Annotated in this window: 52 protein-coding genes (2 of these 52 running past the window's edge); 15 read left to right on the top strand and 37 right to left on the bottom strand. The window is 74.0% G+C overall.

Annotated elements, in window-relative coordinates; translation table 11 throughout:
- The 3 genes from IF45_RS0114100 to IF45_RS0114090 form a co-directional block, all read right to left on the bottom strand.
- Positions 1-563, bottom strand: the start of a protein-coding gene (locus IF45_RS0114100) for an MFS transporter (RefSeq protein WP_018468896.1). 754 nt of this gene lie to the left of the window's left edge; only the first 563 of its 1,317 coding nucleotides appear in the window; its start codon is at positions 561-563; its stop codon lies beyond the left edge, outside the window.
- A 107-nt stretch (positions 564-670) separates the two neighbouring features.
- Complete coding sequence (locus IF45_RS0114095; protein WP_008408759.1) at positions 671-1,030, bottom strand: MmcQ/YjbR family DNA-binding protein; 360 nt, start codon at positions 1,028-1,030, stop codon at positions 671-673.
- Positions 1,031-1,074: 44 nt separating this feature from the next.
- Entirely contained in the window at positions 1,075-2,022 is a 948-nt protein-coding gene (locus tag IF45_RS0114090; protein ID WP_030307681.1) for an alpha/beta fold hydrolase, read from the bottom strand.
- A 187-nt stretch (positions 2,023-2,209) separates the two neighbouring features.
- Here IF45_RS0114090 and IF45_RS0114085 point away from each other — a divergent pair, with 187 nt between their 5' ends.
- Positions 2,210-2,734, top strand: coding sequence for a DinB family protein (locus IF45_RS0114085; protein WP_030307678.1), 525 nt, complete (start codon positions 2,210-2,212; stop codon positions 2,732-2,734).
- Positions 2,735-2,743: 9 nt separating this feature from the next.
- Here the strand turns inward: IF45_RS0114085 and IF45_RS0114080 are convergent, their stop codons facing one another.
- The 5 genes from IF45_RS0114080 to IF45_RS0114060 form a co-directional block, all read right to left on the bottom strand.
- The gene (locus IF45_RS0114080; RefSeq protein ID WP_003952101.1) at positions 2,744-3,298 is read right to left on the bottom strand and encodes a GAF domain-containing protein; all 555 of its coding nucleotides are present in this window, start codon (positions 3,296-3,298) and stop codon (positions 2,744-2,746) included.
- Positions 3,295-3,888: a GTP-binding protein gene (locus IF45_RS0114075; RefSeq protein WP_003952100.1), complete on the bottom strand. Its 594-nt coding sequence runs from the start codon at positions 3,886-3,888 to the stop codon at positions 3,295-3,297. The genes IF45_RS0114080 and IF45_RS0114075 overlap by 4 nt, the downstream gene beginning before the upstream one ends.
- Entirely contained in the window at positions 3,866-4,237 is a 372-nt protein-coding gene (locus IF45_RS0114070; RefSeq protein ID WP_003952099.1) for a DUF742 domain-containing protein, read from the bottom strand. Before IF45_RS0114070 ends, IF45_RS0114075 begins: the two co-directional genes overlap by 23 nt.
- 2 nt (positions 4,238-4,239) lie before the next feature.
- Positions 4,240-4,674 carry a roadblock/LC7 domain-containing protein gene (locus tag IF45_RS0114065; RefSeq protein ID WP_003952098.1) on the bottom strand — a complete coding sequence of 145 codons (435 nt, stop codon included), beginning with the start codon at positions 4,672-4,674 and terminating at the stop codon, positions 4,240-4,242.
- 82 nt (positions 4,675-4,756) lie between these two features.
- On the bottom strand, positions 4,757-6,694 hold the full coding sequence (locus tag IF45_RS0114060; RefSeq protein ID WP_030307677.1) for a sensor histidine kinase: 1,938 nt from the start codon (positions 6,692-6,694) through the stop codon (positions 4,757-4,759).
- A 418-nt stretch (positions 6,695-7,112) separates the two neighbouring features.
- Here IF45_RS0114060 and IF45_RS0114055 point away from each other — a divergent pair, with 418 nt between their 5' ends.
- Positions 7,113-7,706 carry a dienelactone hydrolase family protein gene (locus IF45_RS0114055; RefSeq protein ID WP_018468901.1) on the top strand — a complete coding sequence of 198 codons (594 nt, stop codon included), beginning with the start codon at positions 7,113-7,115 and terminating at the stop codon, positions 7,704-7,706.
- Here the strand turns inward: IF45_RS0114055 and IF45_RS0114050 are convergent.
- Entirely contained in the window at positions 7,693-8,049 is a 357-nt protein-coding gene (locus IF45_RS0114050; RefSeq protein ID WP_008414656.1) for a DUF4190 domain-containing protein, read from the bottom strand. The two genes, IF45_RS0114055 and IF45_RS0114050, sit on opposite strands and share 14 nt — an antisense overlap.
- Positions 8,050-8,075: 26 nt before the next feature.
- Here IF45_RS0114050 and IF45_RS0114045 point away from each other — a divergent pair, with 26 nt between their 5' ends.
- On the top strand, positions 8,076-8,462 hold the full coding sequence (locus IF45_RS0114045) for a hypothetical protein (protein WP_030307675.1): 387 nt from the start codon (positions 8,076-8,078) through the stop codon (positions 8,460-8,462).
- Positions 8,463-8,465: 3 nt separating this feature from the next.
- On the opposite strand, the gene IF45_RS0114040 is transcribed toward IF45_RS0114045, so the two are convergent.
- Entirely contained in the window at positions 8,466-9,695 is a 1,230-nt protein-coding gene (locus tag IF45_RS0114040; RefSeq protein WP_008414654.1) for an MBL fold metallo-hydrolase, read from the bottom strand.
- A gap of 147 nt (positions 9,696-9,842) precedes the next feature.
- On the bottom strand, positions 9,843-10,631 hold the full coding sequence (locus IF45_RS0114035; RefSeq protein WP_030307672.1) for an SGNH/GDSL hydrolase family protein: 789 nt from the start codon (positions 10,629-10,631) through the stop codon (positions 9,843-9,845).
- Between the two features lie 289 nt (positions 10,632-10,920).
- On the opposite strand from IF45_RS0114035, the gene IF45_RS0114030 reads away from it, so the two are divergent.
- On the top strand, positions 10,921-11,736 hold the full coding sequence (locus IF45_RS0114030) for a tyrosine-protein phosphatase (protein ID WP_003952093.1): 816 nt from the start codon (positions 10,921-10,923) through the stop codon (positions 11,734-11,736).
- A gap of 9 nt (positions 11,737-11,745) precedes the next feature.
- Here the strand turns inward: IF45_RS0114030 and IF45_RS32360 are convergent, their stop codons facing one another.
- From IF45_RS32360 to IF45_RS0113940, 17 genes are all read right to left on the bottom strand, one after another.
- Positions 11,746-11,931 carry a DUF6126 family protein gene (locus IF45_RS32360; RefSeq protein WP_010640621.1) on the bottom strand — a complete coding sequence of 62 codons (186 nt, stop codon included), beginning with the start codon at positions 11,929-11,931 and terminating at the stop codon, positions 11,746-11,748.
- Entirely contained in the window at positions 11,928-12,545 is a 618-nt protein-coding gene (locus IF45_RS0114020; RefSeq protein ID WP_018893332.1) for a helix-turn-helix domain-containing protein, read from the bottom strand. Before IF45_RS0114020 ends, IF45_RS32360 begins: the two co-directional genes overlap by 4 nt.
- Positions 12,546-12,612: 67 nt before the next feature.
- Positions 12,613-14,037, bottom strand: a complete 1,425-nt coding sequence (locus IF45_RS0114015; protein WP_008406039.1) for an aspartate aminotransferase family protein — start codon at positions 14,035-14,037, stop codon at positions 12,613-12,615.
- A gap of 70 nt (positions 14,038-14,107) precedes the next feature.
- Positions 14,108-15,130: an adenosyl-hopene transferase HpnH gene (hpnH, locus tag IF45_RS0114010; protein WP_008406041.1), complete on the bottom strand. Its 1,023-nt coding sequence runs from the start codon at positions 15,128-15,130 to the stop codon at positions 14,108-14,110.
- 5 nt (positions 15,131-15,135) lie between these two features.
- Complete coding sequence (locus IF45_RS0114005; RefSeq protein WP_015506752.1) at positions 15,136-15,807, bottom strand: phosphorylase family protein; 672 nt, start codon at positions 15,805-15,807, stop codon at positions 15,136-15,138.
- Positions 15,807-17,798, bottom strand: coding sequence for a squalene--hopene cyclase (shc, locus tag IF45_RS0114000; protein WP_018468909.1), 1,992 nt, complete (start codon positions 17,796-17,798; stop codon positions 15,807-15,809). The genes IF45_RS0114005 and shc overlap by 1 nt, the downstream gene beginning before the upstream one ends.
- 195 nt (positions 17,799-17,993) lie before the next feature.
- Positions 17,994-19,061 carry a polyprenyl synthetase family protein gene (locus IF45_RS0113990; protein ID WP_008406049.1) on the bottom strand — a complete coding sequence of 356 codons (1,068 nt, stop codon included), beginning with the start codon at positions 19,059-19,061 and terminating at the stop codon, positions 17,994-17,996.
- A 72-nt stretch (positions 19,062-19,133) separates the two neighbouring features.
- Positions 19,134-20,510 (bottom strand): hydroxysqualene dehydroxylase HpnE, encoded by a 1,377-nt coding sequence (hpnE, locus tag IF45_RS0113985; protein WP_015506754.1) that lies wholly within the window; start codon positions 20,508-20,510, stop codon positions 19,134-19,136.
- Entirely contained in the window at positions 20,507-21,463 is a 957-nt protein-coding gene (gene hpnD, locus IF45_RS0113980) for a presqualene diphosphate synthase HpnD (RefSeq protein ID WP_030307668.1), read from the bottom strand. Before hpnD ends, hpnE begins: the two co-directional genes overlap by 4 nt.
- Positions 21,460-22,371, bottom strand: a complete 912-nt coding sequence (hpnC, locus tag IF45_RS0113975) for a squalene synthase HpnC (RefSeq protein ID WP_030307667.1) — start codon at positions 22,369-22,371, stop codon at positions 21,460-21,462. Before hpnC ends, hpnD begins: the two co-directional genes overlap by 4 nt.
- A 375-nt stretch (positions 22,372-22,746) precedes the next feature.
- Positions 22,747-23,544, bottom strand: a complete 798-nt coding sequence (locus IF45_RS0113970) for an ABC transporter ATP-binding protein (protein WP_008413844.1) — start codon at positions 23,542-23,544, stop codon at positions 22,747-22,749.
- Positions 23,531-24,472 carry an ABC transporter permease gene (locus IF45_RS0113965; protein ID WP_003952082.1) on the bottom strand — a complete coding sequence of 314 codons (942 nt, stop codon included), beginning with the start codon at positions 24,470-24,472 and terminating at the stop codon, positions 23,531-23,533. Before IF45_RS0113965 ends, IF45_RS0113970 begins: the two co-directional genes overlap by 14 nt.
- 117 nt (positions 24,473-24,589) lie before the next feature.
- A complete protein-coding gene (locus IF45_RS0113960; RefSeq protein WP_044474755.1) occupies positions 24,590-25,435 on the bottom strand; it encodes a glycosyltransferase family 2 protein in 846 nt (281 codons plus the stop codon).
- Between the two features lie 47 nt (positions 25,436-25,482).
- Positions 25,483-26,262: a CDP-alcohol phosphatidyltransferase family protein gene (locus IF45_RS0113955; protein WP_008413838.1), complete on the bottom strand. Its 780-nt coding sequence runs from the start codon at positions 26,260-26,262 to the stop codon at positions 25,483-25,485.
- Positions 26,240-27,301: an iron-containing alcohol dehydrogenase family protein gene (locus tag IF45_RS0113950; protein ID WP_030307664.1), complete on the bottom strand. Its 1,062-nt coding sequence runs from the start codon at positions 27,299-27,301 to the stop codon at positions 26,240-26,242. Before IF45_RS0113950 ends, IF45_RS0113955 begins: the two co-directional genes overlap by 23 nt.
- Positions 27,289-28,041 (bottom strand): phosphocholine cytidylyltransferase family protein, encoded by a 753-nt coding sequence (locus IF45_RS0113945; RefSeq protein ID WP_003952078.1) that lies wholly within the window; start codon positions 28,039-28,041, stop codon positions 27,289-27,291. Before IF45_RS0113945 ends, IF45_RS0113950 begins: the two co-directional genes overlap by 13 nt.
- Positions 28,038-29,837, bottom strand: coding sequence for a DUF5941 domain-containing protein (locus IF45_RS0113940; RefSeq protein WP_003952077.1), 1,800 nt, complete (start codon positions 29,835-29,837; stop codon positions 28,038-28,040). The genes IF45_RS0113945 and IF45_RS0113940 overlap by 4 nt, the downstream gene beginning before the upstream one ends.
- Before the next feature lie 551 nt (positions 29,838-30,388).
- Here IF45_RS0113940 and IF45_RS0113935 point away from each other — a divergent pair.
- Both IF45_RS0113935 and idi read left to right on the top strand, forming a co-directional pair.
- The gene (locus IF45_RS0113935; protein WP_003952076.1) at positions 30,389-31,327 is read left to right on the top strand and encodes a cation diffusion facilitator family transporter; all 939 of its coding nucleotides are present in this window, start codon (positions 30,389-30,391) and stop codon (positions 31,325-31,327) included.
- 314 nt (positions 31,328-31,641) lie between these two features.
- Positions 31,642-32,238: an isopentenyl-diphosphate Delta-isomerase gene (gene idi / locus IF45_RS0113930; protein ID WP_003952075.1), complete on the top strand. Its 597-nt coding sequence runs from the start codon at positions 31,642-31,644 to the stop codon at positions 32,236-32,238.
- A gap of 3 nt (positions 32,239-32,241) precedes the next feature.
- Here idi and IF45_RS0113925 read toward each other — a convergent pair whose 3' ends face one another.
- Positions 32,242-32,784 (bottom strand): ATP-binding protein, encoded by a 543-nt coding sequence (locus tag IF45_RS0113925; protein ID WP_234479272.1) that lies wholly within the window; start codon positions 32,782-32,784, stop codon positions 32,242-32,244.
- Positions 32,785-32,951: 167 nt separating this feature from the next.
- The gene (locus tag IF45_RS0113920) at positions 32,952-33,563 is read right to left on the bottom strand and encodes an HdeD family acid-resistance protein (protein WP_030307662.1); all 612 of its coding nucleotides are present in this window, start codon (positions 33,561-33,563) and stop codon (positions 32,952-32,954) included.
- A gap of 90 nt (positions 33,564-33,653) precedes the next feature.
- Here IF45_RS0113920 and IF45_RS0113915 point away from each other — a divergent pair, with 90 nt between their 5' ends.
- Complete coding sequence (locus IF45_RS0113915; protein WP_030307660.1) at positions 33,654-34,421, top strand: enoyl-CoA hydratase/isomerase family protein; 768 nt, start codon at positions 33,654-33,656, stop codon at positions 34,419-34,421.
- 57 nt (positions 34,422-34,478) lie between these two features.
- Positions 34,479-35,342, top strand: a complete 864-nt coding sequence (locus IF45_RS0113910; RefSeq protein ID WP_003952072.1) for an SCO6745 family protein — start codon at positions 34,479-34,481, stop codon at positions 35,340-35,342.
- Between the two features lie 26 nt (positions 35,343-35,368).
- On the opposite strand, the gene IF45_RS0113905 is transcribed toward IF45_RS0113910, so the two are convergent.
- On the bottom strand, positions 35,369-35,878 hold the full coding sequence (locus IF45_RS0113905; protein ID WP_003952071.1) for a hypothetical protein: 510 nt from the start codon (positions 35,876-35,878) through the stop codon (positions 35,369-35,371).
- 211 nt (positions 35,879-36,089) lie between these two features.
- Between IF45_RS0113905 and IF45_RS0113900 the strand changes: the two genes are divergently transcribed.
- Entirely contained in the window at positions 36,090-38,513 is a 2,424-nt protein-coding gene (locus tag IF45_RS0113900) for a Tex family protein (protein ID WP_003952069.1), read from the top strand.
- A gap of 350 nt (positions 38,514-38,863) precedes the next feature.
- Complete coding sequence (locus IF45_RS0113895) at positions 38,864-40,240, top strand: sodium/glutamate symporter (protein WP_008416417.1); 1,377 nt, start codon at positions 38,864-38,866, stop codon at positions 40,238-40,240.
- A 20-nt stretch (positions 40,241-40,260) separates the two neighbouring features.
- On the opposite strand, the gene IF45_RS0113890 is transcribed toward IF45_RS0113895, so the two are convergent.
- Positions 40,261-41,898, bottom strand: coding sequence for an ABC-F family ATP-binding cassette domain-containing protein (locus IF45_RS0113890; protein ID WP_030307658.1), 1,638 nt, complete (start codon positions 41,896-41,898; stop codon positions 40,261-40,263).
- A gap of 75 nt (positions 41,899-41,973) precedes the next feature.
- Here IF45_RS0113890 and IF45_RS0113885 point away from each other — a divergent pair, with 75 nt between their 5' ends.
- The 3 genes from IF45_RS0113885 (at position 41,974) to IF45_RS0113875 (ending at position 45,535) form a co-directional block, all read left to right on the top strand.
- On the top strand, positions 41,974-42,702 hold the full coding sequence (locus tag IF45_RS0113885) for a GntR family transcriptional regulator (RefSeq protein ID WP_003952066.1): 729 nt from the start codon (positions 41,974-41,976) through the stop codon (positions 42,700-42,702).
- A 189-nt stretch (positions 42,703-42,891) separates the two neighbouring features.
- Positions 42,892-44,199: an amidohydrolase family protein gene (locus IF45_RS0113880; RefSeq protein WP_030307656.1), complete on the top strand. Its 1,308-nt coding sequence runs from the start codon at positions 42,892-42,894 to the stop codon at positions 44,197-44,199.
- Positions 44,200-44,224: 25 nt separating this feature from the next.
- Positions 44,225-45,535 carry an amidohydrolase family protein gene (locus IF45_RS0113875; RefSeq protein WP_030307654.1) on the top strand — a complete coding sequence of 437 codons (1,311 nt, stop codon included), beginning with the start codon at positions 44,225-44,227 and terminating at the stop codon, positions 45,533-45,535.
- Between the two features lie 11 nt (positions 45,536-45,546).
- On the opposite strand, the gene IF45_RS0113870 is transcribed toward IF45_RS0113875, so the two are convergent.
- Genes IF45_RS0113870 through IF45_RS0113860 form a run of 3 tightly spaced genes read right to left on the bottom strand, consistent with a single transcriptional unit; the run spans position 45,547 to position 49,105 of the window.
- Positions 45,547-46,239, bottom strand: coding sequence for a class I SAM-dependent methyltransferase (locus tag IF45_RS0113870; protein WP_030307653.1), 693 nt, complete (start codon positions 46,237-46,239; stop codon positions 45,547-45,549).
- 59 nt (positions 46,240-46,298) lie between these two features.
- Positions 46,299-47,873 carry a VWA domain-containing protein gene (locus tag IF45_RS0113865; protein WP_015506761.1) on the bottom strand — a complete coding sequence of 525 codons (1,575 nt, stop codon included), beginning with the start codon at positions 47,871-47,873 and terminating at the stop codon, positions 46,299-46,301.
- A gap of 17 nt (positions 47,874-47,890) precedes the next feature.
- Positions 47,891-49,105 carry an AAA family ATPase gene (locus IF45_RS0113860; protein WP_003952059.1) on the bottom strand — a complete coding sequence of 405 codons (1,215 nt, stop codon included), beginning with the start codon at positions 49,103-49,105 and terminating at the stop codon, positions 47,891-47,893.
- A 97-nt stretch (positions 49,106-49,202) separates the two neighbouring features.
- Here IF45_RS0113860 and IF45_RS0113855 point away from each other — a divergent pair, with 97 nt between their 5' ends.
- Positions 49,203-50,150, top strand: coding sequence for an NAD(P)/FAD-dependent oxidoreductase (locus IF45_RS0113855; RefSeq protein ID WP_003952058.1), 948 nt, complete (start codon positions 49,203-49,205; stop codon positions 50,148-50,150).
- 82 nt (positions 50,151-50,232) lie between these two features.
- Here IF45_RS0113855 and IF45_RS0113850 read toward each other — a convergent pair whose 3' ends face one another.
- A complete protein-coding gene (locus IF45_RS0113850; protein ID WP_015506762.1) occupies positions 50,233-52,008 on the bottom strand; it encodes a BCCT family transporter in 1,776 nt (591 codons plus the stop codon).
- Positions 52,009-52,408: 400 nt separating this feature from the next.
- Between IF45_RS0113850 and IF45_RS0113845 the strand changes: the two genes are divergently transcribed.
- A complete protein-coding gene (locus IF45_RS0113845; RefSeq protein WP_018468927.1) occupies positions 52,409-53,146 on the top strand; it encodes a MerR family transcriptional regulator in 738 nt (245 codons plus the stop codon).
- A 72-nt stretch (positions 53,147-53,218) separates the two neighbouring features.
- Here IF45_RS0113845 and IF45_RS0113840 read toward each other — a convergent pair whose 3' ends face one another.
- On the bottom strand, positions 53,219-55,089 hold the 3' portion of the coding sequence (locus IF45_RS0113840) for a 3-hydroxyacyl-CoA dehydrogenase NAD-binding domain-containing protein (protein WP_030307651.1). The gene runs 310 nt beyond the window's last position; only the last 1,871 of its 2,181 coding nucleotides appear in the window; its start codon lies beyond the right edge, outside the window; the stop codon is at positions 53,219-53,221.

Below are 55,089 nucleotides of genomic sequence, written 5' to 3'. Positions count from 1 at the left end.
GTGGCGGCGTGGGCGGCGAAGACGCCGCCGGGTGAGACGAAGGCGACGAGCATGCCGGCGGCGGCCGGGCCTGCCAGCGACATCACCGACTCGGCGACGCGGATGGCGCCGTTGGCGCCCTGCACGTCGCGGGCGAGGCGGGGCACGGTGCTGGCGACGCCGGGCTGGAAGAGGGCGGCCGCCGCGCCGTTGAGGGCGCCGATGACGCAGAGCTGCCACAGGACGACGTGGCCGGTGAAGAACATGACGGCGGCGAGCGTCTGGGTGACCAGCCGGACGGCGTCGGCGCCGATCATCAGCAGCCGGGTGCTGACCCGGTCGGCGACGACCCCGCCGAAGATCACCAGGCTCGCGAAGCAGGCGACCGAGGAGGCCATGGCGAGGCCGACGGCGCCCGCGCCGTACCCGTGCAGAAGGAGGCCGGCGGCGAGGGCGACGGGGAGCATGGTGTCGCCGAGCTTGGCGACCGCGCGGGCGGTGAAGAAGAGGCCGAAGTCTCGGGACCAGAAGCCCCGGCGGGGCCGCGGGTCCGGGCCGGCCTCCGCCTCGGTCGCTGCCGCCATGTCCTTCCGCCCTCCTCGCTGTCGGGCGGCGGCTCCGCCCGCCCCGCCCGGGCGGGATCATGCCACGGGCGGGAGCGGAGGGCGCGCCGTTTTCCGGCCGGGCCGGCTCAGCCGCCGCCCGGCGCGGCCAGGTCCGGGTGGGCCTCCAGAAGGCGGCCGGGCGCGGCCTGGCGCCAGGAGTCGGTGAGGATGTCGCGGAGTTCGGCGAGGTCGTCGACGGCGGCGAGGCGGACCCGGACCCAGGCCGAGGACGCCTCGTGGCCGGCGACCCAGAACTTCTCCGGTTCGGCGAGGACCAGTTCGCCGCGCTCCTCCTTGGGGCAGCGGACGGCGATGGAGGTCTCGTCCTCGGGCATGGTGGCGTACATCTTCCCCGCGACCCGGAAGGTCGGCATGGACCAGGCGATCTTCTCGGTGGTCTCGGGGAGGGAGAGGGCGATGGTGCGGGCGTCCTGGGCTTCGGCCATGGCGGGAGGGTAGGCGACGGCACCGACAGCGGGCGCGCCGCCGTTCAGAGCGCGTGCGCGTCGAGCCAGCGGGTCAGGTCGCCCTGGACCTCGTCGCGGTTGGTCTCGTTGAGGATCTCGTGCCGAGCGCCCTCGTACGCCGTGAAGGTGAGGTCCTCGACGCCCGCGCCGCGCAGGTCGGCGAGGAGGGCGTCGACCTGGGCCATCGACTGGTGGCAGGGGTCGTCGGAGCCGACCGCGACGTGCACGGGCAGGTCGGCGGGCATCCGGGCGAGGTTGGCGGGGTCGTTGACCTTCTGGGAGGCGCGGACCCAGTCGAGGCTGAACCCGGCGCTGAAGGGGAACCCGCACGCCTCGTCGGCGGCGTAGGCGTCGACCTCGGCCTCGTCGCGGGAGAGCCATTCGTAGCCGGTGCGGTGCGGGTAGGGCTCGTTGAAGGCGGCGAAGAGTTCCGGGACGAAGGAGGAGATGTGCCCGGGGCCGTGGGCCTCGATCTCCCGCTCCAGGCGGGCGGTGTCGCGTGCGGGGTCCGCCCCGGGCAGGGCGCGGAAGGTCCCGGTGAGCAGGAGTCCGGCGAGGTCGTCCGGGTACTCCTGGGCGTAGTCGCGGGCCAGCATGGAGCCCATGCTGTGGCCGAGCAGGAGGACGGGGGCGCCCGGGTACAGGGCCCTGAGCTGGTCGCCGACGGCCTTGAGGTCGGTGACGACCGAGCGCCAGCCGTCCTCGCCGGTGACGCCGAACCCGCCGGTGAGCGGCGCGGTCGCCCCGTGGCCCCGGTGGTCGGAGGCGACGACGCCGAAGCCGTGCGCGGTGAGGTGGCGGGCGAACCGGTCGTAGCGCTGGGCGTGTTCGGCGGCGCCGTGGGCGATCTGGACGAAGGCGCGGGGGCGTCCCACGGGCAGCCAGGTGTAGGTGGCGACGGCCACTCCGTCGTGGGCGCTGAGGACGCCCGGGCGGTGGGCGGTCGAGCCGGCTGCGGGCTGGCTGGTCATCGGGTGCGCTCCCCTGGGGTCGGTGTGGGGCGGTCGGCGCCCGGGGTGCTCCGGGCGCGCTCTGCCTGCCCCTCCCCGGTCACGGGCCCGCTCATGCCTCGGCTGCGCCGACGGCCTGACGGCGGCCGGGCAGGGGCGTGCGGAAAAGGAGTCGGCGGGAGCGGGCGCGCCGTGCCAGGATCGCCCGATGAGTACGTCGCGGACCGAGCTGCTGCGCTGGCAGGCCGACCTGACCTGGTCGCTCTTCACCTACCACCTGGACCGGCTGGAACCCGGCGACTTCCTCCGCGAACCGGCCGCCCTGTGCTGGACGGTGCACGAGGACACGGACGGCCGCTGGTGGCCGGACTGGGCGGAGAGCGAGCCCGACCCGGTGCCCGTCCCCACGATCGCCTGGCTGACCTGGCACATCGGCTGGTGGTGGACGACCGCCATCGCCGACGTGCGCGGCACCGAGCCACCGGGGCGGACGGAGATCGCCTGGCCGGGCGAGGGCGCGGCGGCCGTCGCCTGGCTGCGGGAACTGCGCGAGGAGTGGACGGCGGTCCTCGACGGCCTGGACGACGCGGCGCTGGACCGCCCCTCGGCGTACCCGTGGAACGCGGAGACGGGGCTGACCGTGGGGCACACGGCGGCCTGGGTGAACGCGGAGCTGATGAAGAACGCCGCCGAGATCGGGCAGCTCCGGCTCCGGTACGCCGCCGAGCGGTGAGGGCTGCGTTCAGGGGCCTCCCGGGTCGCGGCGCTGGAGCTGCTCGGTCAGCTCGGCCGCCATCGCCTTGATGGTGTCGAGCCCCGCGCGGCCCCAGGGGCGCGGCTGGGTGTCCACCACGCAGACGGTGCCGAGGGCGAGGCCGGTGCGGTCGATGAGCGGGGCGCCCAGGTAGGAGCGGATGCCGATCTCGTCGACCACCGGGTTCCCGGCGAAGCGCGGGAAGTCGCAGACGTCCTCCAGCACCAGCGCCTTGCGCCGCACCACCACGTACGGGCAGTAGCCGTGGTCGCGGGCCATGTGCCGGAAGGCGCTCGCGGGCGCGGCTCCCCCGGCGAGCGGCCCGGCCGGGGTGTGCAGCCCGGCGAAGAACTGCCCGCCGGTGCCTATGAAGTTGACCATGGCGTACGGGGCGCGGGTCAGGTCGGCGAGGCGGGTGGCGAAGGCGTCGAGCCCGGCGTCGGCGTGGTGGCCGAGGCCGAGCCTGCCCAGCCGCTCCTCGCGCGCCGGGGCCTCGGGGTCGGCGGGGGTCAGGAGGAGGTGGCCGAGCGGGTCGAAGGTCACAGGGGCGCTCCTTGGCTCTCGGCGGGGTGTCCGGCGAGGAGGTGGCGTACCAGGGTGAGCAGCGTCTGCACGGCCGAGCTGGAGATGCGGGCGTCGCAGCGGATGACGGGGACGTGGATGCCGAGGTCGAGGGCGGCGCGCACCTCCTCGGGGCCGTAGCGGTGGGCGCCGTCGAACTCGTTGACGGCGACGACGAAGCTCATCCCGCGCTGCTCGAAGAAGTCGACGGCGGCGAAGCAGTCCTCCAGCCGCCGGGTGTCGGCGAGGACGACGGCGCCGAGCGCGCCCTCGGACAGCTCGTCCCACATGAACCAGAAGCGCTCCTGGCCCGGCGTGCCGAAGAGGTACAGGACGTGGCGGCTGTCGAGGGTGATGCGGCCGAAGTCCATCGCCACCGTGGTGGTGGTCTTGTTCTCCACGCCCTCCAGGCTGTCCGTCTCGGCGCTGATGGTGGTGAGGAGCTCCTCGGTGCTGAGCGGGGCGATCTCGCTGACCGCGCCCACGAAGGTGGTCTTCCCGACCCCGAACCCGCCCGCGACCAGGATCTTGAGCGCGGTGGGAAAGGGGTCAGAGCCGTCGTCGTAGTCCATCGAGCACTGCCTCCAGCAGGGACCGGTCGGTGGGGTGGTGGAAGTAGTCGGGGGCCCGGGTGGTCAGGGCGCCGCAGTCGACCAGGTCGGAGAGGAGGACCTTGGTGACGACGGCGGGCAGCCGCAGCTGCCCGGCGACCTCGGCGACGGAGGTGGGCGCCTCGCAGAGCCCGAGGACGTCGCTGTGTTCGGGACCGAGGTAGCCGAGCGGCTGGGTGCCGGTGGACATCACCAGGGACATCAGGTCCAGCGCGGTCGTCGGTCGGGTCCGGCCGCCGCTGACGGTGTACGGGCGGACGAGGCGCCCGGCCGCGTCGTCCAGCCAGGGCCCGTCCTGCGGGAGGGCCATGGTCAGTTCCTCATCGCCGTGGGTTCGGGGGCCTGCCGGCGCGGCGGGGTCACCAGGTACGGCCGGACGCTCTTGACGAGCATCGTCATCTCGTAGCCGAGGACGGCGGCGTCGGCCTCGCGTCCGGCCAGCACGGTCAGGCAGGTGCCCGACCCGGCGGTGGAAACGAAGAGCAGGCTGCTGTCGAGTTCGACGACGACCTGGCGCACGTCGCCGCCCTCGCCGAAGCGCGCCCCGGCGCTGCGGCCGAGCGAGTAGAGCCCCGAGGCGAGGGCGGCGAGGTGGTCGGCGCTGTCCGGGTCGAGGCCGTGCAGGGACTTGACCAGACCGTCGGCGGAGAGCAGCACGGCACTGTGGGTGTGCGGGACCCGCTGGACCAGTCCGCTCAACAGCCAGTCGAGGTCGGAGGCATGGCCGGTCGGCGCATCGCTCGCCATGGTGGATCGACTCCTTGCATACATGGGGGAACCTGTGGGGCTACGGGAACGTGGGGACTGCGGTGGGCAGTGGGGCGTCGCCTCACCCGGACCGGTGGGCGGGGCCGCTGTCGGGCGCGGGGTGGGCGGGGCGCTCGTCCTGGGTCTCGGCGAGGCCGATCCCCCGCCGGAACGCGGCCATCAGCCCGGGGTCGTGGCTGACGTGGGGCAGTTCGCCGGTGCGGGCGACGGGTCCGTCGCGCAGTTGCGGGGCGAGGTGTTCCTGGGCGCGGCGGCGGGGCAGGCTGGGCCGCTCGGGCGGCTGGTCCTGGAGGGTGCTGCCGAGGACGAGGGGGGAGGCGGCGTTGGCCTCGACGGTGTCCCGGTGCTCGGGCCGGATGCCGGGGCGGGCCTCGGCGGGGGTCGGCCGCTGCTCCTGGGTGTCGCGGACCGGCAGGGTGCGCGGGCCGGGCACGGTGGCGCGCGGCTCGGGACCGGCCTCGGGCGGCGCCGCGTGCTGGCCCCGGGGGGCCGTCTGCCGCCGGGTGGTGCGGGTCGGCAGGGGCGGCGGGGTGCCGTCGGCGGGGGCGGGGCGCGGCGCCGGAGCCTCGTCCGGGGCGACCGGCACCGGGGGGTCGGGGACAAAGGACGGGGCGGCCGGCGCGGGCTCCTCGTCGACTACGGGCGGAACCGGGGCCGGGGCGGGCGGCCCGAGCGGCTGCTCGGCCACGGGTCCTGGCGGCGGTACGTCGGGCAGGGGCTGACCGGCCGCCGGGGCGCCGGTGAGGGCGGCCGGCGCCGCCGTGCCGGGGAGGGACTCGGGGGCGGGCTGGGCGTCGGGCACCGTGCCGAGCAGGGTGGCGGGGAGCACCAGGACGGCCTGGGTCCCGCCGTAGATGTTGGACTGGAGGCGGACCGCGATGCCGTGGCGCCGGGCGAGGGTGGCGACCACGTACAGGCCGATGCGGCCGTCCTGGAGGAGGCTGGCGACGTTGACCTGGTCGGGGTCGGCGAGCAGGGCGTTCATCCGGCGCTGCTCGTCGCCGGGCATGCCCAGGCCCCGGTCCTCGACCTCGACGGCGACCCCGGCGGCGACGCGGCTGGCGCGCAGCAGGACCTGGGTGTGGGGGGCGGAGAACACCGTGGCGTTCTCGACCAGTTCGGCGAGGAGGTGGATGGTGTCGGCGACGGCGTGGCCGCGTACGTCCCCGTCGATCGGGGGCACCAGCTTGACCCGCGAGTACTGCTCGACCTCGGCGATGGCGGAGCGCAGCACCTCGGTCATGGAGACCGGCCTGCTCCACTGGCGGCGGGACATCGCGCCGCCGAGGACGGCGAGGTTCTCGGCGTGGCGGCGGATGCGGGTGGAGAGGTGGTCGACGTGGAAGAGGCCCTTGAGCAGGTCGGGGTCCTCGACCTGGTTCTCCAGTTCGTCCAGGAGCTGGATCTCGCGGTGGACGAGGGACTGCAGGCGCCGGGCGAGGTTGACGAAGACCTCGACCTTCTGTTCGCTGCCGGCCTGGCTGGAGAGCTGGGCGGCCTGGACCACGGCGTGGACGGCCATCCGGTGGGCGCGGTGGAGTTCCTCGCCGAGCAGGTCGAAGCCGTCGCCGCGCGGGGCGAGGGGCGGCTGCTGGGCGGTGGGCTGCTCGCCCCGGCGGAGGGCGTCGAGGACATCGCGCAGTTCGGCCTGGTTGCGGGCGCTGGTGCGGCGGAGTTGCGCGGCGCGGTCCAGGATGTTCCGCGCGGTGCGGTCGGCGGCGACGGCGGCGACGGCGATCCCGGTGAGGGCCACGGCGGCGGCGCCGGCGAGGATCGCCCAGAGCAGCGGGGAGGCGGTTCCGCCGCCGTCGGCGGAACGCAGCGCGAAGAGCACCGCGGCGGCGCCGCCGAGGGAGACCGCGACGGCCGGCAGGACCGCGATCCGCAGCAGCTGAGGCCGTATGTGCGCCTCGGGGAGCTGCTGGGCGGCCTTGCCGTGCCGGCCGCCGCCCTCACGGCGGTCCGCCCGGTTGGCGGCCGGTGCGCGTAGTTGTGACATCGACGTCCTCGGAAGAAACCCCCCGGTCCGGCGTGGGGCGGGGGTGCGGTAGCGGGGCTCCTGGTGGGGCGCGGCCCGGAAGCGCGCGATGCGTGGCGGGCATGCGACGCCGGTCCGCGAGGGCAACGGGGAGACCCTGGCGTGGGCTCCGCGCGACCTGACGAGCACACACGGTAGTCATCAAAGCATCCCGTGCGGTGGGCAGTTGACCACTTGGACCGGCAGCACCCCACCCTCGGACGACAGCTCGCACACCAGCCCGAAATCCGAAAGGGGACAAGGGTTCGAAGGTCGATGGAGGCCAGCCGGCGAGGCGGCGCGCGAGGCCGTACGACGGACACGGTCACCCCTTGGGGGTTACCCTCCGCACATGCGTCCGACGGGGGCGCCGGATGAGCGAGAGGCAAGGGCCGCGGGCATGGCAGAGGTCGTCCTGTTCCACCACGCGCAGGGGCTGACTCCCGGCGTCGTCGCGTTCGCCGACGGTCTCCGGGCGGCAGGTCACACGGTCCACACCCCGGACCTCTTCGAAGGGCGCCTCTTCGGCTCGCTGGAGGAGGGCGGCGCCCACGTCGAGGGCATCGGCTTCGGCGAGATCACCGAGCGCGGCGTGCGCGCGGCCGGGCAGCTGCCCGGTGACGTCTTCTACGCCGGCTTCTCCCTCGGCGTGCTCCCCGCCCAGAAGCTCGCGCAGACCCGGCCGGACGCGCGGGGCGCGTTCCTGGTCGACGCCTGCATCCCCGTCACGGAGTTCGGCACCGCCTGGCCGCAGGGCGTACCGGTGCAGGTCCACGGGCTGGAGGCCGATCCGTTCTTCGCCGAGGACCGCGACGCCGCCGACCGGCTCGTCGCGGAGTCGGCCGACGCGGAGCTGTTCCTGTACCCCGGGGACCGGCACCTCTTCGCGGACTCGTCCCTGCCTGCCCACGACCCGGAGGCCGCCGCTCTGCTGAACGAGCGGGCGCTCGCCTTCCTCGCCGCGCACGGCGAGAGCGGCCTCAGGAGTCGATGAGTACGGCCAGTCCGCCGATCACGCCGACCACGGCCGCGAGCGCCAGCACGGCCACCAGGACGCAGATCCAGCCGCCGACGATCCCGGCGAGGGCGAGCCAGCGACCGCGCAGGCCAAGGCGTTTGGCGCGGAAGCGGGCGACGTGGCCCGCGACGATCGCGGTGACCCCGCAAAGGAGGATCACGGCCGTCCACGTGAGCGTCAGCGGGAGGAAGAGCGCGGCGGGCACGTAGCCGCCGCCTCCGACGAACGCCGCGAGGACGACGGCGTAGGCACTGACCCGGGCGGCACGGTTGTCCCGTGCCGCCGTCGCGGAGCCCGGAGCTGACTGGGTGACGGACATGGCGGGGACCTTAGCAAGAGGCCCAGGTGCCAGGCCTGGCGCGTCCTGCCGGGGAGAGGTCAGCCGCAGCCGCGCAGCACCCGCGCCGCCTGGGCGGCGCGGGCGTCGAGGAGGCGTTCGGCAAGGGGCGAGCCGGGCTCCGCGCCGGGGCCGGCGGTCCGCTCGGGCTCAAGGGCGTCCTTGACGCGGTGACCGGCAGCGTGAGCGTGGACGAGGCGATGAGCGACGCGGAGCTGCGCCGCCTGCTGTGGCGGGGCACCCGGGAACTGCGCCCCGCCGACATCGCCTACCGCGCGGCCCCGCTCAAGGGCACCGGTACGGTCGCCGGGCAGTCCGTGGTCCACCTCGACCTGCCCCGGCTCGCCGTACCGGCCCGGGCCCTGCGCGAGGACCGGGCCAGCCTGCCGCGGTGAGGCTCAGCGCTCGGGGGCCGCCAGGTCCAGCGCGTCGAGCTGCTCCCCGGCCGGCGGCCAGGCGGCCCAGCCCTCCCCGGGGGTCGTCGCCGCGACCGCGCGCCACCAGGGGTCGGCGGCGGGCGCGTGCGCCGGGATCACCGGCTCGCCGGGGAGCGGGGTGATGACCTGCTGGCCCGCGCGGTGGGCGGCGAGCAGGGTGCGCTCGGCCGGTTCCTCCCAGGGGTGCAGGGCCAGGTTGAAGGTGCCCCAGTGGATCGGGAGCAGGACGCCGTGCGGCGCGCCGCCCTGGATGTCGAGGTGGGCGCGCAGCCCCTCGTCGGGCGTCATGTGGATGTCGGGCCAGGGGCCCGGGTCGCGGGTCGCCCCGCCCCGGCTGTGCGGCAGGAACTCGCTGTACGCGCCGATCTGGATCATCGTCGCGTCGAAGGGACCGTGCTCGGCGCCGATGTCCCGGAAGCCGGGGAAGTAGCCGGTGTCGCCGCTGTGGAAGACCCGGTGGTCGCTGCCCCGGACCGACCAGGAGGCCCAGAGCGTGTGCTGCTGGTTGCGCAGGCCCCGCCCGCAGAAGTGGCGGGCCGGGGTGGCGGTCAGGGTGACCCCGGCGACCTGGGTGGCCTCGCGCCAGTCCAGCTCGCGCAGCCGCCCGGCGGGGACGCCCCACCGTTCCAGGTGGGCGCCGACCCCCAGCGGGACCACGAAGACGGTGCCGGTGCGGACCAGGGCCCGGATGGTCGGCATGTCCAGGTGGTCGTAGTGGTCGTGGGAGATGACCACGGCGTCGACCGCCTCCAGGGCGCGCAGCGGCACCGGCGCCGGGTGGAGGCGGCGCGGCCCGGCGAAGCCGAACGGGGAGCACCGCTCACCCCAGACGGGGTCGAAGAGCAGGCGCGCCCCGTCGATCTCGACGAGGACGCTGGAGTGGCCCATCCAGGTGAGCCGCAGCCCCTCGTCGGGCCGCCGGGCGAGGTCGGCCACGGTGGTGGGGTGGAGCGGGATCGGGGCCGCCGGGGCACGCCGGGCCCGGCCCTCCTTGCTCAGGTAGGCGCGGACCAGGTCGCGCGGGGTCGCGGCGGAGGGGGTGGCCGGGACGCCGTCGGGGTTGCGGAACGAGCCGTCCGCGAAGTTCGGCGAGCTGAGGATGCGCCGCCGGCGCTCTCCCGCGGGATCACCGCCGAACGAGGCCGGCCGCAGGGCGCGGACCAGGGGGTTCGGCGTACGGATTCCGGTCACGGTGCCTCCAGAGCAGCGGTCAGGTGTTCCATTGTCGGGCAGGAACCGCCGCCCGGGCGATCCGGCCCGGGCGGTGCTCCGCCCCACTGGCCTCTGCCCCGGAAGGCGGCCGGCATGGCCGGTGGGGCCGCCCGTGTCCGCCCCGGCTCAGAGCGGCAGCAGGTCGGGCCGCTTGGCGCTGACGTGGTCGCCGGAGGAGACGCCCCGCAGCCGGCGGCCGATCCAGGGCACCAGGTACTCGCGGGCCCACTGGATGTCGTCGCGGCGGCCGTCGAGCGGGGTGCGCGGCGGCAGGGTCGGCCACTCCTCGTCGGGGTCGGCGGGCACCTCGACCCCGAGGATCTGCCCGGCGCGCAGCGCGACCCGGGTGTGGCCCTCGGCCGACAGGTGCAGCCGGTCGGCGTCCCAGGCCCGCCGGTCCTGCACGGAGCGCAGCGACCAGAGGTCGAGGACGGGGCAGCCGTACCGGTCGGCGATGGCGCGCACGTGACCGTTGTAGGTGGCGACCTTGCCGCGCAGGTGCTTGAGGACCGGCACCCCGCGGGTGTCGAAGCCGGTGGTCAGCACGACCGTGCCGACGTCCGAGGTGAGGGCGGTGACCGCCTTCTCGAACCGCTCGGCGAGGTCGTCGGGGTCGGTGCCGGGGCGGATCACGTCGTTGCCGCCGGCGCAGAAGGTCACCAGGTCGGGCGAGAGCTCCCGGGCCCTCGGCACCTGGTCGGCGACGATCTGGTCGAGCAGCTTGCCGCGCACCGCGAGGTTGGCGTACCGGAAGGCGTGTTCGGGCTGCCGGTCGGCGAGCAGGACGGCCAGGCGGTCCGCCCAGCCCACGAAGGCCCCGTCGGGTCCAGGGTCCCCCACCCCTTCGGTGAAGCTGTCGCCGACTGCCGCGTACGAGGTGAAATCTGGCGCTGGGGAAGTCGTCTCTGCTGTCACGGGCACATCATTCACCTCGTGAAGTGAGTTACGCCACCGTAGGAAGGGGTTGACGCGGGTGACAAACACCACCGGTCAAGGTTCCCCCAAAGGCGGAATAGGTGCGCAGGCCACCCATCGGGCTCGTGGCCGCTCCCGGCGGCCTCCTCCCGTGCGCCCCGCGGTGCCGCCCGGCGCCCCTCGCGTGCGCGTTCCCGCACGTCCACGGCGTTCCCGGGTGCGAACACCTGTCGTATCGTCGAGGCGCGCCCGCCCGCACCCGAGCGGCGGCCGACCGGGAGGAGCCCACGTGACGCAGCAGTCCCCGTCGACGAGGTCGGAGTCGATGCCGGAGCCGGAGCTGACCGGGGTGCGGAACTTCCGTGACGTCGGTGGTCTGCCGACGGCCGACGGACGCCGCGTGCGTGCCGGGCAGCTCTTCCGCAGCGGCCACCTCGCCCACGCCACCGAGGCCGACACGGGTTTCCTCAGCGGACTCGGCCTGCACACCGTCTTCGACTTCCGCAACAGCGCGGACCGGGCCCTGGACGGGCTCGACGTCGAGCTGCCCGGGGTGCGCAACGTCAACATCCCGCTGAGCGACCCGGCCGACGGCGCGGGCTTCTGGAAGATGGTCCGCGAGGGCGACCTGCCCCAGCTCCGCTCGCTGCTCGGCGACGGCAAGGCGGCGCTGCGGATGACCACCTCGTACCGCGAGATGATCACCGGGCGCACCACCGAGCACAGCCGGGTGCTGCGCTCGCTCGCCGAGGAGAGCGTCCCGGCGCTCATGCACTGCGCGGCCGGCAAGGACCGGGCGGGGCTCTCGGTGGCGGTCACGCTGCTCGCGCTCGGCGTGGACCGCGAGGCGATCGAGGCGGACTACCTGGAGTCCAACGCGCAGCACCGCCGCTACCGGATACGCCGGGCCTCCGACTCCCCCGACGCGCTCTCGCCCGAGGTCATGGAGCTGCTCAGCCCGCTCTTCGAGGCCCGCGCCGAGTACCTCGCGGCGGCCTTCGAGACCATCGACGCCACCTGGGGCGGCACCGAGCGGTACCTGACCGACGGGCTGCGGCTCACCCCCGAGCTCCGCGACCGGCTGCACGGCCGCCTGCTGGACTGAGCCCGGGGCTCACTGCGCCTTGCTGCCCACCTCGAAGAGCAGGTAGATGAAGCCGGCCAGGAGGTGGCCGACCACCACGTAGATCAGGAGCCTGATCCACAGGCTGGGGGGCAGCCGCTCCTCCATGTCCCGGCCGGCCCGGGCGGGAGCCTGCTCGGCGGGGGCGCCGGGCTCGGTTTCGGGTCGCTCGCTCATGCGGGGCCTTTCGGGTTCGGGTGTCCCGGGCCGAGGCACGGGGCGCCCGGGCTCTGGAGCAGGGTGTGGACGAAGAGGAGTTCGGCGCCGTCGGCGTCGGCGGCGCCGATCCGGTGCGGGGTGAGCGAGTCGAAGTGGGCCCCGTCGCCGGGGTGCAGCAGATGCTCGCTCTCCCCCAGGCGCAGCCGCAGCCGCCCGCGCAGCACGTGCAGCCACTCCTCGCCGGGGTGGACCCGCACCATGTCGCCCTGCGCGCCGTAGGGCACACGTACCCGCAGCGCCTGCATGGCGCGCCCGGACCCGCCGGCGGGCCAGTACGTCCAGCCGCCGGCGGGGGCCGGTTCGGCCTCGGCGCCCCGGATGACGGCGTGCTGTTCGCCACCCGTCTCACCGAGCAGGGCGGAGACGGTCGTACCGTAGACACGGGCCAGTGCGAGGAGCATCGGCAGCGAGGGCTGGCGCTGCCCGGTCTCCAGCCGGGAGAGGTGAGCCGCCGACAGTCCGGCGGCACGGGCCGCGGTCTCCAGGGTGTGACCGGCGCGGCGCCGCAGCTCACGCAGCTGGGGCGCGACGGCGGGGAGCGCGGCCGGGTCGTCCGGACGGTCGGTGGTCATGGTTCGATTGAGCCAGATTCATGCCTCAGGGACAAGTTTCTTGCCTAAGAGGCAAACCGCTCGGGCGTCAGCGGTGGACCACCGCCTGCCGGACCAGGGTCCGGCCGAACTCCCACAGCAGCCCGCCGTCCTGTGCCTCGTCCATGACCTGCGTGAACGCGTCGACGAAGCGGTCCACGTCCGCCTCGTCCACCACGAGCGGCGGGATCAGCTTGATGACTTCGAGGTGGTCGCCGGAGACCTGGGTGAGGATGCGGTGCCGGTGCAGCAGCGGTGCCACCACCATCTGCGCGAAGAGCCCCTTGCGGGCCGCCTGGAGCATCGCCCACCGGCTGCGCAGCCGCAGCGACTCGGGCCGCCCGAACTCGATGCCGATCATCAGGCCGCGCCCGCGCACCTCGTGCAGCAGCTCGTAGCGCGGGACCAGGGCGGCGAGGCGCGAGCGCAGCCGCTCCCCCACCCGCCGGACGTGGGCCACCGTGTCCTCGCGCTCCATGACGTCGAGGACGGCGAGCCCGGCGGCCATCGCCTGGGCGTTGGCGCCGAAGCTCGCCGAGTGGACGAGGACCCGGTCCATCGAGGAGTACACCTTGGCGAAGACCTCGTCGGTGCCGAGCGTGGCGCCGACCGGGACGTACCCGCCGGAGAGCGCCTTCGCCAGGCAGACCAGGTCGGGCTCGACGCCGTCCTCGTGCTGGTGGGCGTGGAAGTCGCCGGTGCGGCCGAGGCCGGTCTGCACCTCGTCGGCGATGAGCAGCGCCTTGTGGCGGTGGAGGAGTTCCTGGGCGGCGCGCAGGTAGCCGGGCGGGGCGGCGTGCACGCCCTTGCCCTGGACGGGCTCGACGATCAGGCCGGCCACGTCCCCGGCGCGCAGCTCGCGGCGGAGCGCGTCGAGGTCGCCGAGGGGGACGGCGGTGTCGGGGAGCAGCGGCCCGAAGCCGTCGCGGAAGGAGCGCTCGCCGTTGACCGAGAGGGCGCCGGTGGTCAGGCCGTGGAAGGAGTGCGCGCAGTGCAGGACGCGGGGGCGGCCGGTGGCGCGCCGGGCGAACTTCAGCGCGGTCTCCACGGCCTCGGTGCCGCTGCTGCAGAAGAAGGCCCGGTGCAGGTGCGGGGTGTACGCGAGCAGCCGCTCGGCGAGCAGCCCCGGCAGCGGAGGGCAGTCGAAGCGGGTGAGGTCGGGCAGCGAGAGGTCGAGGACGTCGTGCAGGGCCTGGCGGATCACCGGGTGGTGGCGGCCGAGGCCCATCACGCCGAACCCGGCGAGCATGTCGAGGTGGTCGTTGCCCTCGGCGTCCCAGAAGTGGGCGCCCTCGGCGCGCTCGTAGACCTTGTCGAAGCCCAGGGTGCGGAGCATCCGGGGCAGCTGCGGGTTGAGGTGGCGGGCGTGCAGCGCGTACCGCTCGCCGCCGCGCTCGGCGAGGAGCCGCCGCAGGTCGAAGCCGGGCGTCGGCCCGGCGCCGGTCGCCGGTGTGCCGCCGTCGACGGTGGTCATGGGTGGGTCCCCCTCTCGGTGGAACGCACGCGGGGCCGGACGGCTCAGTGCCGCCCGGCCCCGGCGGGCGTCAGGCGCGGTTGCTGGTGACGGTCTCGCGGGCGGCGCGCAGCGACTCCTTGAGGGAGCCCATGGTCGCGAGGACGGCCGTCGGTTCGTAGCCGCAGTGCGCCATGCAGTTGGCGCAGCGGGGGTCCTTGCCCCGGCCGTACTTCTCCCAGTCGGTCTCCTCGATGAGCTGGCGGTACGTGGGGACGTAGCCGTCGCTCATCAGGTAGCAGGGGCGCTGCCAGCCGAAGAGGGAGTAGTTGGGGATGGCCCAGGCGGTGCAGGCGAAGTCCGCCTTGCCCTCCAGGAAGTCCAGGAAGAGCGGGGAGTGGTTGAGACGCCAGCGGCGGCGGTTGCCGTCCGCGAAGGTCTTGCGGAACAGCTCGCGGGTCTGCTCGACGCCGAGGAAGTGCTCCTGGTCGGGTGCCTTCTCGTAGGCGTAGGCGGGCGAGATCATCATCTCGTCGACCTGGAGGTCGTCGTTGAGGTAGTTGAGCACCTCGATGATGGTCTGCGGGGTGTCGGTGTTGAAGAAGGTCGAGTTGGTGGTGACGCGGAAGCCGCGGCGCTTGGCCTCCTTGATCGCCGCGACGGCCTCGTCGAAGACGCCCTCCTTCGCCACCGACTCGTCGTGCCGCTCCCGCAGCCCGTCGATGTGCACGGCGAACGCGAAGTACGGAGAGGGGGTGAACTTGTCCATCTTCTTACGCATCAGCATGGCGTTGGTGCAGAGGAAGACGTACTTGCGTTTGGCGACGAGCTGATTCACGATCTCGTCGATCTGCGGGTGCATCAGGGGCTCGCCGCCGGCGATGGAGACCATCGGCGCCCCCGACTCCAGGACCGCGCCGACGGCCTGGGCGACCGGCATGCGCTGCTTGAGGACACCGGCGGGGTGCTGGATCTTGCCGCACCCCTCACAGGCGAGGTTGCAGGCGAACAGGGGCTCCAATTCGACGATGAGCGGGAACTTCTCCCGCCTGCGCAGCTTCTGTTCGGCGAGATACGTCGCCACCTTGATGGTCTGGCGGAGCGGCATGGCCATCTGGCTCACCTCCGGGGGAGCAGCGAGGAACGGTGCCATTCGTAGAAAGCGGGGATCACGGCACGGAGTACACGGAAAGCCGATATTCCACCGCGTACCGTTCCGATCCGGACCAGCTCATGCTCTGGAGCGTCCACGACCACCCGGACGGCCGCAACCGGGCGCGGTCCGGCCAGCCGGGCGGTGTACAGGGTGGCGGCGGACTCCATGTCTACGGCGACGGCCCCCTGCGACCGCAGCCGGGCCCGCTCAGCACCGCGCACCACGTGGTCGCAGCCGGTGAGCGGGCCGGTGTGCACGGTGCGCCCCGGCACCGCGCGGGCCACCGCCGCGGCCAGTACGCCGGCCTCGGCGCAACGGGTGACGCCGCGCGGGTCGCGGACCTCGTCGGCGACCACCAGGTCACCGGGGTGCATGCCCGCGCCCAGGCCCGCGCAGAACCCGGTGGCGACCACCCCGGCGCGCGCCAGCGCCGGGTCGCGCAGCGCCTCGGCGACGGCCCGGCCCGCCGCCTCGGGCCCCATGCCGGTGCGGAGCACCCGGGTCGGGGTGTCCGCGGGGGCGCGGGTGCCGGTGCGCAGGGCGAGCCGTTCGATGGTGAGGGCGCAGGCGATGACCAGGGGCGCCGGGCCGGCCGCCGGGCCCGGCAGGGGCCCGGCGGCCGCGGGGCGCGTCATCAGGCACCCTCGGGTGCTGCTCCGCGGGTGTACCGGCCCAGCGCCGTGAGCGGGAAGACCTGCCGGTACAGGTGGTAGTTGATGGAGAAGTCCCAGGGGAAGCCGGTACCGGTGTAGTACGGCTCCTCCCAGCTGCCGTCCTCGTGCTGGGTCTCGGCCAGGAAGGTGACGCCGCGCCGGGCGGCCCTGCTCTCCCGCTCCCCGGCGGCGAGGAGCGCCATCAGGGCCCAGCCGGTCTGGGAGGCGGTGGAGGCGCCGCGGGCCATCCGGCCCTGCTCGCGGTAGGAGCGCAGGTCCTCGCCCCAGCCGCCGTCGTCGTTCTGCACCGACTCCAGCCAGGCCACGGCGCGGCGGATCGCCGGGTGGGTGGTGGGCAGCCCGGCGTCGACCAGGGCGGGGACGGCCGAGCCGGTGCCGTAGAGGTAGTTGACGCCCCAGCGGCCGAACCAGGCGCCGCTCGGTTCCTGCTCGGCGAGGAGCCAGTCGACGGCGCGGCGGGTGCGCGGGTCGGCGGCGAGTCCTTCGGCGGCCAGCATCTCCACGACGTGTGCGGTGACGTCGGCGGAGGGCGGGTCGACGACCTCGCCGAAGTCGCAGAAGGGCAGCCGGTTGGGGAGCGAGCTGGTGTTGTCGACGTCGAAGGCGCCCCAGGCGCCGTTCTTCGACTGCATGCCGAGGTTCCAGCGCACCCCCAGCGAGATGGCCCGCTCCATGCGGGCGGTGTCGGGGTGGCGGACCCGGCGCAGGGCGAGCACCACCTCGGCGGTGTCGTCGATGTCCGGGTAGTTGTCGTTGTGGAACTCGAAGGCCCAGCCGCCGGGGGCCAGGTGCGGGCGGCGCACCGACCAGTCGCCCGGCCGCTCGATCTGCTCGTCGAGCATCCAGTCGGCGGCGCGGACCAGCTGCGGGTGGTCGGCGGGGACCCCGGCGTCGGCCAGCGCGATGGTGGCGAGGCAGGTGTCCCAGACGGGCGACTGGCACGCCTCGACCATCCGGGAGCCGTCCTCGCGGGTGAGCGTGAAACGGTCCAGGGACTCCAGGCCGGCCCGCATGACGGGGTGTCCGAGGTCGTAGCCGAGCAGGTGCAGGGCGATCATCGAGTAGACGGCCGGCGGCTGGATGCCGCCCCAGCAGCCGTCGTTCTCCTGCCGCTCGACGATCCACCGGCCCGCGGTGGCCATGGCGGCCCTGCGCAGGGCGCGGGGGGCGACCTTGCGGTACGCGTGCAGGGCGCGGTCCAGCCGCTGGAAGGCGCCGTTCCAGCTCGCCAGGGGGGCGAAGCGGGCGCGGGGCGCCGGATCGGCCGGGTCGGTGTGCAGCTCGTCCAGGGGGAACGGGGCGGGGCGCACCGGGCGCTTGGCGGAGACGACGGTGAGCGGAACGATGGTCTGCCGGGCCCAGCAGCCGAAGTCGTAGATGTTCAGCGGGGCCCACGGCGGCAGGAAGATCAGCTCGGGCGGCAGCTCGGGGAGCCGGTCCCAGGGCCACCAGCCGAAGAGGGCGAGCCAGATCCGGGTGAAGACCCGGGCCTCGGCGATGCCGCCCTGGGAGCGGACCCAGTGGGCGGCGCGGGTCATGTGCGGGGCGTCGGGGCTGTCCCCGGCGAGCCGCAGCGCGACGTACGCCTCGACGGTGGTGGAGAGGTCGGGCGGGCCGCCGTGGAAGGTGGCCCAGGTGCCGTCCTCGCGCTGTTCGCCGCGGATGAAGAGGGCGGCGGAGCGGGTGGTGGCCTCGTCGCGGATGCCGAGGAACTGGCGGAGCAGCAGGTCCTCGGCGTCCATCGTGACGTTGGTGTCGAGGTCCCCCTTCCACCAGCCCTCGGGGCTCTGGAGGCCCAGGAGGTGGTCGGCGGCGCGGGCCCTGGCCCGCTCCGCGGCGGCCTCGACGGCGGCCCCGTCGAGGGCGGCGGTGTCGGTGGTGGCCGCGGTGGTACGGGCCGGGGCGGGGCGGGAGGGAGCGGCCCCGGCCGGTCCGTTGGTCGTCGCTGTCATGGCGTCCCCTTGGTGCAGTGGTCGGTCTGCGTGTGCTCGGGGGTGTGCCGTCGGCCCGCGCCGGATCAGGGCGCGGGCCGCCGACAGCGCGTCATATGTGGCGGGGGGTGCCGTTACTGCCGGTGACCGGGGGCAGGGGAAGGGCGCGCGAGGCCGGGCAGGCGTCGCGCGTCGCGGGTTCCGTGGCGATGGTGATCATCTCTTCCGTACGACGACGAAGTCGGCGAGGGCGGTGAGCTGCTCGCGTACGTGGTCGGGCATGCCGACGCCGGAGAGGGCCTCGATGGCGACGGTGTGCTGGCGGCGGGCCTCGGCCTCGGTCCAGGCGCGGCCGCCGGCCTCCTCGATGAGGGCGGCGCGGGCGGCGAACTCGTCCTCCGAGAAGTTCTCGAAGTCGTTGGCCTTGGCGTCGGCGGCGAGCAGCGAGCCGAGCCGCTCGGCGGCGGGCCCCTCGGCGGCGAGGGCGGCGACGACGGGCAGCGACTTCTTGCGCTGCCTGAGGTCGCTCCAGGTCTGCTTGCCGGTGGCCTCCGGGTCGCCCCAGATGCCGAGGAGGTCGTCGACGGCCTGGAAGGCGAGGCCGAGGTGGTAGCCGTACCGCTCCAGGGCGTCGGCGGTGCGGTCGTCGGCGCCGCCGAGGACGGCACCGATGGAGACGGCGCAGGCGAGCAGGGCGCCGGTCTTGTTCCCCTCCATCTCCAGGCACTCCTCGACGCTGACGCGCTCGCGGTGCTCGTAGGAGATGTCCTGGGCCTGGCCGTCGATGAGGGCGCGGCTGGCGGTGGTCAGGCGGCGGGCGGCGCGCCCGGCCTCCAGGGTGCCGAGCTCCAGCAGGATCTCGTTGGCCAGGGCGAAGAGCGCGTCGCCGGCGAGGATGGCCTGGGCCGGGCCGTGCACCTTCCAGACCGTGTCGCGGTGGCGGCGCTGCTCGTCGCCGTCCATCAGATCGTCGTGGAGGAGCGAGAAGTTGTGGACCAGCTCCACGGCGACCGCGCCGGGGATGCCGGCCTCGGGCGCCGCCCCGGCCGCCTCGGCGGAGAGCAGCGCGAGGGCGGGCCGGACGGCCTTGCCGCCGTCGCCCTCGGCGGGGTGGCCCGCGGCGTCGATCCAGCCGAAGTGGTAGGCGGCGACGGTGTCCATGGGCGGGGCGAGACGCTCGATGGCGGCCTTCAGCACGGGCGTGGCGAGGGTACGGCCACGCTCCAGCAGGGCGGCCACGTCCGTGGTGTCACGGTCCGCGTCGGCCGTGGGCACAGTCGGCACAGTTGCTCCTTTGTCTCCGGTACGGAAGGTCAGGGGGTCAGGGGCGCGGCGGGGCGGCCCGGGGCGGGCGGCTCACGCGGCCTCGTCGAAGACGGGGGCGGGCCGGGGCCGGCCGAGCGCCCCGAGGGCGTCCGAGGCGGCGTTCAGCCCGCTGCGTACGGCGCCCTCCATGGTGGCGGGCCAGCCGGTGGCGGTCCATGCCCCGGCGAGGTGCAGGCCGGGCAGGCGGGTGGCGGGGCCGGGCCGCAGGGCGCCGACGCCGGGGACCGCCGCGAAGGTCGCGGTGCGTTCGCGGGTGACGAAGAAGTCCTCGACGCGGGCGGTGCGGGCGGCGGGCAGCAGCCGCTCCAGCTCCGGCAGGTAGCGGGCGCGCAGGTCGGCGACGGGGGTGTCGATCTCGGCCTGGGCGGTCGACTGGGAGAGCGCGAGGTACTGGCCGTGGTCGAGCCCGGACGCCTCGGTGCGGTCGAAGACCCACTGCACCGGCCCGTCGAGGGCGGTGAAGAAGGGGCGCCGGACGACCTTGCGGTCGTAGAGGACGTGGATGTTGATGATGGGGGCGGTGCCGATCCGGGTGAGCTTCTCCGGCTCGTCGAGGGCGCCGCCGGGGAGCAGCTCGTGGGTCTCGGCCGGGGGGACGGCGAGGACGACGGTGTCGGCGGTGAGCGTCTCGTCGCCGGTCTCCACCTGCCAGCGGGCGCCCTCGCCGCCGGGCGTGACGCCGCGCACGCGGGCCCGGAGCACGGTGCGTACGCCCGCCTTGTCCAGGGAGGTCAGGGCCCGGGTGTGGTGCAGTTCGCCGAGCGGGACGTGGGCCCAGCCGATGTCGGCGGCGCCGGCGTCGGAGAGCAGGCCGGTCCTGAACACCTTGGCGGCCAGGGCGAGGGAGGCGTCGTCGGCGACGGCGTTGAGGGTGGCGACGCCGACGAGGTCCCAGAGGGCGGCGACGGCGCGCGGGCTCTGCCCGTGGCGGCGCAGCCAGCTGCCGAAGTCCTGCCGGTCGAGGGCGGGGTCGGCGGGGTCGAGGCGGCGCAGGGCGAGCGCGGCGCGGCCGACGGCGGCCTTCTCGGCGAGGCTCAGGTGCGGGTAGCGGGCGAGGCTCGGGCCGAGGTGGAGAGGGACGGGCAGGGCGTTGCGCCGCAGCCTGCCGAGGCGCCCGCGGCCGGCGTCGAGGACGGGGACGTCGAGGCGGTCCTGGACGGGGGCGAGGGCGGCGCCGTCGACCCGGTCGAGGAACCAGCGGTAGGCGGTGCAGCAGCGCAGGTAGACGTGCTGGCCGTTGTCGACGGTGAGGCCGCCGCGCTGGAAGGAGAAGGCGAGGCCGCCGAGGCGGGGGCGGCCCTCCAGGAGGGTGACGCGCACTCCCGCGTCGGCGAGGGCGAGGGCGGCGGCGGTGCCGGCGAGGCCCCCGCCGACGACGACCGCCTCCCGGGCGGCGGCGGTGGTCATGCCCGCCTCCGTCCGGCCTGGCGGCCGATCTGCCGGGCGTCGAAGCCGGAGAGGCCGCGCACGGCGACGTACGCCTTCTCGTGGCCGGGGAGGGAGACGCGGCCGCGCAGGACGGCCAGCGGGTCGCGCTCGATGCGGTCGAGCAGGCGCCGGTAGATCCCGGCCATGGCGGCGACGCAGGCGCCGCTGCGGCGGTCGAGCATCGGCAGCAGCCGGTACCCCTCGGCGAACAGGGCGCGGGCGCGGCGGACCTCGAAGTGGACCAGGCCGGGGAAGTCCGACCCGGCGGGCGGGTGGGGCCCGTCGAAGCCGTCGGAGCAGCCGAACTTGGCGAGGTCGTCGGCGGGCAGGTAGGTGCGGCCGTTGCCGGCGTCCTCGCGGACGTCGCGGAGGATGTTGGTGAGCTGGAGGGCGAGGCCGAGGGTGTCGGCGTACTCGGCGGCCTTCTCGGTCTGCGGGGCGCCGGGGGCTGGGGCGGGGCCGAAGATGCCGAGCGAGAGCCGGCCGATGGCTCCGGCTACGCAGCGGCAGTAGAGCTTGAGGTCGTCCCAGGTCTCGTAGGTGACGCCCTTGACGTCCATGAGGACGCCGTCGATCAGCTCGTCGAGGCCGCCGAGCGGGATGGGGAAGCGGCGGGCGGCGTCGGCGAGGGCCACGGCGACGGGGTCGGTGTCGTCCTCGTCGACCTTGCCGTCGCGGATGCGGTCGAGGATGTCGCGGGTGGCGCCGAGCCGGTCCGCCTTCACCTCGGGCGCCAGCGTGCCGTCGCCGATGTCGTCCACCCGCCGCGAGAAGGCGTAGAGCGCGGACATCGCGCGGCGCTCGGCGACCGGCAGCAGCCGGATGCCGTAGGCGAAGTTACGGGCCTCGGACCCGGTGACGGTCTCGCAGTAGCTGTACGCGGCGAGGACCGGTGCGGGCAGGGAGATGCTGTCCTCCACGGTCGGGCTCACCTCTCTCCTCGCAGGGCCGCTCCCACCTCGCGCAGGAGCCTGGGCTTGGTGGGCCTCGGCGGGCCGGGCAGGACGTCGTACCCGGCGTCGGTGACCGCGGCCAGGGCCGCCCGGCCGCCGCCGACGAAGCCGGCGAGCAGCAGCCGCAGCCGGCCGTGCACGCTCGCGATCAGCGGGCCGCCCTCGGCCAGCAGCTCCCCGGCGCGCGACGCCTCGTAGGCGACGAGCGCGCGCAGGGAGGCGGAGGCGGTGGGGGCGGCGAGGTCGCTCTCCTCGACGCGGAAGCGTTTGAGGTCCTCGGCGGGCAGGTAGATCCGGTCCCGGGCGAGGTCCTCGGCGACGTCCTGGAGGTGCTCGACGATCTGCAGACCGGTGCAGACGGCGTCCGAGCGGCGCACGCGCTCGGGCGTCAGGGTGCCGGTGAGGCCGAGGACGAGGTGGCCGACCGGGTTGGCGGACAGCTCGCAGTACGCGGCGAGGTCGTCCCAGGTCTCGTACCGGGTGACCAGCTGGTCCTGGCGGTTGGCCTGGATCAGGGCACGGAAGGGTTCGGGGGTGAGGCCGTGGGCGCGGACCACCGGGCGCAGGGCGGCGACCAGCGGGTGGGCGGGGCCGGGTCCGGTGGTGGCGAAGACCCGGGCGAGGTCGGCCTCCAGGGCGTCCAGCAGGGTGAGGCGGTCCTCTGCCGCGCTCCCCTCGACGCCGAGGAGGCGGGCGTCGGCGCCGCCGGGGGTGAGGTCGCCGTCGCCGATGTCGTCGACGAGGCGGGCGTAGCCGTAGACGGCCATCAGGCCCCGGCGCCAGGGGCGCGGGACGAAGAAGGGGGCCACGGGGAAGTTCTCCGCGGCGGCCTTGTCGAGGGTGGCGCGTACCGGGGCGCCGTGCTGCGCCCTGCCCGGTGCGGTCATCGCCGGCTGCCCCGCGCCGGAACGGCACAAGCCGCGTGGAGCCGGAGATCACCCGTAGCCATTGCCGTCACATCTCCCGTTCTACACTGCCGACCCAAAACATCCCTTTTCGGACACGCCGCCCGCCATGGCGGTGATCGCCATCTGTTCGACTTCGGGAGACGGGTGCCATATCGCCGCAACTCACGCGAATCAGCACCGGTACAGCTTACGCGGCACGCGCGCCCGTGGTGCGCCGGGGTGTTCGCCAGGTCACAGCGCGCCCCCCAACCTGGGCAACTCCCCGCCGGCCCGCCGAGTTCCCGTGCCGCGGAACAGGCCCCTCCGCACGCCGGGGCCCCCTTGCACGCCGTGCCCGCCGTCGCGGGCCCGTCGCTACTTGCTGGTGAACTTCTCGTACTCCTTGAGGACCTCGGCCGTCGGGCCGTCCAGCCGCAGCTCACCGTGTTCCAGCCAGATCACCCGGTCACAGGTGTCCCGGATGGACTTGTTGTTGTGGCTGACCAGGAAGACCGTGCCGGCCTCCTTGCGCAGCTCCCTGATGCGCGCCTCGGAGCGCTTCTGGAACTTCTTGTCACCGGTGGCCAGCGCCTCGTCGATCATGAGGACGTCATGGTCCTTGGCGGCGGCGATGGAGAACCGCAGCCGGGCCGCCATGCCCGAGGAGTAGGTGCGCATCGGCAGGGTGATGAAGTCGCCCTTCTCGTTGATCCCGGAGAAGTCGACGATGCCCTGGTAGCGCTCCCTGATCTGCTCGCGGGTCATGCCCATCGCGAGGCCGCCGAGCATCACGTTCCGCTCGCCGGTCAGGTCGTTCATCAGCGCCGCGTTGACGCCGAGGAGCGAGGGCTGGCCGTCGGTGTAGACCTTGCCGCTCTCCGCGGGCAGCAGGCCGGCGACCGCCTTGAGCAGCGTCGACTTGCCCGAGCCGTTGGAGCCGATCAGCCCGATCGCCTCGCCCCGGTACGCGGTGAAGCTGACCCCGCGCACGGCGTGCACCTTGCGGACGCCGCGCTCCTCGCCGCGCTTGAGGATGCGGCTGAGGGCGGCGGTGGCACTGCCCTTGCCGCCCTTGGTGCCGTTGACCCGGTAGACGATGTGCAGGTCGTCCGCGATCACCGTGGGGGTGCGGGGGCCGCCCGGGGCGCCCTGGTCCACGTCAGCCTCGGCCATAGCGCTCCTCCGACTTCCAGAAGTAGACGAATCCGGCGACGCCCGCGACCAGCGCCCAGCCCAGGGCGATGGCCCAGACGTGGGCGGGCAGGTACTTGGCGGTGTAGTCGTCGATCAGGGCGAAGCGGACCAGGTCCATGTAGATGGCGGCCGGGTTCCACTGGAGGACGTCGCTCAGCCAGTGCGGCAGCCGGTCGTTGCGGGCCAGCATCACCGGGATGGAGAACATGACGCCCGAGGCGTACATCCAGGTGCGCATGACGAACGGCATGAGCTGGGCGAGGTCCGGGGTCTTGCTGCCCAGCCGGGCAAAGATCAGCGCGAGACCGGTGTTGAAGACGAACTGGAGCGCCAGCGCCGGCAGGACCAGCAGCCACGACCAAGTGGGGTACGAACCGAAGCCCATGACGATCGCGACCAGCACGATCATCGAGAAGAGCAGCTGCTGGAGCTGCTGGAGCGAGAAGGAGATCGGCAGCGAGGCCCGGGGGAAGTGCAGGGCCCGGACCAGGCCGAGGTTGCCCGAGATGGAGCGCACCCCGGACATGACCGAGCTCTGGGTGAAGGTGAAGACGAAGACGCCGGTCACCAGGAAGGGCACGTACACGTGCTCCGGGATGCCCCGCTTGGCATCCAGCAGCACGCCGAAGATGAAGAAGTAGACCGCCGCGTTCAGCAGCGGCGTCACCACCTGCCACAGCTGGCCGAGCTTCGCCTGGCTGTACTGGGCGGTGAGCTTGGCCTGCGAGAAGGCGACGATGAAGTGGCGGCGGCCCCAGAGCTGCTTGACGTAGGCGAGCAGGCCGGGCCGTGCCCCGCTGACCGACAGACCGTACTTCTCCGCGAGCTGGGCCGGGGAGAGCCCGTCGTCGGGGGAGGGCGGAGCAGCACTCACCGCGACACCACCGTCCTGCGTTGTCTCACTCACAAGGGGAAACTTTCGTCTTCGGGATGCACCGCCGGAACCCCTGGCAGCACCGGGCGGCACGGGGGTGGTCCGCGGTCGGGGACCGGTACGGGCCGAATGGTCTCAGACCCGAGCTTGTCAGATGACGGGAGGTCGGCCCAGCCGGGTGAGCCGCCACACAGTGCGCCACTTCATGGGCCGCCGGGGCCCCGCGGAGGAGGTCCAGCCCTCCTTGAACCCGCCGAACCACGCCTTCAGCGCGGCCCCCGAGGGGCGCCGCAGCAGGGTGAGCAGCAGCCAGACCCCGAGGTAGACCGGGACCAGCGGGAGGGGCAGGTTGCGGCGGGCCAGCCAGACCCGGTTGCGGGCCACCATGCGGTGGTAGACCGCGTGCCGGGAGGGGGCGGTGGTCGGGTGGTACAGCACCATGTCGGAGCGGTAGTCGATCTGCCACCCGGCGTTCAGCGCCCGCCAGGCGAGGTCGGTCTCCTCGTGGGCGTAGAAGAAGTCGGCGGGCAGCAGCCCCGCGTCGGCGAAGACCCGGGTGCGGACGGCGTTGGCGCCGCCGAGGAAGGTCGTCACCCGCGAGGAGCGCATCGGGTCCGAGGCACGGAGCCGGGGGACGTGGCGCCGCTGGGTCTCCCCCGTGTCCGGGTCGGCGATGCGGAAGGAGACGATGCCCAGCTCCGGGTCGGCGGTGAACGCCTCGCGGCACAGCTCGGCGGTGTCGGTGCGCGCGAGGAGCCCGTCGTCGTCCAGGAACAGCAGGATGTCGACCTCGCGTCCGGCGGGGCCGAACATCTCGATGCCGACGTTCCGCCCGCCGGGAATGCCGAGGTTCTCAGGCAGCTCGGTGGTGCGGACGCCCTCGGGGACCTCCGGCACCGGCGAGCCGTTGCCGACCACGGCGATCTGGACCGGGTCGCCGTCCTGCTTGGCGACCGAGTCGATGAGCGCGCGCAGTTCCTCGGGCCGGTTGCCCATGGTGATGATGACGGCGCCGACCGTCGGGGAGGTGCTGTTCACGGCGGTCACCTCAGCCTGCTCGACACGAGGATGGACACCAGGTGCAGAAGGGTCTGCAGCAGGGCGATGCCGGCCAGGACGGCGATGCCCAGGCGGGTGAAGAAGAGGTCGCCGCGGATCTGGTCGGCCACCGCGAGGACGATGATCAGCAGCGAGGCCTCGATGCCGAGGACCAGGCGGTGGAACTTGAGCGCGGCCGCGGCCTTACGGGCGAAGGCCACCTTGGAGGAGCGCGGCTCGGAGGCCGCCTCCTTGACCGGCGGCAGCCCGCCCTGGTGCCGGGCGACGCCGACCAGGTCGGTCTCGGCCTTGATCAGGATCGCGCCGAGCGCCGCCAGGGTGCCGAGGAAGGCCCAGAGCCAGTCGATCCGGCCGCTCCCCCACAGGTCGGCGCCGCGCAGGCCGAGGCCGACCAGGACCGCGGCGTCGCACAGGTAGGCGCCGACGCGGTCCAGGTAGACACCGCCGAGGGAGAACTGCTTCTTCCAGCGGGCGACCTCGCCGTCCACGCAGTCCAGCAGCAGGTACAGCTGGACCATCAGGGCGCCCAGGAGGGCGCCCCAGATGCCCGGCACCAGCAGCGCCGGGCAGGCCAGCACGCCGAAGACCGTCATCAGGTAGGTCAGCTGGTTGGGCGTGATGCGGGTGGGCACCACGTACCGGTCGACCCGCAGCGAGATCTCCCGCATGTACAGGCGTCCCGCCCAGTGCTCACCGCTGCGCCGGTCCTTCACCCCGGCGGGGTGCACGACCGGGCGGAGTTCAGCTACCGATGGCCTTGGCATAGTCGGCGTAAGCGTCCTTGATCTGGTCGGTGGAGAGGTTGAGGTGCTCCAGGATCGTGTACCGGCCCGGCCGGGTCTGCGGAGCGAACTCCACGACCTGGACGAACTCGTCCACGGTGAAACCGATGTCCACCGGCACCACGGGCAGCCCGTGCCGCCTGAGGACCTCGGCCATCTGCGCCGACTCCGCGGGAGCACCGCGCAGGTGCATCGCGAAGGCCGCCCCCATGCCGCACTGCTCGCCGTGGCTGGCCGCGCGCTTGGGGAAGAGCAGGTCGAAGGCGTGGTTGATCTCGTGGCAGGCGCCGGAGGCGGGGCGGCTGTCGCCCGCCACCGACATGGAGATGCCGGTGAGCACCAGTCCTTCGGCCAGGACCTGGAGGAAGCCGTCGTCGCCGACGTCCCCCGGGTGGCGGAGCACCGCCTCGCCGGCCTGGCGGGCCATGGCGGCCGCCAGACCGTCGATGTCCTCGCCGCGGACCCGGGCTGACAGCTCCCAGTCCGCGACGGCGGAGATGTTCGACAGGGCGTCCCCGATGCCCGAGCGCACGAACCGCGCCGGGGCCTCACGGATGATGTCCAGGTCGATGACGACGCCGATGGGGTTGGGCACCCCGTACGATCCCCGGCCCGCGTCGTTGTCGAGGGTGGCGACCGGCGAGCAGAGGCCGTCGTGCGACAGGTTGGTCGCGACGGCGACCAGCGGCAGGCCGATGCGGGCCGCGGCGAACTTGGCGCAGTCGATGATCTTGCCGCCGCCGAGGCCGACGACCGCGTCGTAGCGGCCCGACTTCATGGCGTCGGCCAGCTTGACCGCGTCGTCCAGGGTGCCGCCGCCCACCTCGTACCAGCTCGCCCCGGGCAGGGCCGGGGAGAGCCGCTCGCGCAGGCGGGCGCCCGAGCCTCCGCTGATCGCTATCGCGAGCTTGCCGGAGGAGGAGATCCGCTGGTCGGCGAGGACCGAGGCGAGATCGTTGAGGGCGCCGCGCCGGATGTCGACGACGAGGGGCGAGGGGATCAGGCGCGTCAGTACCGGCACGCGATCTCCCTGCCCTTGGCGAGGTCCTCGTGGTTGTCGATCTCGACCCAGCTGACCTCGCCGATGGGCGCCACGTCGATCTTGAAGCCGCGGTTGACGAGCTCCTGGTAGCCGTCCTCGTAGTACAGCTGCGGGTCGCGCTCGAAGGTGGTGCGCAGCGCGTCGGCCAGCTCCTCGGCCGCCTCGCCCTCGATGAGGGTGACGCCGATGTACTCGCCGGTGGCCTCGGCGGGGTCCATCAGCTTGGTGATGCGCTGGACGCCCTTGTCGGGGTCGACGACGACCTTCATCTCCTCGTCGGCGAGGTTCTTCACCGTGTCGAGGGCGAGGATGATCTTCTGGCCGTTGCCGCGGGCGGCGAGCAGCGTCTTCTCGACGGAGACCGGGTGGACGGTGTCGCCGTTGGCGAGGATCACGCCGTCCTTGAGGGCGTCACGGCCGCACCACAGGGAGTAGGCGTTGTTCCACTCCTCGGCCTTGTCGTTGTCGATCAGCGTGATCTTCAGGCCGTACTTGGCCTCCAGCGCGGCCTTGCGCTCGTAGACGGCCTCCTTGCGGTAGCCGACGATGACGCCGACCTCCTCCAGGCCGATCTCGGCGAAGTTGCCGAGGGTGAGGTCGAGGACGGTCAGGCTCTCCTCGTCGCCCTCGGGCCCCACCGGCACCAGGGCCTTGGGCAGGGTGTCGGTGTAGGGACGCAGACGCCGTCCGGCGCCGGCCGCCAGCACAAGGCCGATCATGCGGGTTCTCCTTCATCGTGTACGGCGGGTGCTCCGGCGGAGACCCAGAAGCGGATGCTCTCGGCGAGCACCACGAGTGCCACGGCCACGGCGAGAACCGTGAGCGCGACGGTGAAACCTGAGGGGGCCAGCAGCGAGGCGGCCGTGACGAGGAGGACGCGGCCCTCGTGCCCGCCGGTTGCGCGGACCAGCGCGCGGGGCGGCGCGCCGCTGCCACCGCGGATGCGGTAGACCGTGTCGTAGTGATGGTAGGCGACCGCCGCGACCAGCCCGAAGGCCGCCGGAAGGGCTCCGGAGTCGTCGGCACGGGCGGCCAGCAGCAGGATCACGCCGTACTCGGCGGCCCGGAAGAAGGGCGGCACGAGCCAGTCCAGGGCGCCGGTGAGCGGCCGGGAGACGGCGAGCGAGGAGCAGAGCACGTAGACGACGGCGCCGAGCAGCGGGCCGGCGGAACCGGCCGGGGTGAGGGCGGTCACCGCGACGAGGATCACGCCGCCGAGGGCCGCCACCGCCGGTGCGGGGAGCTTGGCGAAGGGGCGCAGGCGCGGGCTCAGCGCCTCGGCGAGCGGGCCGCTGTCGGCGAGGTCGGCGAGGGCCTGGGCGGCCCGGTCGGTGCGCTCGGCCTTGCGGGTCAGCGAGCGCAGCAGGCGGCCGGCGGTGGTGTAGGCGGCGGCCAGGGCGCAGCCGATCAGCAGCACGACGAAGGTGATGCGGGGCGTGGTGACGGCGGTGAGGACCGCGATCAGCGCCCAGCGCTCCCCGATGGGCAGCACGATCATGCGGCGCAGCCACACGGTCCAGCCGACGCTGTCGAGGCGGCCGGAGAGGGCGGCGGTGGGGCTGGTGTTGGCCTCGGCGTCGTGGTTGGCCTCGTTGAAGGAGAAGTCCACGACGTGCCGGCAGGTCTGGAGGACCATCGCGCCGAGCGCCAGCGCCCACACGTCGTCCCCGCCGCGCGCCGCGCCGAGGGCGAGCCCGGCGTAGTACGCGTACTCCTTGGCCCGGTCGAAGGTGGCGTCGAGCCACGCGCCGAGGGTGGAGTACTGGAGGGAGTAGCGGGCGAGCTGGCCGTCGGTGCAGTCCAGTACGAAGGAGAAGAGGAGGAGCAGCCCGGCGGCGACGAAGCCGGCCCGGGTGCCGGTGGCCGCGCAGCCGGCCGCGATCAGCGCGGTGACCAGCGAGGCGGTGGTCACCTGGTTGGGGGTGAGGCCGCGCCGGGCGCACCAGCGGGCCAGGTACCGCGAGTAGGGGCTGATGCAGTACGTGGTGAAGAAGCCGTCGCGGGACTTGACGGCGGTCCGCAGCCGGATCGCCTCGTCGTCGACGGCGGCGACGGCCTGGCGGGCCTCGCTGCGCTCCTGCGGGGCGAGCGGGACCCGGGCGACGAGGGCGCCGAGCTCGGGCCGGTGGACGGCGACGCCCTCGGCCTGCAGGGCGCCGGCCAGCCGGTCGGGCAGCCCGGTGCCGGTGCGCACCGCGGCGCCGCCGGGGGCGGGCCGGCCGGCCTCGGCCTCCAGGGCCCGGGTGAGGGCGGCGCGGGAGGCGTCCTGCACGGTGACGGCGCCGGGGACGGCACCGGCCGGGAAGCGGGGGTCGGTCAGGCCCAGGCGCAGGGCGTGGAGGTGGCCGACGAAGCCGGCGTCGACCAGGGCGACGCGGCCGGTGGGCACGGTACGGAGCAGGGCGGCTGCCTCGGCGGCGTCGGAGGCGGTCCGCACGTCGAAGCCCAGCGTCCGCAGTTCGCCCTCGATCGGCGACCCGGGGACCGGCTGACCGGTGACGATGGCGGTCGACAGACGAACTCACTCCTTGGGTGCCGGTGCGGTCCGCGCCGGACAGCTCGGGTGCCTGTGACAACGGCCTGGCGGCACGTCGGCTGAGGCTATCGGACGGCGGGGAGCCCGCGTTCACCGCCCGTTCGGTACCTGTTCGCATCCCGTGCGGGGGCGCGCAGGGCGGGCGTGGCCGGGCGCACGCGGCTTCCCCGGGACGGGGGGCGCGGCGCGGGGCCGCCGCCATCATGGTCGATCAACTGCCCGGCCGACAAACCGCGTCCCGCCTTCCGCCGCTGGTCGCGACGCATGGCCCCGCTTCGGTCACCTTCGCCCGTTCTCTCCGCACACCGGCCGGAAGGCACGATTCCGCCAGGCGGCGGCAGGGGCTCCCCGAACGGGTCGACCAGGGCCTCCAGGAGCCCTGCGAGGCGCTGACCTGCACCGCGTTTCCGCAGGTCAGGGGGAATGACAACGGTATTCAGCGCCGTGTTGCCGGATACCCCCCACCCGTAGTTCACTGTGGTCGGCCGACGCCACTGACGAAGCGACCGACGAGGCAAAGGACACGTCCCATGGGGGCTGGGCACGATCACGGGCACACACACGGTCCCGCCACCGGGACGGCCGCCTCGGCCCACCGGGGCAGGCTGCGGATCGCGCTGGGCATCACGCTCTTCGTGATGGTGGCGGAGATCGTCGGCGGTCTGCTGGCCGACTCGCTGGCCCTGGTCGCCGACGCCGCCCACATGGCGACCGACGCGCTGGGCCTGGGCATGGCACTGCTCGCCATCCACTTCGCGGGCCGCCCGCCGAGCGAGAAGCGCACCTTCGGCTTCGCCCGCGCGGAGATACTCGCGGCGCTCGCCAACTGCCTCCTGCTCCTCGGCGTCGGCGGCTACGTGGTCTACGAGGCGGTGGAGCGGTTCTTCTTCACCCCGGCCGAGACCTCGGGGCCGCTGGCGCTGGCCTTCGGCGCGGTGGGCCTGCTGGCCAACGTCGTCTCGCTCTCGCTGCTGATGCGCGGTCAGCGGGAGAGCCTCAACGTGCGCGGCGCCTTCCTGGAGGTGGCCGCCGACGCGCTGGGCTCGGTGGCGGTCATCCTCTCGGCCCTGGTCATCATGGCCACCGGCTGGCAGGCGGCCGACCCGATCGCCTCGCTGCTGATCGGCGCGATGATCGTGCCGCGCACCCTGCGGCTGCTGCGGGAGACGCTCGACATCCTGCTGGAGGCGGCGCCCAAGGGCGTCGACATGGCGGAGGTGCGGCGCCACATGGAGGAGCTGCCCGGCGTGGTCGGCGTGCACGACCTGCACGCCTGGACCATCACCTCGGGCATGCCGGTCCTCTCCGCGCACGTGGTCGTCGAGGCGGACCAGCTGGACGCCGCCGCCCACGAGAAGCTGCTGCACGAACTCCAGGAGTGCCTGGGCGGCCACTTCGACGTGGAGCACTGCACCTTCCAGCTGGAACCTTCGGGCCACGCGCCGCACGAGGCGGGGCTCTGCCACTGAGCCCCGGAAGCGGCCCGGGGGATGTCACAGGATCGTCACAGGTCGCCCGGCGGGCCCCCGGGGCGCCTGGACCGGGCCGGGGTGCGCCGGAGCCATCCGCCGCCTCCGCCCCGCCGGCGGACAGGGGTCCGCGCCGCGCCACGCCCTCCCGGACCGCCCCGCGCCCGCTCCTGACCGGCGGGTACGGACCGCGTACCGGCCGCCAGGAAGCGGACGGGTAGCGTCCGATCCGGGCACGCTGGGCACGGCAGGTGCCCAGAGCGCCGGATTTGTGCGGCAGACTTGGGCGCTCAGGACCGAAGCGAAGGATGGGTATGCCGATCACACCTGCCACCGCGGTGAGCCGCTCGTCGGACGACTCCCCGGAGGCCGTCATTCTGCTCGAACTGGTCGACGAGGACGGCAACACCATCGGCACGGCGGAGAAGCTCTCCGCCCACCAGGCGCCCGGCCGCCTGCACCGGGCCTTCTCCGTCTTCCTCTTCGACGAGCGGGGCCGCCTGCTGCTCCAGCAGCGGGCCCTGGGCAAGTACCACTCCCCCGGCGTCTGGTCCAACACCTGCTGCGGCCACCCCTACCCGGGCGAGGCGCCGTTCGCCGCCGCCGCCCGGCGCACCTTCGAGGAGCTGGGGGTCTCCCCCGCCCTGCTGGGCGAGGCCGGCACGGTCCGCTACAACCACCCGGACCCCGCCTCGGGCCTGGTGGAGCAGGAGTACAACCACCTCTTCGTCGGGCTGGTCCGCGATCCGCTGCGGCCCGACCCGGAGGAGGTCGGCGACACCGTCTTCGTCACCCCGGCCGAGCTGGCCGAGCGGCACGAGGCCGGGCCCTTCTCGGCCTGGTTCATGACCGTCCTGGACGCGGCGCGCCCGGCGATCCGCGAGCTGACCGGGGACAGCACCGGCTGGTGAGGCTCAGCCTCCGGGGGCCGGGAGCACCGGCGCGCCGCCCGCCCCCGGGCCCAGCGGCAGCGCCGCCCAGATGATCTTCCCGCCGGCCGCGGTGTGCTCGACGTCGCAGACGCCGCCGGCCTCCGCGGTGATCTCCCGGACCAGGAGCAGCCCCCGGCCGCCGGTCTGCCCGTGGTCGGCGACGAGCGCGGTCGGGCGGTACGGGTGGCTGTCCTCGACGGCGACCCGCACCCAGGCGGCCCCGACGGCCACCTCGACGCCGACCGTCGGCGACAGCAGGGCCGCGTGGCGTACGGCGTTGGTGACCAGCTCGGAGACGATGAGCAGCAGCCCGTGCACCAGGTCCGGGGGTGCGGGAACGTTTTGGCGGCGCAGCAGGTCCCGTACGGCGTGCCGGGCGCTCGGTACCGCGGCGTCCTCGGCGTCGGCGGTGAAGCGCCAGACACCCTCGTACGGCAGCGGCCCGGGAGGCGCGGGCGCCGCCACCGGCGGTGCGGCGGGTCCCGAAGACGGCCCCGCCGGGCCGCCTCGTGCACCGTCATCCATGTTCGGGTCCCCGTCCTCGGTCTCTCCGGCGTCCTGGGCCTCGGTGGCTTCCACAGTCCGAGTGTTGGGAATGCCCGGCTCCGAGTCCGGTACCTGACCGCAAAATGCCGCGTATCGAGCGGACTCGACCAGCCGATGGCGCCCCATGTCCCGATTCGACCGGTCCGCTACGCGGCGTCCTGCCCGCCTTCGGTCCGGTCGGCCAGGTCGGAGACGACGCTCCGCCCGCCCATACCGGTCGAGATCAGCGACAGCCCGTCGAAGAGCAGGGAGAGGGAGAAGAAGGTGCCGATGACGTACTGGCTGCTGCTCGGCCATTCGGCGAGCACCAGTACGCCGAGGGCGAGGCCGAAGAGGCCCTGGAGCAGGGTCCAGCCGAACTGCGGTCCGCGCACCACCAGGCTGCCCGCCAGCCGGAAGACGCCGCCGGTGAGGAAGAGCAGCGCGGCGAACATGGTGAGCGCCTCCGCCGCCACGTCGGGCCTGCGCAGGATGACCACCCCGGCCGCGATGTTGAGGGCGGCGACGACCACCACGAGCCAGAAGAAGTGCGAGCCGCGCGACTGGACGGCCCGCAGCAGCCCGACCACGCCGCCGATCAGCAGCAGCCAGCCGAAGAGCAGCATCGAGGTCAGGGTGGCGACGCCGACGTAGACCAGGCCGACCGCTCCGGCGATCACCAGCACCACGCCGAGGAAGGCGAGCCAGCCGAAGCCTCTGCCGAGCTTCCGGCGCTCGCGGCCGCTCGCGCTCGGGCCTTCGTCCTTGTGCCGGGCCATTCGGGGTACCTCCTCGTGTCCGGGCGGCCCCCTGACTCCGAGCCTAGGGTGCCCGCGAGAGCCGCGCCCGGCGCGGATAGCATCCGGGCCATGGAGCCGCAGCTGAGCCACACCGTCGCCGAGGGCGTCGCCACGGTCGTCATCGACCACCCGGCCAAGCGCAACGCCATGACCGCCGCGATGTGGCGCGCGCTGCCGCCGCTCCTCAAGGAGCTGGCGGCGGACCCGTCGGTGCGGGCCCTGGTGCTGACCGGGGCCGGGGAGACCTTCTGCGCCGGGGCGGACATCTCCTCGCTCGGCGCCTCCGCCGAGGGCGGTGACGCGCCGCAGCGGCTGGCGGTGCTGGCCGAGGAGGCGCTGGCGGCCTTCCCGCGGCCGACGCTGGCGGCGGTGCGCGGGGCCTGCGTGGGCGGCGGCGCCCAGCTGGCGGCCGCCTGCGACCTGCGGTTCGCCGAGGAGGGCAGCCGCTTCGGGGTGACCCCGGCCAAGCTGGGCATCGTCTACCCCGCCTCGTCCACCGCGCGGCTGGCCGCCCTGACCGGGCCCGCCACCGCCAAGTACCTGCTCTTCTCGGGCGAGCTGATCGGCACCGAGCGGGCGCTGCGCTGCGGCCTGGTGGACGAGGTGCTGCCCGTCGGCGGGCTGGGGGCGCGGGTGGCCGCGTTCACCTCGGTGCTGGCGGCCCGTTCGCCGCTGTCCCAGGCGGCGGCGAAGGAGTTCGTGGCGGGCCGCACCGACCGGATCGTCCACTGGGAGGACGAGGCCCGGCGCAGCACCGACGCCGCCGAAGGGGTGGCGGCTTTCCTGGAGCGCCGCACGCCCCACTTCACCTGGACGCCCGCGAGCACGGGCGAGTGAACCGGGGAGGGCGCCCGCCCTTCCCACTCATACCGACTGGTCGGTAACGTCTGGGCCATGAGCACTCTTCCCGCACGCGCCGGACGCCGCTGTCACCACGCGGTCAACCCGTTCCACTCCGCCGTCTACTTCTCCCGCGAGCTGCGCGAGGAGATGGCCGCGCTCGGGGTCACCGACCCCAACGCCGCCTACTTCGCCTCCCGGGCCGCCGCCTTCGGCGCGGTCGGCCCCGGCACGGTGACCGCCACCTTCTTCAACTTCCGGCACGACCTGGTCGCCCGCCACCTGCCCGCCGTCTGGGAGGTGGCCACCCCCGCCCAGGTCCTCGACGCACGGCTGCGCGCGGCCGACCGCACCCTGCGGCGCCTGCTCGGCGAGGAGGCGGTGGCCGCGCCGGACGTGGCCGAGGCCGCCGAGCTGGCGCTGCGCGCCGCCGAGGGATGCGCCCGCCCCGGCCGCCCGCTCTACGCCGCCCACGCCGACCTGCCGGTCCCGGCCGAGCCGCACCTCGCCTACTGGCACGCCGCGACCCTGCTGCGCGAGCACCGGGGCGACGCCCACATCGCCGCGCTGCTCGACGCGGAGCTCGACCCGCTGGAGGCGCTGATCAGCCACACCGCGACCGGCTTCGGCATGGCACCCAAGTGGGTGCTGGGGACGCGCGGCTGGACGCAGCAGGAGTGGGACGAGGCGAGCGCGCGGCTGGTCGCCCGCTCCATCCTCGACCAGGAGGGCTCCCTCACCGAGCAGGGCACGGCACTGCGGGCGGAACTGGAGGAGCGCACCGACCGGTTGGACGCCGCGCCCTACGAACACCTGGGCGCCGAGGGCACCCTGCGCCTGACCGAACTGGCCAAGGACCTGTTCGGCCGGATCATCGCGGCCGGGGCCTTCCCCGACGGCATGCTGGGACGCGGCTGAGCGCTCCGGCGTACGAGTCGGCCCGGTCACTCGGCCTCCCGCCACCAGGCGGGAGACACGCTGAGCCTCCAGACCGCGTCCGCCTGCCACCGGGCGCCCTCCCGCACGCGGACGAAGATCCGCACGCCGGACCCGGGCACCCGGTGGCGGTGGATACCCACGGACGCGCCGGCCGCGTCCGGCTCGGGTTCCACGGAGTGGCCCAGCTTGGCGATGGCGTCGGTCAACTGGTCGAACCGGACCGCGGGAGCGAACTCGCCGTACACCTCGCGCAGGGGCGCCGGTACCTCGGATGCGGTGTCCTGGGACAGACGGTGCACCTGAAGACTGACCCCGAAGCACGGCCAGGCGTCGTCGTCCCTCTGGAACGACAGCTCCACGAGCCCGTAGTCCCGGCGCAGCAGGTCTGCCTCCTCGGTGTCGAGGTGATCGGTGCCGAGCGCCGCTTCCCACTGGGCGGGCTGCGCGCCGATGCCCGCCCCCAGTACCTCACCACGGGTGGCGACGTGGGCGTAGAAATCCAGGTCAGAGGTCACTTCTTCTCCATCGTCTCGACAGGGGCCTGTCGGCATGGTGGACCAGGACGGGTGGGCTTCCGGCGAGCACGTGGTACGAGCACGTGCAGGTGTGCGTGAACTGCCCGGCGTGGTCCCGGGGGTGACACGGCCGGTGGACGGGTGTGCGGGTGTGGCGGGGCGGGCTGCCACAATTGCGGCGCACCCTCAGTGAGAAGGCGGTACGGAGATCGTGACCACACCCAGCACCGGGTCCATCGAGAGCAGGATCGCCGAGCAGCTCGGCGTGCGGGAGCGGCAGGTGAGGGCAGCCGTCGAGCTGCTGGACGGCGGCGCCACGGTGCCGTTCATCGCGCGCTACCGCAAGGAAGCGACCGAGATGCTGGACGACGCCCAGCTGCGCACCCTCGAAGAGCGGCTGCGGTACCTGCGGGAGCTGGAGGAGCGGCGCACCGCCGTCCTCGAATCCGTCGCCGAGCAGGGCAAGCTGACCGACGAACTGCGCGCGGCGATCGGGGCGGCCGAGACCAAGGCGCGGCTGGAGGACATCTACCTGCCGTTCAAGCCGAAGCGGCGCACCAAGGCGCAGATCGCCAAGGAGGCGGGGCTGGAGCCGCTGGCGGACGGCCTGTTGGGCGACCCCTCGGCCGAACCGCTGTCGGCTGCGGCCGCTTTCGCGGACCCGGAGAAGGGCGTGGCCGACGCCCAGGCCGCGCTGGACGGCGCCCGGGCGATCCTGGCCGAGCGGTTCTCCGAGGACGCCGACCTCATCGGCACCCTGCGCGAGCGGATGTGGGGCAGGGGGCGGCTGGCGGCCAAGGTCCGCGAGGGCCAGGAGGAGGCGGGGGCGAAGTTCTCCGACTACTTCGACTTCGCCGAGCCGTTCACCGAACTCCCCTCGCACCGGGTCCTCGCCATGCTGCGCGGCGAGAAGGAGGGCGTACTCGACCTGAACCTGGAGCCGGAGGAGCCGCAGGCCGACCCGTCGGCGCCCTCCTCGTACGAGGTGGAGGTGGCGTCCCGGTTCGGGATCGCCGACCGGGGACGCCCCGGGGACAGGTGGCTGCTGGACACGGCCCGCTGGGCCTGGCGGACCCGGATCATGGTGCACCTCGGCATCGACGTGCGCAGCCGGCTGCGGACGGCCGCCGAGGACGAGGCGGTGCGGGTCTTCGCCGCCAACCTGCGCGACCTGCTGCTCGCCGCGCCGGCCGGGACCCGGGCGACGCTCGGCCTGGACCCGGGCTTCAGGACCGGCGTGAAGGTGGCCGTGGTGGACGCCACCGGCAAGGTGGTGGCGACCGACACGATCTACCCGCACGTGCCGCGCAACCAGTGGGACGGGTCGCTGGAGAAGCTGGCCGCGCTGGCCAGGGCGCACCAGGTCGAGCTGGTCGCCATCGGCAACGGCACCGCCTCCCGGGAGACCGACAAGCTGGCCGCCGACCTGATCGCGGCCCACCCGGAGCTGAAGCTCACCAAGGTGATGGTCTCGGAGGCGGGCGCCTCGGTCTACTCGGCCTCCGAGTTCGCCTCGCAGGAGCTGCCGGAGCTGGACGTGTCGCTGCGCGGCGCCGTCTCGATCGCCCGGCGGCTCCAGGACCCGCTGGCGGAGCTGGTGAAGATCGACCCGAAGTCGATCGGGGTCGGCCAGTACCAGCACGACCTCTCCGAGGTGAAGCTCTCCCGCTCGCTGGACGCGGTGGTCGAGGACTGCGTCAACGGCGTCGGAGTGGACGTCAACACGGCCTCCGCGCCGCTGCTGGCCCGGGTCTCGGGCATCGGCTCGGGCCTCGCCGAGAACATCGTGGCGCACCGCGACAGCAATGGCCCGTTCACCTCCCGCAAGGCGCTCAAGGACGTCTCCCGGCTGGGCCCGAAGGCGTACGAGCAGTGTGCGGGCTTCCTGCGCATCCGGGGCGGGGACGACCCGCTGGACGCCTCGTCGGTGCACCCGGAGGCGTACCCGGTGGTGCGGCGGATGGCGAAGGCGGCGGGCGGTGTCGACGTGCTGATCGGGTCGGCGGCCACGCTGCGGTCGCTCAATGCCCAGGAGTTCGTGGACGAGAAGTTCGGTCTGCCGACGGTGACGGACATCCTGCGGGAGCTGGAGAAGCCGGGGCGCGACCCGCGTCCGGCCTTCCGGACGGCCACCTTCCGGGAGGGCGTGGAGAAGCTCTCCGACCTGGAGGCCGGGATGGTGCTGGAGGGCGTCGTCACCAACGTGGCCGCGTTCGGCGCCTTCGTGGACGTCGGTGTCCACCAGGACGGCCTGGTGCATGTCTCGGCGATGTCGCGGAACTTCGTCAAGGACCCGCGCGAGGTGGTCAAGCCCGGCGACATCGTCAAGGTCAAGGTCATGGAGGTGGACGCGGCGCGCAAGCGCATCTCGCTCACCCTGCGGCTGGACGACGAGCCGGGCGCGGCCGGCGGCGGCCGTGAGCGGCGCGGTGGTGAGGGCCGCTCCGGCGGGGGCCGGCCGGCGCAGGGCCAGGGCGGCGGCGGCCGCCAGGGCGAGCGGCGCGGCGGCGCACGCGCCCCGCAGCAGCGGCAGGGGCGGGGCGGCGGCCGGGGCCAGTCGGCTCCGCCGCCGGCCAACGACGCGATGGCCGACGCGCTGCGGCGGGCCGGACTGGTCGACCCGAAGCAGCGCTGACTCCCGCTGACCACCACGCCCGCCCCGGTCCCCACGGACCGGGGCGGGCGCGTCCGTTCCCGCCCACTTCACCGCATCCGCACACGAACGGACGCGAGGACTCTCACAGCAGGAACGGGCCGAGGGCCGGATGCCGCACCCTTCGGTCACGTTATGCCCGGTTTTGCCGGGTGAGGGGCCGCTGGTTGAGCGGCAGTTGAAGCGGAAGCAAATTTTCCGCTTCTGTGGCGGAGCTGATACAAAACCCCGGAACGTTTTCGAAGATCCCGGCCCGCGTGATCCGCCGCCGGGACCCCCCCCCCCCCACTCGACACGGTCCCCACGAGGGACCCGGGCCTTCCGGAGCCTGTATGACTTTCACGCCCTGGTCGCTGCTGAGCGACGCCGGTCTGCTCGCCGCCCTCCTGGTCACCGGTACCGTTCTGCGGGCCCGTGTCCGGCTGGTGCAGCGTCTGATGCTCCCCGCCAGCGTCATCGCCGGATTCCTCGGCCTGGCCCTCGGCCCCGAAGGGCTCGGGCTGCTGCCCTTCTCCGACCAGCTCGGCACCTACGCCTCGGTGCTGATCGTGGTGGTCTTCGCCTGCCTGGCACTGACCGACGGGCTCTCCTTCAAGGGCATGGGCCGCTCGGCCGGCGCCTACGGCTCGTACAGCGTCGCGGCGTACGCGCTCCAGGTCGGCCTCGGCATGATCTTCGCGCTGGTGGTGCTCGGCCTCTTCTGGGACGTGCCGGACGGTTTCGGCACGCTGCTCTTCGCCGGATGGGCGGGGGGCTTCGGCACCGCGGCCGCGCTGGGCACCGCCTTCGAGGCGTCGGGCTGGGAGGGCGCCTCCTCGCTCGGCTTCACCGCGGCGACGGCCGGGATGCTGGCGGGCGTGGTCGGCGGGATCATCCTCAACAACTGGGGCGCCCGCAAGGGCCACACCCAGGGCATGGGCCGCTTCGAGACGCTCCCCGAGGAGCTGCGGACCGGCCTGGTGACCCGGTCCGAGGAGCGGACCGCGACCGGCTTCGCCACCACCTCCCCCTCCTCGGTGGAGCCGCTGGGCATCCAGATCTGCGTGGTCCTCGTCATCTCGGCGGTCGCCTACGGCGTCTCCGAGTGGTTCACCGGGCTGTTCCCCTCCCTGATGGTGCCGGTCTTCGCCCTCGCCTTCATCGTGGGCCTCGCCATCCGCGCCGTACTGGCCCGCACCCCGGCCTGGGGGTACATCGACGGCGAGTCGCTGAAGTCGGTCTCCGGGACCGCCACCGACGTCCTCATCACCTGCGGCATCGCCTCGATCGTGCCGAGCTTCGTCGCCGACTGGTGGCTGCCGCTGCTCGGGATGTTCGCCCTGGGCCTCGCGCTCTGCCTCTTCCTCTTCCTGTGGGTGGCGCCCCGGCTCTTCGAGGGCAACTGGTTCGAGAAGGCCGTCGTCACCTGGGGCTGGTCCACCGGCGCCGCCGCCACCGCCATCGCGCTGCTGCGGATGGTCGACCCGAAGCTCAAGAGCGGCACCCTGGAGGAGTTCGGGGTGGCGTACATCCCGGTGGCGCCGGTCGAGACGCTCACCGTCACCTTCGTGCCCGTCCTGGTCACCGCCGGTGCCGTCTGGGTGGTCGGCGGGGTGTGGACGGCCGTCGGGCTGCTCGCCCTGCTCCTGCCGTGGCTGCTCGGCTGGGCACCCAAACGGCGAGCGGGGGCCGAGGCGGTCCCCGCGCCCCGCGAGGAAGCGGGCGTCTGACCTCGTAGCCCCGACCCGGCTCAGAGTTCGGTGACCCGTCCGTCCGCCACGCGCAGGCGGCGGTTCACCCGTACCGCCTCCAGCATCCGCCGGTCGTGGGTGACCAGCAGCAGTGTGCCGGTGAACGCCTCCAGGGCCGACTCCAGCTGCTCGATGGCGGGCAGGTCGAGGTGGTTGGTGGGCTCGTCCAGGACCAGCAGGTTGACGCCCTTGCCCTGGAGCAGGGCGAGCGCCGCCCGGGTCCGCTCCCCCGGCGAGAGGGTCGCGGCGGGGCGCAGCACGTGGTGGGCCTTGAGGCCGAACTTGGCCAGCAGGGTGCGTGCCTCGGCCGGGTCCATGTCGTCGGCGGCCGAACGGAACGCCTCCAGGAGCGGTTCGGGCCCGTCGAAGAGGTGCCGGGCCTGGTCGACCTCGCCGGTCAGGACGCCCGAGCCGAGGACGGCCGAGCCCTCGTCGACCGGGACGCGGCCGAGCAGGGCGGCGAGCAGCGTCGACTTGCCGGAGCCGTTGGCGCCGGTGATGGCGATGCGGTCGGCCCAGTCGACACTGAGCGAGACCGGGCCGAGCCGGAAGCCGCCCCGGCGGAGCACCGCGTCGCGCAGGGTGGCGACGACCGCGCCCGAGCGGGGCGCGGCGGCGATCTCCATCCGCAGCTCCCACTCCTTGCGCGGCTCCTCGACCTCGTCCAGCCGCTCGATCATCCGCTGGGTCTGGCGGGCCTTGGCGGCCTGCTTCTCGCTCGCCTCGCTGCGGAGGTTGCGGCCGAGCTTGTCGTTGTCCCCGGCCTTGCGGCGGGCGTTCTTGGTGCCCTTGTCCATCCAGGCCCGCTGGGTGCGTCCGCGCTCCTCCAGCGCCGCCTTCTTCCCCGCGTACTCCTCGTACTCCTCGCGGGCGTGCCGCCGGGCGGTGGCCCGCTCCTCCAGGTACGCCGCGTAGCCGCCGCCGAAGAGGCGGATCTGCTGCTGGGCCAGGTCGAGTTCGAGGATCTTGGTGGTGGTGCGGGTGAGGAACTCGCGGTCGTGGCTGACGACGACGGTTCCGGCGCGCAGCCCGGTGACGAACGCCTCCAGCCGGTCCAGGCCGTCGAGGTCGAGGTCGTTGGTGGGCTCGTCCAGCAGGAAGACGTCGTAGCGGGAGAGGAGCAGCGAGGCGAGCGAGGCGCGGGCCGCCTGGCCGCCGGAGAGGGCGGTCATGGGGTGGTCGAGGCCGGTGGTCAGGCCGAGCGCGGCGGCGGTCTCCTCGGCCCGCTCGTCGAGGTCGGCGCCGCCGAGGGCGAGCCACCGCTCCAGTCCCGTCGCGTACGCGTCGTCGGCGCCCTCGGCCCCGGCGACCAGCGCCTCGGTCGCGGCGTCCAGCTCCGCCTGGGCGCGGGCCACGCCGGTGCGCCGGGCCAGGAAGTCCCGTACGGACTCGCCCGGGCGCCGGTCGGGCTCCTGCGGGAGGTGGCCGACGGTGGCGGTGGGCGGGGTGCGGCCGACGCCGCCCCGGCCGGGCGCGTCGAGTCCCGCGAGGAGGCGCAGCAGGCTGGACTTGCCGGCGCCGTTGGCACCGACCAGCCCGATCACGTCGCCCGGGGCGACGACCAGGTCGAGCCCCTCGAAGAGGGTGCGGTCGCCGTGCTGGGCGCTGAGGTCCTTGGCGACGAGGGTGGCAGTCACAGGTCGCGAGCATAGCGCCGTGAGCAGGGCGGTTGTGCCGCGCGTATCCTCGCCCGGAAGCAGGCCGAGCGGAGGATGGCGTACGTGGCGGGCAGCAGCGCAGGGCGGGACGGAACGCGGCCGGGCCCGCGGGGTGAGGACGTACCGCCCGCGGAGCGCACCTCGCTCAGCGCGCGGGCCCGGGACGCGGTCCGACAGCGGATCGTGGACCGCCGCTATCCGCAGGGCGCCCGCCTGGTGGAACGCGAGGTCGCCGAGGAGCTGCGGATGTCCCGCGTCCCGGTGCGTGAGGCGCTGCGGGCCCTGGTCGGCGAAGGGCTCCTCGAACTCCTGCCGCACAGCGGGGTGCGGGTGCGCCGGCTGGAGCGGGCGGACGTGGAGCACCTGTACGAGGTGTGGGAGCCGCTCGCGGTCCAGGCGTCCCGGCTCGCCGCACGGCGGGTGGCGCGCGCCGCCCCGGAGGAGCTGCCGGGCACCGCCACGCTGCGAAGCTCCCTCGACCGGGCCGAGCAGGCCGCACGGGCCGACGAGGGGGCGCGCGAGGTGGCCGCGCACACCGCCTTCCACGAGGACATCGTGGCGCTGAGCGGCAACCCGATGCTCGCCCGCACCATGGAACAGCTCAGCGGACAGCTCCAGTTGCTCTTCGGGATGCGCGAGGAGCCCGAGCACATGCGGGCCCAGCACGCCGTCATGTTCCGGTACATCGCGGCGGGCGACGAGGAGTCGGCGGCGGCCAGCACCCTGCTGCACGTCCGGGACAGCCGGACGGTGGCCCTGCGCTCCCTCTTCGACGACGCCTAGGTTGGTATACCAGCAACGCCGACCCCCGAGCGGGCCACCCACACTCCCGCCTCCCATTCTCCCGATTCGGCGCAAAGCGCGCCTTCTTCCCTCCTGTCCGCAGAGCGGAACCTCTCCTTCCCAGCCTCTCCACTCCCCTGGTATACAAAGTGCTCCCTGTTCGGTTTCCGCGGCTGAAGGAGCCCTCCCATGTGCGTCGAGAACACCCCGCCTCCCTCCGGCCGTCTGACCCGGCGGGGTGTCCTCGCGGGCGCGGCGGCGCTGGCCGGGACCTCGGCCGTGCTGGCCCAGGCGGTCTCCCCCGCCGCCGCCTCGGGCGGCGCGCCGGAGGCGGCCCGGGGCGGGGCCGGCCGGGGCGGGGACCTCGTCGTGGAGGGCGGCACCCTGCTCGACCCGGAGACGGGCGAGGTCACCGAGGACGCCGTCGTCGTGATCACCGGGGGCGTCGTCCGCGCGGCCGGGTCGCGGGCCCGGCTCGGCAACCGCGTCCCGTCCGGCGTGCCGGTGCTGCGGGCGCACGGCCGGTGGGTCCTGCCCGGCCTGGTGGACGCGCACATCCACCTCAACACGGCCGCAGAGGCGCGGGACGCCGTCCGCAAGGGCGCGACCAGCGCGCGCAGCGGCTCTACCAACTTCTTCCAGGACATCGCCGTACGCGAACTGGCCCGCCAGGTCCCCGAGCAGGCACCCCGGCTCCGCGCGGCGGGCGTCTTCGTCACGCCGGACCTCGGCGACACCCTCCTCGCCGACCCGGAACTCGCCCCGCTGGCCCGGCTCCGCGACGGGGTGCGCTCGCCCGAGGCGCTGCGGCGCGTGGTGGAGGTGAACCTCACCCGCGGCGCCGACACGGTCAAGACCCGGGTGAACGAGCGCGCCGGGCTGCCGGAGCAGGACCCGCTCACCCAGGTCTACGACCACGAGCAGCTCTCCGCGATCGTCGCGGCGGCCCGGCGCGGCGGCAAGGGCGTGCTCTGCCACAGCTACAGCGAGAAGGGGTGCCACGACGCGGTGACGGCGGGCATCCGCTCCCTGGAGCACGGCGCCTTCGTCGGTGAGCGCACCCTGCACGAGATGCGCCACCGGGGTACGTACTTCACGCCGACGCTCACCGCCATCGCGGGGCTCGCCGACTCCCCGGACCCGGTGCTGGCCGAGCGGGGCCGCACCTACCTGCCGGTCCTGAAGCGGGCCGTGCTGGCCGCGCACGAGCTGGGCGTACCGCTCGCCGCCGGGACCGACTCCTCGGGCGGCGCGGTCGACCCGGTCGGCGGCGAGGTGGTCCTCATGCACGCGGCCGGACTGCCCGCCCTCGACGCCCTCCGCACGGCGACCACCGGCGCCGCCCAGCTCCTCGGCCTCGGCTCCACGGTCGGCCGCCTCGCCCGGGGTTACGCGGGGGACGTCCTCGTGGTGGACGGTGACCCGCTGGCCGACCCCGGTGTGCTGACCCGCCCGGCCCACGTCGTGCGCGCCGGGTTCCAGGTCCAGGCCGCTTGATCCCCCGCCTCCGAAGGAGCTTGTGATGCACCCCCACTCCCCCGCCGCCACCGGCCTGACCCGGCGCGGCGTGCTGGTCGGCACCGCCGCCTTCGCGGGCGCCGCCGCGACCGCCACCGCCCCGGCGGCCGAGGCCGCCCCGGGCCGCCCGGCCCGCGCCACGGTCTTCAGGAACGTCCGGCCCTACGGGGCGAAGCGGCCCACCGACCTCGTGGCCGTCGACGGCCTCCTCACCTCCGGCCCCGCCCCGCACGGCGCCGAGGTGGTCGACGGCGGGGGCCGGATCGCGCTGCCGACCCTGGTCGACGCCCACATCCACCCCGACAAGACGGCGTGGGGCGAGCCCTGGGTGAGCCGGAACCCGGCCGGTTCCATCGCCGAGTACGCCGAGGAGGACGTGAAGCTCTACCGCGCTCTGCGGACGCCCCTGAAGGAACGGGCGGAGCGGCTGATGGGCCACGCGGTCACCCGGGGCACACGGGCGATGCGCGCCCACGCCGACGTCGCCCCGGCCTTCGACCTGGCGGGTGTCGAGGGCGTCGGCTCGGCGCGCCGGAACCTGCGGCACGCGCTCGACGTGGAGATCGTGGCATTCCCCCAGCACGGGGTGATCCGCACGCCAGGCACCCGGGAGCTGCTGGAGGAGGCGGCCCGTACGGGGGCGGTCGACCGGGTCGGCGGCATCGACCCGATCGGCTTCGACGAGGCCCTCGACGAGCAGCTCGACTTGGTCTTCGGCATCGCCGACCGGCACGGCGTGGGCGTCGACATCCATCTGCACGAGCGGGCCGCGACGGGGCTGGAGTCGCTGCGCGCGATCATCGCCCGCACCCGGGCCCTCTCCCTGCAGGGGAAGGTGACGGTCAGCCACGTCTTCTGCGTCCCCGGCCTGCCCGGACGCGAGCTGGACCAGCTGGCGGCGGAACTCGCGGACGCCGGAATCTCCCTCACCACCGTCGCGCCCAGCTCCGACCTGGTCCTCCCGATCGACCGGCTGCGCGCACACGGGGTCGAGGTCGGCCTCGGCTCGGACGGCGTCCGGGACTCCTGGAGCCCCTTCGGCAATGCCGACATGCTGCACCGCGCGCACCTGCTCGCCTGGGTGGGCGACGCCCGCCTCGACGAGGAGCTGGAGGCCGCCTTCCGCGCGGGCGCCGACGGCGGGGCCCGCCTCCTGGGCCTCCCGGAGACCGACCTGAAGCCCGGCTCTCCGGCCGACTTCCTCCTCGTACGCGGGGAGTGCCTGCCGCAGATCCTGGTGGACCTCCCCCAGCGGGACCTGGTGGTCCGCGCGGGGCGCGTCGTGGCCCGGGACGGGGAACTGACCGGGCGCTGAGAGGCCGCCCCTCAGCCTGCCGGGCGGAAGGCCCTGACCAACAGCGTGGCGACCGCGTGCTCCCGGTCCCCGGCGGCCGGGAGCACGTCCGCGCGGACGCCGGCGAACCCGGCCCACTCCAGGGCGTTCGCCCACACCGACGCAGTCAGCACCCAGCGACGCATGGACGCCACCACCCCGTCCGGCGTCCTCGCCGGGATCTCGGTGGCCGTCACCTCCGGCCGGGCGGGCGCGCCTCCCACGTGGTGGGCCAGGGTGGAGAACACCAGCCGCCCGCCCGGCCGCAGCGCGGCACACGCGGCGGGGAGAAGAGCGCGGGGCTCGGTGAAGTCGACGGCGCCGAAGACGCTGTAGAGCACGTCGTAGGCGCCCGCCCTGACCCGCAGATGCTCCACGGCCCCCGCGTGCACGCAACGCAGACGGGGCGCCAGATGTCCGTACAGGCCGACGGTCAGGGCGTGCTGGGCCGGTGAGGCGTCGACCGCCAGCACCTCGGCCGGCGCGTGGTACGCGACCAGGTGCGCGGCATGCCGCCCTGCCCCGGCTCCGAGTTCTCCGACGACACGCCCACCAAGGCCGCCCAGCACCTCGGCGCCCGGCCCGCCCGCCTGGGCCCAGTCCCAGCGGAAGGCACGGGGCACGGCACGGTCGCGGCTGGCACGGGCACGGCCGTAGTGGTGCCAGAGGTCCGGGGTGGCCGGCATGTCGGAGGCCCGACGGGTGGCCGGCTCCGGACGCCTGTTCACCGGCCGCCCCCTCCCCGTCAGATCAGCCGGAAGAGGTCCGCCGCCGCCCGCACGTCCGTCAGGTCCTCGATCGGGCGGAGGTTGTCGCACAGGGCCTCCAGGACCGAGCCGGAGGCGGTGGCCGTGGGGGCGCCGACGGCGAGGCCGAAGAGGCGGAAGCCGAGGCGGTGTCTGGCTTCCTGCCACTCGCGGGTCCACTGTTCGGTGACGCCGCACTCGTCGTCGGTGATGAGCACGATGTCGCCGCGTCCGCGTGCGGCCGTGTCGAACTCCTCCGCGAGGAGGGCGGCGGCGGCCGACAGGGGGCGCTGGTAGCTGGTGCCGCCGCCGAGGAAGGTCTCCGCGAACTCCAGGACCCGCTCGACCGGGGCGGGCCGGTCGGCCGGGAAGCGGAAGACCTGGAGCTTGTCGGCGGCGGAGAAGAGGATGCCGACGAAGTCGCGCCGGGCGTGGCGGGCCTGGTCGAGCAGGGCCAGGGCGCACGCCTTGGACCAGGCCTCGCGGGTGATGCCGCCGGGCCCTTCTTCGTACATGGAGTGGGAGGTGTCCACGCAGGCGATGACGGCGCCCTGGCCCGTCGTCTGCTCGCCCCGGCTGTCGTAGAGCATGAGTTCCCCGGCCGCGTACCGGGCGGCGAAGACCGCGCGCAGTTCCGGGAGTCCGAGGTGGGCCAGTTCCGAGGGGAGGACGCGGGAGAGGTCGTCGCCGAGGGTGACGCCGATCAGTTCGCCGGTGGCGTTCTCGACCTTGCGGGCGCGCTCGCCGTCGGCCATCTGCCGGAAGCGGCCGATCAGTTCGGCCCACCGTGCCAGGCGGCCGGTACGCAGCCGTTCGGCGAGACGGGCGCGCTCCTCGTAGGGCATCCGTTCCAGTTCGCCGTGGCCCACGCCCCAGGCCCGCATCAGCGCGGCCTCCTCGCGGGTGACCCGCACGGCCTGCGCGGTGGCGGTGCGGGCGGCGGCGCGGATGCCGGGGGTTGCCGCTTCCAGGGCCTGACGGGCCGCCGCCTCGGCCCGGGAGGCCGCCTGCCCGGCCGGGGCGGCGGGCGCGGAGGCGGGTCCCGCCGCGCCGTCGGCCGAGGTCGCCCCGGCTCCGAGGGCGCCGGCGGTGGCTCCGGCCTGCCGGGCCGTCTCCCCCGCCGTCCGGGCCGGGCGGCCGGCGCTCCGGCGGGACTCGGCCGCGCGGTCGGCCGCCTCCCGGACCGGCTCGGTGCGGTCCAGCAGCAGCCGCAGGGCCGGGGCCTCGGCCAGTACGGCCAGGGCGGCCGCGTACGGGTCGCCGGCCGTCTCGCGGCGCAGGGCGGCGAAGCCCGGGGAGGCGGCCAGTTCCGCGACGACCTCGCGGTTGAAGCGCCGGGAGGGGGCCATCTCGGCCGCCTCGCGCACCCGGGGCGCGGCCAGGTAGGCGGCGAGGAAGGCGTCGGCGAGCAGGTCGGTGGTGTGGGCGTGGCGGGCCGCCAGTTCGGCGGCGAGTTCCCGCAGCGCGGCCGACCGGGCGTAGAGGTCGCGCCAGGCGATCCGGTCGTACGGGTCGGCGGCCACCGCGCCGGTGTGCCCCGGTTCGGTGGGCTCCTGCCCTGTGCTGTCCGCCACGGCGGGCTCCCCCGGCCTCAGAGCCGCGCCTGCACCGTGCTGGCGTCCACGCCCAGTGCCTCGGTGAGGACGCGGGCGCGTACCGCTCGCTGACGGCCGGTGACGCGTTCGATGGCGGCGGTGGAGCGTCCTGCGGCGGCCGCCTCCTCGCGCAGCCTCTCCAGGCGCGTACCGGCCAGGGCCAGCTTCTGGTGGGCGTTCTTGATGACCCACTCGCTGAGCGCCTCCCGGGACTGCCCGGCCATCGAGTCGAGCTGCGCCTCCAGCTCCTCGATGGTGTCGGCGAGGTCGAGCGCCTCCCGGGCGTCGGGGTTGACCAGCTGGAGCACCTCGCGCTCGACCGTCGGCCGCTGGGCGGGCGAGTCCCACAGCACGTGGGTGAGGACGGAGAGGTCCGTCTCGGCGACTTCGGGGCGGCCGTCGAGGTAGGCGGAGGCCTGGAGGAGGCGTACCGACTGGCGCCAGCGGCGGTCGGAGGCGATCAGTTCCTTGCGGCGCAGGGCGGCCCGCAGGGTGCACAGCGCGTCCACCACCGCGTCGGGGACGGGGACGGCCGGCACCTCCTCGGTCACCGCGTGCTGGAGCGCGGCCAGGGTGACGGTGGTGCGCCTCGGCGGGGCGGGCGGGGTGACGGCGGAGCGGATCAGGGCGGCGAAGTTCGAGGGGTCGGCGAGGTAGCCGACCTCGATCCGCACCAGCAGCCGGTCGTAGACGGCGGCGCTCTCCTCGCCGGAGGGGAGTTCGTTGCTGGCGGTGATGGCGCCGATCAGGGGGCAGCGGATGGGCTCGCCGCCGTTCTCGGGGTGGTAGAGCCGTTCGTTGAGGAAGCCGAGGGTCTCGTTGAGCGCGGCGGTGGAGCACTTGAAGATCTCGTCGACGAAGGCGATGTGCGCGGTGGTGGCCCGGCCTTCGAAGACCTGCCGGTACTCGCCCCGGGCCAGCGCCCCGACGTCGACCGGCCCGAACATCCGCGTCGGCGCGGTGAACTTGGAGAGCAGGATCTCCCAGTACGCGGCACCCTCCACGCGGCCGGTGACCTCCCGGGCCAGTTCCGACTTGGCCGTCCCGGGCGGGCCGAGCAGCAGCGAGTGCTGGCCGGCCAGCAGCGTGGCCCAGAGGGTGCGCACCGCGTCGGCCCGTTCGTGGAAGCGCTCCGCCAGCTCCCCGCAGACGGCCCGCAGCCGCTCCGCCGTGTCCTGCTCGAACGTCCCCTGCTCCTGGCGTTCCGCCATCCCCGGCTCCTCCCCCTCGACCGGCCGCCATGGTCACACAGACCGGCCGCCGACCCCGCCCTGGCCCCGTGGACGGCCCCTCCGTTACGGTCCGGCCATGAACGGCGAAACGATCGTGGTGGGCGGCGGAGTCATCGGGCTGACCTCGGCGGTGGTGCTCGCGGAAGCGGGTCACCGGGTCCGGCTGTGGAGCCCCGGGGAGCCGGGGGCGACGACCTCGGCGGTGGCGGGCGGCCTGTGGTGGCCGTACCGCATCGAACCGGAGGAGCGGGTCGGCGCCTGGGCGCTGCGCTCGCTGGAGGTCTACGCGGGGCTGCTGGACCGGCCCGAGGAGACCGGCGCGCGCCTGGTCTCCGGGGTGCACGCGGCGACCCCCCTCGACGGGCTCGGCGCCTGGGCCGCCGAGGTGGACGGGCTGCGGGCGGCGACCGAGGCGGAGTACACGCCCGGCGACGGGCTGTGGGCCCGGCTGCCGGTGCTGGACATGCCGGCGCATCTGACCTGGCTGCTGGGGCGGCTGGAGGCGGCCGGGGGCCGGGTCGAGCGACGGACGGTCACGTCGCTGGCCGAGGCCGCCGAAGGCGCCCGGGCGGTGGTCAACTGCACCGGGCTGGGCGCGGCCCACCTGGTCCCCGACGCCGGGATGCGGCCGGTGCGCGGGCAGCTGGTCGTGGTGGAGAACCCGGGGGTGGACACCTGGTTCACCCACACCGGCACGGGCTCCGAGTCGACGTACTTCATCCCGCAGCCGGGGCGGCTGCTGCTGGGCGGGACCGCCGAGGCCGGGGCGGACTCCCTGGAGCCCGACCCGGTGACGGCGCGGGAGATCGTGGCGCGCTGCGCCGGGCTGCGGCCGGAGATCGCCGGCGCCCGGGTGCTCGGCCACCGGGTGGGGCTGCGGCCCGAGCGGGCCGGCGGGGTCCGGCTGGAGCGCGAGGAACTGCCCGGCGGCGGCGTGCTGGTGCACAACTACGGGCACGGCGGGGCCGGAGTGACCGTGGCCTGGGGATGCGCCGACGAGGTGGCGGCGCTGCTGGACGTGTGACGGGACGGGCGTACCGGCCCCCGGGACGCCGGTGCCCGCCGCGCCGGGAAGGCGGGGCGGGCACAGGCTCGGTGGTGGGGGGTCAGGACTTGACGTGGATGCGCTCCCCGCCCTCCCCGTCGTCCTCGGGACCGGTGATACCGACCGGGTCACCGGCGCTCTCGGGCCCCTGGCCGGGGCCGATGCGGATCTCGAAGTCGCCGTCGTACTTCTCGTGACCGGCGACGACCGCCATCTCGACGGCCTCGTTGCCCATCACGCCGCGCACGATGAGCGGGTCGCGGCGCAGGTCGCGCATGAGGGCGACGCACATGCCGATCATCACCACGACGAACGGCGCGGCCACCAGGATGGTGAGGTTCTGGAGGCCCGTCAGCGCGTCGTCCTCACCGCCACCGATGAGCAGCATGATCGCGGCGACGGCTCCGGTGACGACACCCCAGAAGATGACGACGAACCGGCCCGGCTCCAGGCGGCCCTTCTGCGAGAGGGTGCCCATCACGATGGAGGCCGCGTCGGCACCGGAGACGAAGAAGATACCGACCAGGACCATCACCAGGATGCTGGTGACGGTGGCGATCGGGTACTCGGCGAGGACGCCGAAGAGCTGCGCCTCCTGGGAGGCGTCGGCGGCGAGCCGGCCCTCCTCGGCGAGGCTCATCGCGCTGGTGCCGAAGATGGCGAACCAGATGAGGCTGACCGTGCTGGGCACCAGGATGACGCCGCCGACGAACTGGCGGATGGTGCGGCCCCGGCTGATCCGGGCGATGAACATGCCGACGAAGGGCGTCCAGGAGATCCACCAGGCCCAGTAGAAGACCGTCCAGGAGCCGAGCCAGTCGCCGACGTCCTTGCCCGCCGCGGCCTCGGTGCGGCCGATGAGCTGCGGGAGGTCCTGGAGGTAGGCGCCGATGGAGGTCGGCAGCATGTCGAGCATGATGACGGTCGGCCCGGCGATGAAGACGAAGAGCGCGAGCAGCAGCGCCAGCACCATGTTGATGTTGGAGAGCCACTGGATGCCGCGTTCCACGCCGGAGACGGCGGAGGCGACGAAGGCCACGGTCAGTACGGCGATGATGACGACCAGCAGACCGGTCCCGGCGACCGAGAGCCAGTCCAGCTCCTCGATGCCGCTGCCGATCTGCAGGGCGCCGAGGCCGAGCGAGGCGGCGGAGCCGAAGAGGGTCGCGAAGATCGCGATGATGTCGATGACGCGGCCCAGGACGCCCCGGGAGCGCTTCTCACCGATGAGCGGCTCGAAGACCGCGCTGATGGTCTGGCGGCGCCGCCTGCGGAACGTGCTGTAGGCGATGGCGAGGCCGACCACGGCGTAGATCGCCCACGGGTGGAGCGTCCAGTGGAAGAGGGTGGTCGCCATCGCGGTCTGCATGGCCTCGCCGGCGTCGGCCGGGTCGGTGCCGGGCGGCGGGTCGGCGAAGTGGGCGAGCGGCTCGCTGACGCCGAAGAACATCAGGCCGATGCCCATGCCGGCGCTGAACATCATGGCGATCCAGGAGACGGTCCGGAACTCCGGCCCCTCCCCCTCGGCGCCCAGGGTGATCTTGCCGTAACGACTCATCGCCAGCCAGAGGGCGAAGACGACGAAGCCGGTGGCGGCGAGCATGAAGGCCCAGCCGCCGTTGTGGATGAGCCAGTTCAGCATCGTGCTGGAGGCGGACTCCAGCGCGTCGGTGGCGAGCGCGCCCCACAGGACGAAGGCCAGGGTGAGGGCCGCGGTCACACCGAACACGATGCGGTCGGTGGTGGGCCCGCTGCGTTCGGCGGGGCCGCCGGGTGGGGTGTCCGGCGCGAGCTTCGGGCCGTCGCCGGCCCCTGGTGTGTGCTCTTCGCGCGTCACAGGCGGCACCTTTCGGGGTGGACGTGGATGGGGGACAAAGGGACATGTATCCGCTGACGCCTACCACAGAGCCGCCCCCGGACAGGCCGGTGAGAGCCGGTGTCGAACGGTTCCCGCCGTCAGGCGGAACGTCCGGCCTGCCGGCCGGGGGACCTGGGCGGGCACGGGCCCATGGGGGCCACAGCACTTCGCCCCTGCCCAGACCCGCGCACCTTGCACCTGTCAAAAGCGGGGATTGTGTGCGCATGCCGACGCCCGGTTCCGGTCGCGTGAAGCGCAGAACCGGACATGTCCGGTTCCTCCCTGACGGAAGCTCCGATTCCGCCTCACCGGCCGCCGTGGCCACTTTCACCACACCGGTGAGACAGCAATACTGTTGCACTCCAGAGGAGGCGCTGACATGACGACGGAGACCGGCGAGCCGACGCTCACGATCGACGAGCTGGCCGCCCGGACGGGGGTCACCGTCCGCACCATCCGCTTCTACTCCACCCGCGGCCTGCTGCCGCCCCCGGCCATCGGCCCGCGCCGGGTGGGCCACTACGGCCCCGCGCACCTGTCGCGGCTGGCGCTGATCGAGGACCTCCAGCACCAGGGTCTGACCCTGGCAGCGATCGAGCGGTACCTGGAGCGGCTCCCCGCCGACCTGAGCGACCAGGACCTCGCCCTGCACCGGGCGCTGGTCGCCGCCTGGGTGCCGGACGCCGCGGAGGAGACCTCCCGGGCGGAGCTGGAACGGCGGGCCGGGCGGCCGCTGACCGGGCAGGACGTGGCGCGGCTGACCGCGATGGGCGCGCTGGCGGCCACCGCCGAGCCGGACGCCTTCCTGGTCGACCCGGCGATGCTCCGGCTCGGCCTGCAACTGCTGGACGTACCGATCTCGCACGAGGCGATCCTCGCGGCGCGGGCCATCCTCATGGAGCACGCCCGCTCGGCCGCGGCGGAACTGTCGCGGCTCTTCAAGGACGAGGTGTGGGAGAACGCCGGGGCGGCCGGCGATCCCGGCGAGGTGGAGCGGATCAAGTCGCTCTCGGCGCACATGCAGCCGCTGGTGGTGCAGGCCCTGGTGGCGACGTTCCAGCGCTCGCTCAGGGACGAGCTGCGCAGCTGGCTGCCGGCGGGCGCGGACAAGGAGTAGGGCGGCCCGTACGACGGTGCCCCCGTCCGCCTGCGGCAGGCGGACGGGGGCCCCGGTGCGGGAGGGAGCGGGTCAGTCGGTGAACCGCTCGCCCTTCTCGGCCTTGGCCACCAGCAGCGCCGGGGGCGTGAACCGCTCGCCGTAGGTGGCGGCCAGCTCCTCGGCGCGGGCCACGAAGCCGAGCAGGCCGCCCTCGTAGCCGTTGATGTACTGGAGGATGCCGCCGGTCCAGGCGGGGAAGCCGATGCCCATGATGGAGCCGATGTTGGCGTCGGCGACCGAGGTGAGGACGCCTTCCTCGACGAGGCGGACGGTGTCCAGCGCCTCCGAGAAAAGCATCCGCTCCTGCATGTCCCGGAACGGGATGGTGGTGCCCGGCCGGGTGAAGTGCTCGCGCAGCCCCGGCCAGAGCCCGGCGCGGGAGCCGTCCTCGGCGTAGTCGTAGAAGCCGGCGCCGCCGCTGCGGCCGGTGCGGCCGAACTCGTCGACCATGCGGTCCACCACCGCGTCGGCCGGGTGGTCGGGCCAGGTGCCGCCGGCCTCCTCGATCGCCTTCTTCGTCTCGTTGCGGATCTTGCGCGGCAGGGTGAGCGTCAGCTCGTCGACCAGGGAGAGGACCTTGGCCGGGTAGCCGGCCTGGGCGGCGGCCTGCTCCACGGAGACCGGGTCGAGCCCCTCGCCGACCATGGCGACGCCCTCGTTGATGAAGTGGCCGATCACCCGGGAGGTGAAGAAGCCCCGGGAGTCGTTGACCACGATCGGGGTCTTCTTGATCTGCCGGACCAGGTCGAAGGCGCGGGCCAGCGCCACGTCGCCGGTCCGCTCGCCCTTGATGATCTCCACCAGCGGCATCTTGTCGACCGGCGAGAAGAAGTGCAGGCCGATGAAGTCCTCCTGCCGCTCCACGCCCTCGGCGAGTGCGGTGATGGGCAGGGTGGAGGTGTTGGAGCAGAGCAGCGCGTCGGGGGCGACGACGTCCTGGATCTCCTGGAAGACCTTGTGCTTGAGCGAGGTGTCCTCGAAGACCGCCTCGATCACCGCGTCGCACCCGGCGAGGTCGGCGGCCTCGGCGGTCGGCGTGATCCGGGCGAGCACCTGGTCCGCCTTCTCCCGGGTGGTACGGCCCCGGGAGACGGCCTTGTCGCACAGCTTCTCGGAGTACGCCTTGCCCTTGGCGGCGGCCTCGGGGGTGACATCCTTGAGGAGGACCTCGATGCCGGCGCGGGCGCAGGAGTAGGCGATGCCGGCGCCCATCATCCCGGCGCCGAGGACGGCGACCTTGCGGACGGTGGAGCGCTCCACGTCCTTGGGCCGGTTGGCGCCGGAGTTGACGGCCTGGAGGTCGAAGAAGAACGCCTGGATCATGTTCTTGGCGATCTGCCCGGTGACCAGCTCGGTGAAGTAGCGGGCCTCGATGACCTGGGCCGTCTCGAAGTCGACCTGGGAGCCCTCGACGGCGGCCGCGAGGATGTTGCGCGGGGCCGGGTAGGGGGCGCCGGAGGTCTGCTTCTTGAGGTTGGCCGGGAACGCCGGGAGGTTGGCGGCGAACTTGGGGTGGGCCGGGGTGCCGCCCGGGATGCGGTAGCCCTTGACGTCCCAGGGCTGGACCGACTCCGGGTGGGCGTCGATGAAGGCGCGGGCGTCCACCAGCATCTGCTCGGGCGTCTCGGCGACCGCGTGCACCAGGCCGTTGTCGAGGGCGCGGCGGGGGCTGTACTGGGTGCCCTGGAGGAGCAGCTTGAGCAGCGCGTCGGTGACACCGAGCAGCCGCACGGTGCGGGTGACGCCGCCGCCGGCGGGCAGCAGGCCGAGGGTGACCTCGGGCAGGCCGATCTTGGAGCCGGGGGCGTCCAGGGCGATGCGGTGGTGGCAGGCGAGGGCGATCTCGTAGCCGCCGCCGAGGGCCGCGCCGTTGATGGCGGCGACGACCGGCTTGCCGAGGG

The sequence above is a fragment of the Streptomyces albidoflavus genome (genome assembly GCF_000719955.1).
Lineage (GTDB): Bacteria > Actinomycetota > Actinomycetes > Streptomycetales > Streptomycetaceae > Streptomyces > Streptomyces albidoflavus.
Note: the sequence above shows the minus strand (reverse complement) of the source record. Positions and strands in the feature narration are given on the sequence as shown.

Excerpts from the sequence above, each read along its gene's own strand:
- IF45_RS0114095 (WP_008408759.1), bottom strand. The coding sequence starts at position 1,030 with ATGGCCGAAGCCCAGGACGCCCGCACCATCGCCCTCTCCCTCCCCGAG.
- IF45_RS0114090 (WP_030307681.1), bottom strand. The coding sequence starts at position 2,022 with ATGACCAGCCAGCCCGCAGCCGGCTCGACCGCCCACCGCCCGGGCGTC.
- IF45_RS0114085 (WP_030307678.1), top strand. The coding sequence starts at position 2,210 with ATGAGTACGTCGCGGACCGAGCTGCTGCGCTGGCAGGCCGACCTGACC.
- IF45_RS0114075 (WP_003952100.1), bottom strand. The coding sequence starts at position 3,888 with ATGGACTACGACGACGGCTCTGACCCCTTTCCCACCGCGCTCAAGATC.
- IF45_RS0114070 (WP_003952099.1), bottom strand. The coding sequence starts at position 4,237 with ATGGCCCTCCCGCAGGACGGGCCCTGGCTGGACGACGCGGCCGGGCGC.
- IF45_RS0114065 (WP_003952098.1), bottom strand. The coding sequence starts at position 4,674 with ATGGCGAGCGATGCGCCGACCGGCCATGCCTCCGACCTCGACTGGCTG.
- IF45_RS0114060 (WP_030307677.1), bottom strand. The coding sequence starts at position 6,694 with ATGTCACAACTACGCGCACCGGCCGCCAACCGGGCGGACCGCCGTGAG.
- IF45_RS0114055 (WP_018468901.1), top strand. The coding sequence starts at position 7,113 with ATGGCAGAGGTCGTCCTGTTCCACCACGCGCAGGGGCTGACTCCCGGC.
- IF45_RS0114050 (WP_008414656.1), bottom strand. The coding sequence starts at position 8,049 with ATGTCCGTCACCCAGTCAGCTCCGGGCTCCGCGACGGCGGCACGGGAC.
- IF45_RS32360 (WP_010640621.1), bottom strand. The coding sequence starts at position 11,931 with ATGAGCGAGCGACCCGAAACCGAGCCCGGCGCCCCCGCCGAGCAGGCT.
- IF45_RS0114020 (WP_018893332.1), bottom strand. The coding sequence starts at position 12,545 with ATGACCACCGACCGTCCGGACGACCCGGCCGCGCTCCCCGCCGTCGCG.
- IF45_RS0114015 (WP_008406039.1), bottom strand. The coding sequence starts at position 14,037 with ATGACCACCGTCGACGGCGGCACACCGGCGACCGGCGCCGGGCCGACG.
- hpnH (WP_008406041.1), bottom strand. The coding sequence starts at position 15,130 with ATGGCCATGCCGCTCCGCCAGACCATCAAGGTGGCGACGTATCTCGCC.
- IF45_RS0114005 (WP_015506752.1), bottom strand. The coding sequence starts at position 15,807 with ATGACGCGCCCCGCGGCCGCCGGGCCCCTGCCGGGCCCGGCGGCCGGC.
- shc (WP_018468909.1), bottom strand. The coding sequence starts at position 17,798 with ATGACAGCGACGACCAACGGACCGGCCGGGGCCGCTCCCTCCCGCCCC.
- hpnE (WP_015506754.1), bottom strand. The coding sequence starts at position 20,510 with ATGACCACCGCCGCCGCCCGGGAGGCGGTCGTCGTCGGCGGGGGCCTC.
- hpnC (WP_030307667.1), bottom strand. The coding sequence starts at position 22,371 with ATGACCGCACCGGGCAGGGCGCAGCACGGCGCCCCGGTACGCGCCACC.
- IF45_RS0113970 (WP_008413844.1), bottom strand. The coding sequence starts at position 23,544 with ATGGCCGAGGCTGACGTGGACCAGGGCGCCCCGGGCGGCCCCCGCACC.
- IF45_RS0113960 (WP_044474755.1), bottom strand. The coding sequence starts at position 25,435 with ATGGGCAACCGGCCCGAGGAACTGCGCGCGCTCATCGACTCGGTCGCC.
- IF45_RS0113955 (WP_008413838.1), bottom strand. The coding sequence starts at position 26,262 with ATGCCAAGGCCATCGGTAGCTGAACTCCGCCCGGTCGTGCACCCCGCC.
- IF45_RS0113945 (WP_003952078.1), bottom strand. The coding sequence starts at position 28,041 with ATGATCGGCCTTGTGCTGGCGGCCGGCGCCGGACGGCGTCTGCGTCCC.
- IF45_RS0113935 (WP_003952076.1), top strand. The coding sequence starts at position 30,389 with ATGGGGGCTGGGCACGATCACGGGCACACACACGGTCCCGCCACCGGG.
- idi (WP_003952075.1), top strand. The coding sequence starts at position 31,642 with ATGCCGATCACACCTGCCACCGCGGTGAGCCGCTCGTCGGACGACTCC.
- IF45_RS0113925 (WP_234479272.1), bottom strand. The coding sequence starts at position 32,784 with ATGGATGACGGTGCACGAGGCGGCCCGGCGGGGCCGTCTTCGGGACCC.
- IF45_RS0113920 (WP_030307662.1), bottom strand. The coding sequence starts at position 33,563 with ATGGCCCGGCACAAGGACGAAGGCCCGAGCGCGAGCGGCCGCGAGCGC.
- IF45_RS0113915 (WP_030307660.1), top strand. The coding sequence starts at position 33,654 with ATGGAGCCGCAGCTGAGCCACACCGTCGCCGAGGGCGTCGCCACGGTC.
- IF45_RS0113910 (WP_003952072.1), top strand. The coding sequence starts at position 34,479 with ATGAGCACTCTTCCCGCACGCGCCGGACGCCGCTGTCACCACGCGGTC.
- IF45_RS0113895 (WP_008416417.1), top strand. The coding sequence starts at position 38,864 with ATGACTTTCACGCCCTGGTCGCTGCTGAGCGACGCCGGTCTGCTCGCC.
- IF45_RS0113885 (WP_003952066.1), top strand. The coding sequence starts at position 41,974 with ATGGCGTACGTGGCGGGCAGCAGCGCAGGGCGGGACGGAACGCGGCCG.
- IF45_RS0113880 (WP_030307656.1), top strand. The coding sequence starts at position 42,892 with ATGTGCGTCGAGAACACCCCGCCTCCCTCCGGCCGTCTGACCCGGCGG.
- IF45_RS0113875 (WP_030307654.1), top strand. The coding sequence starts at position 44,225 with ATGCACCCCCACTCCCCCGCCGCCACCGGCCTGACCCGGCGCGGCGTG.
- IF45_RS0113870 (WP_030307653.1), bottom strand. The coding sequence starts at position 46,239 with ATGCCGGCCACCCCGGACCTCTGGCACCACTACGGCCGTGCCCGTGCC.
- IF45_RS0113860 (WP_003952059.1), bottom strand. The coding sequence starts at position 49,105 with ATGGCGGAACGCCAGGAGCAGGGGACGTTCGAGCAGGACACGGCGGAG.
- IF45_RS0113855 (WP_003952058.1), top strand. The coding sequence starts at position 49,203 with ATGAACGGCGAAACGATCGTGGTGGGCGGCGGAGTCATCGGGCTGACC.
- IF45_RS0113845 (WP_018468927.1), top strand. The coding sequence starts at position 52,409 with ATGACGACGGAGACCGGCGAGCCGACGCTCACGATCGACGAGCTGGCC.